This is a genomic window from Nitrosomonas sp. Is37 (genome assembly GCF_033063275.1).
GTDB lineage: Bacteria > Pseudomonadota > Gammaproteobacteria > Burkholderiales > Nitrosomonadaceae > Nitrosomonas.
On sequence record NZ_JAWJYP010000007.1, the window covers coordinates 57,672 to 115,342 of the forward strand.

Annotated in this window: 52 protein-coding genes and 1 tRNA gene (2 of these 53 cut by a window edge); 47 read left to right on the forward strand and 6 right to left on the reverse strand. The window is 46.8% G+C overall.

Going from position 1 to position 57,671, the window contains the following annotated elements:
* The 24 genes from R2Q26_RS04900 to R2Q26_RS05015 form a co-directional block, all read left to right on the forward strand.
* On the forward strand, nt 1–1,496 hold the 3' portion of the coding sequence (locus tag R2Q26_RS04900) for a glycogen/starch/alpha-glucan phosphorylase (RefSeq protein ID WP_317535243.1). 1,024 nt of this gene lie to the left of the window's left edge; 1,496 of the gene's 2,520 nt are visible here — the last part of the coding sequence; its start codon lies beyond the left edge, outside the window; the stop codon is at nt 1,494–1,496.
* A gap of 11 nt (nt 1,497–1,507) precedes the next feature.
* Nucleotides 1,508–3,676 (forward strand): glycogen debranching protein GlgX, encoded by a 2,169-nt coding sequence (glgX, locus tag R2Q26_RS04905; protein ID WP_317535244.1) that lies wholly within the window; start codon nt 1,508–1,510, stop codon nt 3,674–3,676.
* Nucleotides 3,673–4,884, forward strand: coding sequence for an acetate/propionate family kinase (locus R2Q26_RS04910; protein WP_317535245.1), 1,212 nt, complete (start codon nt 3,673–3,675; stop codon nt 4,882–4,884). Before glgX ends, R2Q26_RS04910 begins: the two co-directional genes overlap by 4 nt.
* The gene (locus tag R2Q26_RS04915; RefSeq protein WP_317535246.1) at nt 4,856–6,574 is read left to right on the forward strand and encodes a SulP family inorganic anion transporter; all 1,719 of its coding nucleotides are present in this window, start codon (nt 4,856–4,858) and stop codon (nt 6,572–6,574) included. The genes R2Q26_RS04910 and R2Q26_RS04915 overlap by 29 nt, the downstream gene beginning before the upstream one ends.
* A 27-nt stretch (nt 6,575–6,601) precedes the next feature.
* Entirely contained in the window at nt 6,602–7,444 is an 843-nt protein-coding gene (gene ppk2 / locus R2Q26_RS04920; protein WP_317535247.1) for a polyphosphate kinase 2, read from the forward strand.
* Nucleotides 7,445–7,595: 151 nt separating this feature from the next.
* Nucleotides 7,596–8,777 carry an efflux RND transporter periplasmic adaptor subunit gene (locus tag R2Q26_RS04925; protein WP_317535248.1) on the forward strand — a complete coding sequence of 394 codons (1,182 nt, stop codon included), beginning with the start codon at nt 7,596–7,598 and terminating at the stop codon, nt 8,775–8,777.
* Between the two features lie 12 nt (nt 8,778–8,789).
* The gene (locus R2Q26_RS04930; RefSeq protein ID WP_317535249.1) at nt 8,790–12,014 is read left to right on the forward strand and encodes a multidrug efflux RND transporter permease subunit; all 3,225 of its coding nucleotides are present in this window, start codon (nt 8,790–8,792) and stop codon (nt 12,012–12,014) included.
* 1 nt (nt 12,015) lies between these two features.
* Nucleotides 12,016–13,476, forward strand: coding sequence for an efflux transporter outer membrane subunit (locus R2Q26_RS04935; protein ID WP_317535250.1), 1,461 nt, complete (start codon nt 12,016–12,018; stop codon nt 13,474–13,476).
* A gap of 276 nt (nt 13,477–13,752) precedes the next feature.
* The gene (pgm, locus tag R2Q26_RS04940; RefSeq protein WP_317535251.1) at nt 13,753–15,399 is read left to right on the forward strand and encodes a phosphoglucomutase (alpha-D-glucose-1,6-bisphosphate-dependent); all 1,647 of its coding nucleotides are present in this window, start codon (nt 13,753–13,755) and stop codon (nt 15,397–15,399) included.
* A gap of 241 nt (nt 15,400–15,640) precedes the next feature.
* Nucleotides 15,641–17,296, forward strand: coding sequence for a glucose-6-phosphate isomerase (gene pgi / locus R2Q26_RS04945; protein WP_317535252.1), 1,656 nt, complete (start codon nt 15,641–15,643; stop codon nt 17,294–17,296).
* A 229-nt stretch (nt 17,297–17,525) separates the two neighbouring features.
* On the forward strand, nt 17,526–18,551 hold the full coding sequence (locus tag R2Q26_RS04950) for a hypothetical protein (RefSeq protein ID WP_317535253.1): 1,026 nt from the start codon (nt 17,526–17,528) through the stop codon (nt 18,549–18,551).
* Nucleotides 18,552–18,801: 250 nt separating this feature from the next.
* Complete coding sequence (locus R2Q26_RS04955; protein WP_317535254.1) at nt 18,802–19,032, forward strand: hypothetical protein; 231 nt, start codon at nt 18,802–18,804, stop codon at nt 19,030–19,032.
* Between the two features lie 122 nt (nt 19,033–19,154).
* On the forward strand, nt 19,155–19,943 hold the full coding sequence (locus R2Q26_RS04960; RefSeq protein WP_317535255.1) for a hypothetical protein: 789 nt from the start codon (nt 19,155–19,157) through the stop codon (nt 19,941–19,943).
* A gap of 256 nt (nt 19,944–20,199) precedes the next feature.
* Nucleotides 20,200–21,003, forward strand: coding sequence for a hypothetical protein (locus R2Q26_RS04965; protein WP_317535256.1), 804 nt, complete (start codon nt 20,200–20,202; stop codon nt 21,001–21,003).
* Nucleotides 21,004–21,468: 465 nt separating this feature from the next.
* A complete protein-coding gene (locus R2Q26_RS04970; protein ID WP_317535257.1) occupies nt 21,469–21,675 on the forward strand; it encodes a hypothetical protein in 207 nt (68 codons plus the stop codon).
* 43 nt (nt 21,676–21,718) lie between these two features.
* On the forward strand, nt 21,719–22,288 hold the full coding sequence (locus R2Q26_RS04975; protein WP_317535258.1) for a YSC84-related protein: 570 nt from the start codon (nt 21,719–21,721) through the stop codon (nt 22,286–22,288).
* A gap of 34 nt (nt 22,289–22,322) precedes the next feature.
* Nucleotides 22,323–23,198: a DUF2092 domain-containing protein gene (locus tag R2Q26_RS04980; RefSeq protein WP_317535259.1), complete on the forward strand. Its 876-nt coding sequence runs from the start codon at nt 22,323–22,325 to the stop codon at nt 23,196–23,198.
* Nucleotides 23,195–23,971 carry a hypothetical protein gene (locus R2Q26_RS04985; protein ID WP_317535260.1) on the forward strand — a complete coding sequence of 259 codons (777 nt, stop codon included), beginning with the start codon at nt 23,195–23,197 and terminating at the stop codon, nt 23,969–23,971. Before R2Q26_RS04980 ends, R2Q26_RS04985 begins: the two co-directional genes overlap by 4 nt.
* Before the next feature lie 130 nt (nt 23,972–24,101).
* Nucleotides 24,102–25,079, forward strand: a complete 978-nt coding sequence (locus R2Q26_RS04990) for a transporter (RefSeq protein ID WP_317535261.1) — start codon at nt 24,102–24,104, stop codon at nt 25,077–25,079.
* A gap of 324 nt (nt 25,080–25,403) precedes the next feature.
* A complete protein-coding gene (locus R2Q26_RS04995; RefSeq protein ID WP_317535262.1) occupies nt 25,404–26,468 on the forward strand; it encodes a sulfotransferase in 1,065 nt (354 codons plus the stop codon).
* Nucleotides 26,469–26,542: 74 nt separating this feature from the next.
* Nucleotides 26,543–29,314, forward strand: a complete 2,772-nt coding sequence (locus tag R2Q26_RS05000; protein ID WP_317535263.1) for an MGH1-like glycoside hydrolase domain-containing protein — start codon at nt 26,543–26,545, stop codon at nt 29,312–29,314.
* Entirely contained in the window at nt 29,311–30,789 is a 1,479-nt protein-coding gene (locus R2Q26_RS05005) for an alpha-amylase family glycosyl hydrolase (protein ID WP_317535264.1), read from the forward strand. Before R2Q26_RS05000 ends, R2Q26_RS05005 begins: the two co-directional genes overlap by 4 nt.
* A gap of 28 nt (nt 30,790–30,817) precedes the next feature.
* The gene (locus R2Q26_RS05010) at nt 30,818–31,216 is read left to right on the forward strand and encodes a SemiSWEET family sugar transporter (protein ID WP_317535265.1); all 399 of its coding nucleotides are present in this window, start codon (nt 30,818–30,820) and stop codon (nt 31,214–31,216) included.
* A gap of 180 nt (nt 31,217–31,396) precedes the next feature.
* The gene (locus R2Q26_RS05015; RefSeq protein ID WP_317535266.1) at nt 31,397–32,158 is read left to right on the forward strand and encodes a hypothetical protein; all 762 of its coding nucleotides are present in this window, start codon (nt 31,397–31,399) and stop codon (nt 32,156–32,158) included.
* A gap of 296 nt (nt 32,159–32,454) precedes the next feature.
* Here R2Q26_RS05015 and R2Q26_RS05020 read toward each other — a convergent pair whose 3' ends face one another.
* From R2Q26_RS05020 to R2Q26_RS05035, 4 genes are all read right to left on the reverse strand, one after another.
* Nucleotides 32,455–33,678 (reverse strand): hypothetical protein, encoded by a 1,224-nt coding sequence (locus R2Q26_RS05020; RefSeq protein ID WP_317535267.1) that lies wholly within the window; start codon nt 33,676–33,678, stop codon nt 32,455–32,457.
* Between the two features lie 555 nt (nt 33,679–34,233).
* Nucleotides 34,234–35,277, reverse strand: a complete 1,044-nt coding sequence (locus R2Q26_RS05025) for a DUF4105 domain-containing protein (protein WP_317535268.1) — start codon at nt 35,275–35,277, stop codon at nt 34,234–34,236.
* 65 nt (nt 35,278–35,342) lie between these two features.
* Complete coding sequence (locus R2Q26_RS05030) at nt 35,343–35,858, reverse strand: hypothetical protein (protein WP_317535269.1); 516 nt, start codon at nt 35,856–35,858, stop codon at nt 35,343–35,345.
* 396 nt (nt 35,859–36,254) lie between these two features.
* Nucleotides 36,255–36,482 carry a hypothetical protein gene (locus tag R2Q26_RS05035; protein WP_317535270.1) on the reverse strand — a complete coding sequence of 76 codons (228 nt, stop codon included), beginning with the start codon at nt 36,480–36,482 and terminating at the stop codon, nt 36,255–36,257.
* Nucleotides 36,483–37,041: 559 nt separating this feature from the next.
* Between R2Q26_RS05035 and gspG the strand changes: the two genes are divergently transcribed.
* The 12 genes from gspG (at nt 37,042) to R2Q26_RS05095 (ending at nt 48,717) form a co-directional block, all read left to right on the forward strand.
* Nucleotides 37,042–37,476, forward strand: a complete 435-nt coding sequence (gspG, locus tag R2Q26_RS05040) for a type II secretion system major pseudopilin GspG (protein WP_317535271.1) — start codon at nt 37,042–37,044, stop codon at nt 37,474–37,476.
* A 9-nt stretch (nt 37,477–37,485) separates the two neighbouring features.
* A complete protein-coding gene (locus tag R2Q26_RS05045) occupies nt 37,486–38,670 on the forward strand; it encodes a type II secretion system F family protein (RefSeq protein ID WP_317535272.1) in 1,185 nt (394 codons plus the stop codon).
* The gene (locus R2Q26_RS05050; RefSeq protein ID WP_317535273.1) at nt 38,667–40,358 is read left to right on the forward strand and encodes a GspE/PulE family protein; all 1,692 of its coding nucleotides are present in this window, start codon (nt 38,667–38,669) and stop codon (nt 40,356–40,358) included. Before R2Q26_RS05045 ends, R2Q26_RS05050 begins: the two co-directional genes overlap by 4 nt.
* Nucleotides 40,339–41,193: a hypothetical protein gene (locus R2Q26_RS05055; RefSeq protein ID WP_317535274.1), complete on the forward strand. Its 855-nt coding sequence runs from the start codon at nt 40,339–40,341 to the stop codon at nt 41,191–41,193. Before R2Q26_RS05050 ends, R2Q26_RS05055 begins: the two co-directional genes overlap by 20 nt.
* A gap of 12 nt (nt 41,194–41,205) precedes the next feature.
* Complete coding sequence (locus R2Q26_RS05060) at nt 41,206–41,742, forward strand: PilN domain-containing protein (RefSeq protein ID WP_317535275.1); 537 nt, start codon at nt 41,206–41,208, stop codon at nt 41,740–41,742.
* Nucleotides 41,724–42,275 (forward strand): hypothetical protein, encoded by a 552-nt coding sequence (locus tag R2Q26_RS05065; protein WP_317535276.1) that lies wholly within the window; start codon nt 41,724–41,726, stop codon nt 42,273–42,275. The genes R2Q26_RS05060 and R2Q26_RS05065 overlap by 19 nt, the downstream gene beginning before the upstream one ends.
* Nucleotides 42,268–42,858, forward strand: a complete 591-nt coding sequence (locus R2Q26_RS05070) for a hypothetical protein (RefSeq protein WP_317535277.1) — start codon at nt 42,268–42,270, stop codon at nt 42,856–42,858. The genes R2Q26_RS05065 and R2Q26_RS05070 overlap by 8 nt, the downstream gene beginning before the upstream one ends.
* On the forward strand, nt 42,855–45,116 hold the full coding sequence (locus R2Q26_RS05075) for a FecR domain-containing protein (protein WP_317535278.1): 2,262 nt from the start codon (nt 42,855–42,857) through the stop codon (nt 45,114–45,116). Before R2Q26_RS05070 ends, R2Q26_RS05075 begins: the two co-directional genes overlap by 4 nt.
* A 4-nt stretch (nt 45,117–45,120) precedes the next feature.
* Nucleotides 45,121–45,627: a type II secretion system protein gene (locus tag R2Q26_RS05080; RefSeq protein WP_317535279.1), complete on the forward strand. Its 507-nt coding sequence runs from the start codon at nt 45,121–45,123 to the stop codon at nt 45,625–45,627.
* A 5-nt stretch (nt 45,628–45,632) separates the two neighbouring features.
* Complete coding sequence (locus tag R2Q26_RS05085; protein WP_317535280.1) at nt 45,633–46,016, forward strand: type II secretion system protein; 384 nt, start codon at nt 45,633–45,635, stop codon at nt 46,014–46,016.
* A complete protein-coding gene (locus R2Q26_RS05090) occupies nt 46,010–46,654 on the forward strand; it encodes a type II secretion system protein (protein WP_317535281.1) in 645 nt (214 codons plus the stop codon). The genes R2Q26_RS05085 and R2Q26_RS05090 overlap by 7 nt, the downstream gene beginning before the upstream one ends.
* A gap of 344 nt (nt 46,655–46,998) precedes the next feature.
* Nucleotides 46,999–48,717: a tetratricopeptide repeat protein gene (locus R2Q26_RS05095; protein ID WP_317535282.1), complete on the forward strand. Its 1,719-nt coding sequence runs from the start codon at nt 46,999–47,001 to the stop codon at nt 48,715–48,717.
* A gap of 225 nt (nt 48,718–48,942) precedes the next feature.
* Here the strand turns inward: R2Q26_RS05095 and R2Q26_RS05100 are convergent, their stop codons facing one another.
* Nucleotides 48,943–49,500, reverse strand: a complete 558-nt coding sequence (locus R2Q26_RS05100; protein WP_317535283.1) for a Slp family lipoprotein — start codon at nt 49,498–49,500, stop codon at nt 48,943–48,945.
* A gap of 408 nt (nt 49,501–49,908) precedes the next feature.
* On the opposite strand from R2Q26_RS05100, the gene R2Q26_RS05105 reads away from it, so the two are divergent.
* On the forward strand, nt 49,909–50,076 hold the full coding sequence (locus R2Q26_RS05105) for a hypothetical protein (RefSeq protein ID WP_317535295.1): 168 nt from the start codon (nt 49,909–49,911) through the stop codon (nt 50,074–50,076).
* A 123-nt stretch (nt 50,077–50,199) separates the two neighbouring features.
* On the opposite strand, the gene R2Q26_RS05110 is transcribed toward R2Q26_RS05105, so the two are convergent.
* Nucleotides 50,200–50,682, reverse strand: a complete 483-nt coding sequence (locus tag R2Q26_RS05110) for a Slp family lipoprotein (protein ID WP_317535284.1) — start codon at nt 50,680–50,682, stop codon at nt 50,200–50,202.
* Between the two features lie 484 nt (nt 50,683–51,166).
* Here R2Q26_RS05110 and minC point away from each other — a divergent pair, with 484 nt between their 5' ends.
* From minC to ychF, 10 genes are all read left to right on the forward strand, one after another.
* On the forward strand, nt 51,167–51,913 hold the full coding sequence (gene minC, locus R2Q26_RS05115) for a septum site-determining protein MinC (RefSeq protein WP_317535285.1): 747 nt from the start codon (nt 51,167–51,169) through the stop codon (nt 51,911–51,913).
* Nucleotides 51,914–51,941: 28 nt separating this feature from the next.
* On the forward strand, nt 51,942–52,751 hold the full coding sequence (gene minD / locus R2Q26_RS05120; RefSeq protein WP_317535286.1) for a septum site-determining protein MinD: 810 nt from the start codon (nt 51,942–51,944) through the stop codon (nt 52,749–52,751).
* Nucleotides 52,751–53,044, forward strand: a complete 294-nt coding sequence (gene minE / locus R2Q26_RS05125) for a cell division topological specificity factor MinE (protein WP_317535287.1) — start codon at nt 52,751–52,753, stop codon at nt 53,042–53,044. Before minD ends, minE begins: the two co-directional genes overlap by 1 nt.
* Before the next feature lie 186 nt (nt 53,045–53,230).
* Complete coding sequence (gene lolB, locus R2Q26_RS05130) at nt 53,231–53,800, forward strand: lipoprotein insertase outer membrane protein LolB (protein WP_090571437.1); 570 nt, start codon at nt 53,231–53,233, stop codon at nt 53,798–53,800.
* A 42-nt stretch (nt 53,801–53,842) separates the two neighbouring features.
* Nucleotides 53,843–54,685 (forward strand): 4-(cytidine 5'-diphospho)-2-C-methyl-D-erythritol kinase, encoded by an 843-nt coding sequence (gene ispE, locus R2Q26_RS05135; protein WP_317535288.1) that lies wholly within the window; start codon nt 53,843–53,845, stop codon nt 54,683–54,685.
* Between the two features lie 6 nt (nt 54,686–54,691).
* Nucleotides 54,692–54,766 (forward strand) — tRNA-Gln (locus R2Q26_RS05140).
* A 148-nt stretch (nt 54,767–54,914) separates the two neighbouring features.
* Nucleotides 54,915–55,868 carry a ribose-phosphate pyrophosphokinase gene (locus R2Q26_RS05145; RefSeq protein WP_090571433.1) on the forward strand — a complete coding sequence of 318 codons (954 nt, stop codon included), beginning with the start codon at nt 54,915–54,917 and terminating at the stop codon, nt 55,866–55,868.
* A gap of 62 nt (nt 55,869–55,930) precedes the next feature.
* Nucleotides 55,931–56,527 (forward strand): 50S ribosomal protein L25/general stress protein Ctc, encoded by a 597-nt coding sequence (locus R2Q26_RS05150; protein ID WP_090571432.1) that lies wholly within the window; start codon nt 55,931–55,933, stop codon nt 56,525–56,527.
* Nucleotides 56,528–56,687: 160 nt separating this feature from the next.
* Entirely contained in the window at nt 56,688–57,254 is a 567-nt protein-coding gene (pth, locus tag R2Q26_RS05155; protein ID WP_317535289.1) for an aminoacyl-tRNA hydrolase, read from the forward strand.
* Between the two features lie 72 nt (nt 57,255–57,326).
* Nucleotides 57,327–57,671: the start of a redox-regulated ATPase YchF gene (gene ychF, locus R2Q26_RS05160; protein ID WP_317535290.1), read on the forward strand. Its footprint extends 747 nt past the window's final position; only the first 345 of its 1,092 coding nucleotides appear in the window; it begins with the start codon at nt 57,327–57,329; its stop codon lies beyond the right edge, outside the window.

Sequence of the window (57,671 nt, forward strand, 5' to 3'; positions counted from 1 at the left end):
TCAACGATACGCATCCATCCATCGGGGTAGCCGAACTGATGCGCTTACTGGTGGATGAACGGCAACTGGACTGGGATAAGGCTTGGGCTATCACTGTTCAAACTTTCGGCTACACTAACCACACGCTGTTGCCCGAGGCCTTGGAGACTTGGCCATTGTCGATGTTCCAGGCGTTGCTGCCGCGACATCTGGAAATCATCTACGAAATTAACCGTTATTTCCTTGATGAGGTACGTGCACGTTTTCCAGGCGATGATGCGCGTGTGGCAAGGATGTCCTTGATCGGTGAAGAGGGTGAGAAGTGCGTGCGCATGGCGCATCTCGCCACCGTCGGCAGTCACGCTATTAACGGCGTCGCCGCATTGCACTCTGATTTGCTCAAGGCAAGTGTGCTAAAGGATTTCTACGAGATGTGGCCGGAGCGTTTCGGCAACAAGACCAACGGCGTCACGCCGCGCCGGTTCCTAGCACTCGCTAACCCAGGATTGCGCGCTTTGCTCAATGAGGCGCTTGGCGAGCAATGGCCGGTAGATCTGGAGCAGTTGCACCAACTCGAAGCTCAGGCCGATGATGTTGCATTCCGGCGTGAGTGGCGTGCGGTCAAAGAAGCCAATAAGAAGCGCTTGGCCGACTACATCCGCGCACATACCGGAATCGAGCTTGATCCAAGTTGGCTTTTCGATATCCAAGTTAAGCGTATTCACGAATACAAGCGCCAACATCTGAACGTGTTGCATATCGTTACGCTCTACCGTCGCCTGAAAGAGAATCCAGCGCTCAAGATTCCACCGCGCGCTTTTATTTTCGGTGGTAAAGCTGCACCCGGTTATTTCATGGCCAAGCGTATCATCAAGCTCATCAATGCCGTGGCCGAGACAATCAACACCGATCCAGATGTAAATATGTGCATGAAGGTGGCTTTTGTACCCAATTTTAATGTCCAGAATGCTCAGCTTATCTACCCGGCTGCCAATCTGTCGGAACAGATTTCCACTGCCGGCAAAGAGGCTTCCGGTACCGGCAACATGAAGTTTATGCTCAACGGTGCGCTCACCATTGGTACACTCGACGGTGCCAACGTGGAAATACGCGAGGAGGTCGGAGCGGAGAACTTTTTCCTGTTTGGCCTTACCGCCGAGGAGGTAGAGCGGATTAAGCGTGAAGGGCACCGCCCGGCTGACTATGTTGCCAGTAATCCTGAATTGCGCGCAGTACTGGAACTCATCAACAGCGGACACTTTTCCCGCGGGAATGCCGAAGTATTTCGCCCTGTTGTCGATAACCTGATCTATTCTGATCCGTTCCTGGTACTGGCTGATTACGCCACCTATGTCGCGTGCCAGGAGCGTGTAAGTGCTGCATGGCAGGATAAGGAAAATTGGACACGAATGTCCATTCTCAATACCGCACGCAGTGGCAAATTCTCCTCTGACCGCGCTATCCGCGAATATTGTGACGAAATCTGGAACGTACAAGCCGTGACGGTGAAATTATAGGGTAGGTTGCCATGCAGCCACAAAATAAAGGGAGCATACAAGCGGAGAGTAACGTAGACGAAACCAACCTGGCCTCGGCGACTTACCATAAGACTTCGCCGCCTTTTACGATTAGGCCTGGAAGCCGCTTTCCATCCGGTGTTACTGTCAGCGCAGAAGGTGTGAATTTCTGCATCTTTAGTCGACATGCAGACCGGGCAGAACTGCTGTTGTATGCTGCTGCAGACAGTCCAATGCCATTTCAGGTAATTCTCCTCGATCCCGAACATAACCATAATTTTTTTTTCTGGCATGTATTCGTCGAGGGGCTGCCAGTCGGGACGCATTACACTTGGCGCATGGATGGACCCAGCGATACTGCCGCGACTGGAAGGCGTTTCTACCCTGGCAAAGAATTAATCGATCCCTGGGCGCAGGCGGTGAGCGATACGCTGTGGGATCGCAAGCGTGCCTGCAGTGAGCAGGATAGCGACTCGAAAAGCTTACGTGCCATTGTTGCCGAACCGCTCCCTCGGATCTCAACCGATACAACGTTGCGCTGCAAGCAGACCGACCTGCAAGGGGCGGTGATCTACGAGCTGCACGTGGGTGGCTTTACCCGCCATCCCTCCTCCGGGGTGGCTTACCCAGGCACTTTTGCTGCGCTCAAGGAAAAGATTCCCTATCTGCAGGCGCTTGGCGTGACTCACGTCGAGCTCTTGCCGGTGATGGCCTTTGACACGCAGGATATTCAGCCTGGTGTTGCAGCTCGTGGGTTGCACAATTATTGGGGTTACAGCACGCATAGTTTCTGGGCGCCGCATCCTGGCTATTGCATCGATCCAGTGCGCGCCACTCGGGAGTTTCGCGACTTGGTCGATGCTTTGCATGCGGCTGATATCTGTGTACTGCTCGATGTGGTTTTCAACCACACGGCGGAGGGTGGAGAAACTGGACCAGTGATCCATTTTCGGGGCCTTGCCAATGACATTTTTTACCACCTTGATGCCATTGACCGACGCCGTTACCTTGACTTTACTGGCTGCGGCAATACCGTGAATTGCAATCATCCGATGGTGACTGCATTTATCGTGCATTGTCTGGAATACTGGGTGGAGGTACTGGGGGTGGACGGATTTCGCTTTGATCTTGCCAGTGTTTTTGTACGCGGAGACAATGGCTTGCCGCTGGCTAATCCACCCCTGCCCTGGGCTATTGAGTCCTCGCGCATACTCTCCCAGGTTCCGTTGATCGCTGAGGCCTGGGATGCAGCTGGCTTATATCACGTTGGCGCTTTTCCTGGCATGGCCTGGTCTGAATGGAATGGCCGTTACCGGGATGTGATGCGTCGCTTTGTGCGTGGTGATCCCGGGCTCATTGGTGAAATGGCGACACGCATTTCTGGTAGCGCCGATCTCTATGCCCACGACAAGCGTAAGCCGACCAACAGTATCAATTTCATCACCTGCCACGACGGATTTACCCTCTACGATCTGGTGAGCTACAACAGCAAGCATAACGAGGCCAACGGAGAGGACAATCGCGATGGCAGCAACGATAACTTTAGCTGGAACTGCGGTGTCGAGGGCGAGAGCGACGATCCAGCAGTATGCAAGCTGCGCTGGCAGCAGGCGAAAAATCTACTGGCCATTCTCATGCTATCGCGTGGTGTGCCTATGCTGCTAGCCGGCGACGAAGTGCTGCATACGCAACATGGTGACAACAACGCTTATTGTCAGGATAATGAGTTAAACTGGTTTGATTGGCGGCTTACCGAGCAGAACCGCGACATGCTGCGTTATACACGTGAATTAATTGCGCTGCGTCGGCGCCATCCTAGCCTTACCAGCAATCGCTTCTTTACTGGCGCACCGATGCCCGGCCGCGATTGCGCGGATATCACTTGGCACGGAGTAAGACTCAACGAACCACTCTGGTATGATCCACAGGCGCGTATACTTGCTTTTACTATTGACGGTCAGCGCAAGGACGAAGAGGACCTGCACGTAGTACTGAATATGTCGGACCAGTCCTTGGATGCGCCTTTACCGCCCTTGCGTGCCCGATGTTGGCATCTGGCAATCGACACTGCCCAATCTTCCCCTGCGGATATCCTTGTTCGCGAGAATCAGATGCCAATAACTGGAGAATCCTGCCCGGTGAGGCCACGCAGTGTGGTTGTGCTCGAGGCACGTACATGAACAGCAGTATTATTCTGGTTGTCAATGCGGGTTCATCCAGTCTGAAATTTTCAGTGTTTCGCGTGGATGATGCCGGAAACTTGCAACTGGTTGTGCGCGGACAGATGGATGGTATCGGTACTCGTCCATGTCTGAAAGCAAGAAATAGTACAGGTACTATGCTCGTTGAATCCGATTTTACCATTTCGGAAGTTGCCACAGTGGGGGACGCAATTTCGCTCGTCGGTACCTGGCTGCGTGAGCGCTTGCAACATGAGTCGCTGCTTGCCGTTGGGCATCGCGTGGTGCATGGTGGCACCCAATTTTCCAGTCCTGTGCTGATTAATACAGAGATTCATACAATGCTGGAGCAATTGATTCCGCTCGCCCCTCTGCATCAGCCACATAATCTGGCAGCGATACGTGCAATACGTGAAAAGCAGCCGCAGGTACCACAGGTTGCGTGTTTCGATACCGCGTTTCACCGCGCCCACCCGCAGATTGCTGATCTTTATGCATTACCCTGGGAATATTATGAGTCCGGGGTGAGGCGCTACGGTTTCCACGGTCTCTCCTACGAATACATTACAACGATGCTGCCGAAGATCGCGCCCAAGATTGCGGATGGGCGGGTGATCGTGGCCCATCTCGGCAATGGGGCGAGTCTGTGCGCACTGCAAGCAGGCAAGAGTGTAGATTCGACCATGGGTTTTTCGCCACTTGATGGGGTTCCGATGGGAACGCGACCAGGTGCCCTCGATCCAGGGGTGTTACTACATCTCACCAATCAGTGCGGCTTATCGAGTGCTGAACTGGAAAAGCTGTTATACCAGGAATCTGGCTTACTTGGATTGTCCGGCATCAGCAACGATATGCGTATCCTGCTGGAAAGCCACGAATCACGCGCGGAATTGGCGGTTGAGTATTTCGTGCATTATACCGTCAAACAGATCGGAGCCCTTGCAGCGGTGCTTGGCGGAGTGGATGGCATGGTTTTCACAGCCGGAATTGGCGAGCATTCACCGGTGATCCGTGAGCGTATCCTGCAAGCTTGTGCCTGGTTGGGTGTATCGATCGATGCCGCTGCCAATGTGCGTGGTGGTCCGTGTATCTCGTCAGCGGACAGCAGGGTCTCAGTCTGGGTTATACCCACCAACGAAGAATTGATGATCGCGCGCCATACGCTGGCGCTGATAAACCATGGAAAGGGCGGCGGACAAGTTGAGTGACTGGATACCTCTGCTGCGTGATTTGCGCCAGTACCGCAAAGAGTGGTTAACACGTGATGTGGTTGCTGGATTCTCGGTCACTGCGGTACAGGTGCCCACGGCGATCGCCTATGCTAACCTCGCGGGCTTCCCGCCTGAAGTCGGTCTCTATGCGAGTATCCTGCCATTACTGGTTTATGCCTTGCTTGGTTCATCGCGACAATTGGTGCTCGGGCCGGATGCAGCTACCTGTGCGATGATTGCTGCGCTGCTGCTGCCGATGGCAGGGGGCGATCTGGAACATTACCTGAAGCTCTCAGCTGCGCTGGCGATCATGGCGGGCCTGTTGATGGTTTTCGGTGGGATGGCGCGCATGGGTTTCATCGTGAATTTTTTCTCACGGCCAATTCTGATCGGCTATCTCAACGGTATTGCACTCAGCATCATCGCCGGACAACTGGGCAAGCTGTTTGGTGTCGCGGTGGTGAACCGGGATTTCGGACCATCACTGCTGGAGCTGGCTGGACGCCTTGGCGAGACGCATGGTTACAGCTTGGGCGTGGGACTCGCCACTCTGGCGCTGCTAATCCTGACACGACGCTACGTCCCACGGGCGCCAGCGGCACTGATCGTACTGCTGGTCGCGAGTCTGATAGTGTTCCTGATAGGACTGGATACTCGTTCGGTCAAATTGGTTGGTGAGGTACCGTCCGGACTGCCGTCATTTGTTCTGCCCGGTCTCGGCTATGAGGGTGTGCAGACTATTTTTATGAGCGCGATCGGTTTGGTCATCGTTTGCTTCACCAGCGGCATGCTCACAGCACGAAGCTTTGCTGCGCGCAATGGCTATGGCATCAATGCTGATCAGGAGATGCGTGCATTCGGCTTAGCCAATATAGCATCGGGCCTGTGCGGTGGATTCGCCATTACCGGCGCTGATTCGCGTACAGCAGTCAATGATGCGAGCGGTGGCAAGACCCAATTAGTATCCGTGGTTGCTGCACTGACCACTACTGGGGTTGTGTTGTTTTTGACGCAGCCGCTGGGGCACTTGCCAGTACCAGCATTGGCTGCGGTGTTAATTTTTTCTGCATGGGGCTTGCTGGATGTGGTGGGCATGAGGCGATTGCGTACGATTGATCATTTCGAGTTTGGCTTATCTTTATTGACAATGGTAGGAGTGCTGATTATTGGCGTTCTGCCGGGGGTAGTGATCGCGATTTTGCTGGCGCTGTTGCATGTGCTCATTAAGATTTATCGGCCTGCAGATACGCTGTTGGGTATTGTTCCAAGGATGGAAGGCTACAATGATCTCAGTTTGTCAGAGGATGCACGACCGGTCCCGGGTATGATCATCTACCGCTTTGATGCTCCACTGCTGTTTTTTAATGCCGATTACTTCAAGGCACGAATATTGTCTCTGGTAGATGACGCTGAATCCAAACCACGCTGGTTTGTGCTCAATACTGAATCCATCAGCCAGATGGACATTACCGGCACACAGGCTATCGATGATCTGATCACCGAGCTGCAGAGCCGCGGCGTACGTCTAGTAGTTGCCCGACCGAAACTGTATATGCGTAAGTACAGTCAACCAATGGGGCTGGGTAAGAAGATTGGTGCAGAGAATATTTTCTTTTCCGTCCATTCTGCAGTCGAGACTATCCTGGAGCGGGAGGCACACGGCGGAGTTCCGGATGATGGCAATTGATGACTATTAATGAAAGGAGTGATGATCATGAAAAAGGCGCGTACCCATGAATCTCCAGAGAAGAATGCGAATACGCGCGATGAGGATAGATCCAAACTCAAGCGTAAGAATTACGAGAAGTTGTTGCGCGATCTGCAGGCAGAATTGTGCGTCGTGCAGAATTGGGTAATCGCTACTGGACAGCGCATTATCCTCGTGTTTGAGGGGCGCGACGCAGCTGGTAAAGGGGGCACTATCAAGGCGATCACTGAACGTGTGAGTCCACGCGTGTTCAGAGTTGTTGCCTTGCCAGCTCCTTCCGATCGTGAGAAAACGCAGATGTATATGCAGCGTTATATGGCGCATTTTCCTGCAGCAGGCGAGATCATCATTTTTGACCGCAGTTGGTACAACCGCGCTGGTGTCGAACATGTGATGGGTTTTTGTACCGAAGCTCAGCATCGCCGTTTTCTGGAACTGTGTCCGTTTATCGAGAAGCAAATCGTGGATAATGGCATCTATCTCATCAAGTACTGGCTGGAGGTCAGTGATGAAGAACAGGAGCGTCGTTTCCACGCGCGTATCGATGATCCCGTGCGTCAGTGGAAGCTGTCATCGATGGATTTGCCCTCTCGTGAGCGCTGGTACGATTATTCGCGTGCGCGTGATGAAATGCTGGCAGCGACTGACACGGATTTTGCGCCCTGGCACATCGTGCACTCCGACGACAAGAAGCGTGCGCGCCTGAATTTAATTGCACATTTTCTGAAACAGATCCCCTACGAGCCTATACCACACAAGAAAGTCAAGCTACCCAAGCGTATCACGAAGAACGCTTATGACGATCTGGCGACCATGGTCGACCGGCGCTGGATTCCGGAGGTTTATTGAATATTACGTGCTCACACGTATTTTTTTAATTAGCGCATTTACATAATCTATTTATGCATTAGCATTTAATGAAGGAGGTATTTTTTCCATTCACTATTTTGAGTGCCCCCGCGCCACATGGCGACTTCAAGGAGCTTATAGGAGTTTATCTATGTACATACAAGTTCTCACTGTTACCCTTGTCTTCGCTACTATCTCCATTCTAACTGGTTGCTCCAGGGAAACGTCTGCCCCACAGCAGCGTCCGGCGCCCGAAGTAACTGTAATGACCGTCACTCCTCGGAATATTCCCTACACGCCTAATTTCGTTGCCCAGACTGAAAGCTCGCGCCAAGTTGATATCGTCGCCCGCGTTTCAGGTTTTCTCGACCGCATTGCTTACCAGGAAGGTGAGCTGGTGAAAGAAGGGCAACTGCTGTTTCAGCTCGATCAAAAACCATTCAAGGCTGAGTTAGAAGCTGCTCGCGGTGTATTGCAAGCTCAGCAGGCGAGGTTTAGAACAGCGGATGCCAATCTCAAGCGTGTGAAACCGCTCACTGAACAGAACGCGCTTTCACAGGCTGATCTGGATCGAGCACAGGGAGAGTTCGACGCAGCGAGAGCGGCAGTGTTCGCAGCAAATGCGAAAGTGAAGGAAGCTGAACTGAATCTCGGCTATACAATTATACGCTCCCCCGTGACGGGTCTTGCAAGCCGCTCACTCCAGCGTGAGGGTACGTTTGTGAATGCGATGGCAGAAACCGCTAACCTCACCTATGTCGCTGCGATTGACCCAATCTGGGTCACGTTCAGCGTTTCACAGAACCAGATGGCACGTATACGCGAGGAAAGCGAAAAAGGATTGATTATTCGGCCCAAGAGTCAGGATTACGAGGTAGAGCTTGTTCTTCCTGATGGAAAACCGTTTGCGGAAAGAGGGAGGATTAACTTTGCCGATCCATCGTTCAGTCAGGACACCGGCTCATTCATGGTGCGTGCGGTGCTGCCAAACCCCGATAGAGAGCTCCGTCCTGGCATGTTCGTGACAGCATACGTGAAGGGCGGGCTGCGGCCGAACGCAGTTGTGGTCCCGCAGCTTTCGGTGCAGCAGGGTTCGAACGGTCATATCATGTACGTGATTAAGCCGGACGGTACAGCAGAGGTGCGACCGGTAGTGGTGGGTGACTACGTGGGTGAAAAAGACATTGTGATCCTGACCGGACTGCAAGCCGGCGATCGGATAGTGGTGGAAGGCATGCTCAAGGTGGTGCCCGGTCAGCCAGTCAAAATCATGGGGTCAGCAGCGGATAATGATAAAGCAGCAGCTAAACCAGCCACGGCTGTGCAGAAATAGGCGGGTGATCTTATGTTTACCCATTTTTTTATCGATCGACCGATTCTCTCGGCAGTTATCTCGATTCTGATTGTACTCGCGGGTGCGGTATCGATGTCTGTCTCACCGATCGAGCAGTATCCTGACATGGCGCCTCCGCAGGTCACGATCGACGCACGCTACCCCGGCGCTACTGCCGAGGTGATCGCAAACAATGTGGCAGCGCCTATCGAGGCACAGTTGAATGGGCTGGACAATCTGCTCTATTTCTATTCAACCAGTTCCTCGAGCGGTAACGTCCAGATCGTCGTCGTGTTTAATCAGGGCAGCGATCCTGATATCAATCAGGTCAACGTGCAGAACCGTCTGAGCCAGGCGATGCCCCAGCTGCCGCAGGTGGTGGTCGAGCAGGGAATCACGGTAGACAAGAAATCGCCTAGTATCATGATGGTGGTATCGGTTTATTCACCGGATGAGCGCTACGATGCCGCCTACATTGCCAATTACACCAACCTTTATGTACTCGATGAATTGAAACGCGTGCCCGGGGCGAACCGCGCGAAGACATTCGGTCTGCCTGACATTGCAATGCGCGTGTGGTTGCGTCCTGACCGCATGGCTCAGCTCGGCATCACGGTGAAGGAGGTAAGTAACGCGATCCAGAGCCAGAACCAGACCTTTGGCATTGGACAGCTCGGCGCCCCACCGGTGCCACCTGCTGTGGAGCAGCAGTATGTCGTGACAGCGCAGGGATTACTCACCAAGCCTGAAGAATTTGAGAACATCATCGTGCGTACCGCGAAAGAGGGCGCAGCTATCGTCCGCATCAAGGATATTGGGCGAGTTGAACTCTCCCAACGGGATTATTCTATGCCGAGCCGTATGAACGGCAAGACTGCGACAACTATCGGCGTCTATCAGCAGCCGGGTGCCAACGCAGTAGAAACTGCGAAGGGCGTGCGCAAGAAGATGGAGGAACTGAAAGCGAAATTCCCCACCGGTCTGGATTACAAGATCGTGCTTGATACCAGTCAATTCACCCTTTACTCAATCGATAAGGTCGTGCATACCTTCTTCGAAGCGGTGGTGCTGGTGGTGCTGGTGGTGTTTGTCTTCCTGCAATCGCTGCGGGCGACTGTGATTCCAATCCTGGCAGTACCCGTGTCCATCGTGGGTACCTTTGTCGGCATGTACCTGTTCGGATTTTCGGTCAACATGCTCACCATGTTCGGTATGATCCTGGCAATCGGTCTGGTGGTGGATGATGCTATCGTGGTGGTCGAGAACGTTGAGGTAAACATCACCAAGAAAGGGCTCGCGCCATCGGCTGCCGCAAAGGAGGCAATGACGGAAATTGCGGGGGCGCTGATCTCGATTGTGCTGGTGCTGCTTGCAGTTTTTCTGCCAGTTGCATTTCTCGGTGGGATGACCGGGTTGCTGTACAAGCAATTCGCGATCACCATTGCCATCTCGATGGTGATCTCAGGCATCATGGCGCTGACCTTGTCACCAGCGTTGGCTGCAATCATTATCAAGGCGCATCATGGCAAGAAGAACCGTTTCTTTCAGGTATTTGAAAATGCATTTGAGTCTCTCCAGCGTGGGTTTCTGGGCAGGGTTGCCCGCGTCATACAACTATGGCCGGTTTCACTTATCATGTTCGGTGCTGTGGTGATCGGTATTCTGGTGATGTTTCGTATCCTGCCGGCCAGCTTTGTGCCGGATGAGGACCAGGGTTATTTCTTTGTGCTTGCCCAGGTTTCCGATACGGCGAGTCTGAATGTCACAAGCCGCTTCAGCCAGGAATTGGAGCAAATTATGCTCAAGGATCCCGCAGTGCAGGATGTCGGCACGATAAACGGCTTCAGCTTCGTTGACAGTCAGCAGAACAACAGCGCTGTGCTCATGTTTGGTCTGTTGAAACCTTTTGAGGAACGCAAGGATGCAAGTCTGCTGTCATTCGATACATTGAAGCGGCTCAATGCTCAATTCGCCACACTCAAGGATGGTAAGGCCTTCGCTGTTAATCCACCTTCTATCCCAGGTTTGGGGACAACTGGAGGCTTCGAGTTCTACATTCAGAATCGCGGATCAGGTGATCCGCGCGCGACGGACGCTGCCCTCAAGGTGTTTCTTGCAAAAGCGCGTGAACGCAAAGAATTGCAGGCAGTGAACACCACGTTCAGCGCCAACAGCCAGCAGCTCTTCGTCGATCTCGACCGTAACAAGGCCGAAGTGCTGGGCGTACACGTGGCAGATGTCTTCAGCACGATGCAGGCCTACTTCGGCTCCCAGGTGGCAGGTCAATTCTCGTTGTTCAGCCGTGTGTGGTTTGTCATTATCCAGGCGGATGCGGATTACCGTGTGAAACCGGAGGATTTCAGCAAAGTCTATGTTCGTTCCTCAAGTGGCGCTAATGTGCCGCTATCGGCGTTAATCACTATCCGTTATGTCGTCTCGCCGAAGCTGATGACGCGCTTTAATGCTTTCCCCGCAGTGAAGATTACTGGCAGTCAGGCTCCAGGCTACAGCTCGGGTGACGCGATCCGGGTGATGGAGGAGGTGGCGCACGAAACGCTGCCCGGTGACTTTGCTTATTCCTGGGCAGGGCAAGCACTGGAGGAGAAAGGTGCAGGCGGAACTTCCTCATCGGCTTTCATCTTTGGCTTGATTGTGGTGTTTTTGCTTCTCGCCGCACAGTTTGAGAAGTGGACGCTTCCCATCGCCGTGGTACTTACCGTTCCCTTCGCGGTGCTGGGTGCGTTGCTGCTGACCTGGGTTCTCGGGCTGGAAAATGACGTTTATTTCCAGGTTGGCCTGGTGACGCTAGTCGGCTTGTCTGCAAAAAATGCAATTCTGATCTGCGAGTTTGCCATCGAGCGTGTCCGTCATGGTATGCCACCACGAGAGGCCGCTATTGAAGCGGCCGGGCTTAGGTTGCGTGCGATTGTAATGACATCATTTGCATTTATTCTCGGCTGTGTGCCGCTCGCAATTGCGACCGGACCCGGCGCAAACAGCCTGCGCGCGATCGGTACCGGTGTGATCGGCGGAATGCTCGCTTCTACCCTAATTGCAATTTTCTTTGTGCCGCTGTTCTTCTGGTTGCTGGAATCCCTCAGCGCAAAGTTTGCCAGCAAGAAAGCGGCAAGCGGTGGGCATGATGACGAGAGTGAGAGTACACCTGAGACTGTGTCTGCTCCGGTTCGTGCTCCTGTTTCCGAAGAGGGATTGCTAGCAAAACGGGAGGATAAGTAATATGCGCAACGTCATTCTTCCCTTGTTCATAGTTACCTTACTGAGTGCATGCGCGGTGGGCCCTGACTATCGACGCCCGGCAATTGAGACGCCAGAGAAATGGCGGGTTGACTATCCGAAAGCAGCGGAAGTTACAAATTTCGGATGGTGGACCCAGTTTGGCGATCCCGCACTTAACGCGCTTATCGAAACGGCGTTGAGTGAAAACCGCGATATCCAGGCTGCAGCTGCTCGGGTAGATCAGTTCATCGGTGCGTTGAATACTACCCGTGCACAATTCTTTCCACAGACCGGCTATAACGCGAGCATTAGCCAAAACCGCGCTACGGAAAAGTTAGCCGTCCTTCCGCCAGGTCGCGACCCTTTCTTTTCGCTTTATCGGGCGGCTCTTAATGCGTCATGGCAGATCGATCTGTTCGGACGCATTCGACGCCAGAGTGAGGCAGCCCGGGGGCAGGTACTAGCGAGCGAGCAAGGCCGCAGGGGTGTTATCCTTTCAGTCGTGACAAGTGTTGCGGCAAGTTACATCGGCTTGCGCGCGCTTGATCGCCAGCTTGAGATAGCGCGCGCCAGTGCAGCGAACTACGCAGAGACAATGAGAATTTTTGAACTCCGCTACCAATGGGGTGTTGTGTCACAGGTGGAGTTCTCCCAAATACAATCGCAATACCAGCTCGCACTTGCCACAATTCCGGGTATCGAGCAGCAGATCGTTGCACAGGAAAATCTTATCTCGATCCTACTCGGCCGTAACCCCGACTCTATCCCGCGTGGCAACACCATCGATGAACTCATTGCTCCGGTAGTTCCTCCAGATCTGCCTTCAACGCTGCTTGAGCGTCGACCCGATATTCAGGAGGCGGAACAGAATCTCGTGGCTACCAACGCAAATATTGGAGTGGCAAGGTCGTTATACTTCCCTACCATCACGCTCACGGGTCTTCTTGGCTCGGCAAGTACCGCATTCGGCAACTTCCTCACAGGACCAGCCAGTACCTGGTCAGTCGCTGCCGGGCTGGCAGGACCGATCTTTACTTTTGGTGCCATCACGGGGCAGGTGAGAACCGCCGAAGCAGTCCAGCGCGAAGCGATTGCTTTTTATCAGGCGACAATTCTAAATGCTTTTCGCGAGGTGAATGACGCACTCATTGGAGCAGTGAAGAAACGTGAGGAAGCCGAAGCTCAGGCGAAACGCGTCATGGCGCTTAAGGAATATGCTCGCCTCTCTCGGGCCAAATTTGACAATGGTTACGCGAGTTATCTCGAGGTACTCTTCGCAGAGAACCTGCTCTTCGATGTAGAGCTTGCCGCAGTACGCTCGAAGGCTGATCGTTACACTGAGCTCGTAAACGTTTACAAGGCGACAGGCGGTGGCTGGGTCGATGAGGCTGAGCAGCTCGCTCCGGAACCCCAGCTAAAGGGAGAGCAATCGGTGAAAGAAGGAAATTTACTAGCCCCATAGGTGATGGTTTTAATAACATTACGTTATAGAAATTTTAAAAATGGGAGGATATTCAATAATCTTATGCCAAATAAATCATGGAATTTGGATTTATTAACATATATGACAATTAATTTTAATACTATGCGATTAAATTTCTGATGGAAAAGGGCGTTTACTTTTCTTTATACATTGTAAATTTTCCAGTTACCTTACGATTGCAAAATATGTTATAGGCATATAAAAGATAATTTGTGCACAGTTTTTTAGACGGAATATCATTAAAGGAGACGAGTCATGGCGATTTCCCCCGATGCAGGCAAGCAGGCCTCAAAAGAGATACTCGTCGATGTGACGAGACTTGAAAGGGAGTATTACGAGCGCCGACCTGACCTGACAGACATTACCCAGTTAGTCAGTTTCGGTACTAGTGGGCATCGAGGTTCACCACTGCACGGATCATTCACTGAAGCACACATTCTGGCGATTACCCAGGCTATTTGTGACTATCGGCAAGGTCAGGGTATCAACGGCCCGCTCTACATGGGCAAAGATACGCACGCCTTGTCAGGACCAGCTCAACGTACCGCGCTGGAGGTACTGGCAGCCAACGGCATAACAACGATCATCCAGAAAGACGACGGTGTTACGCCCACCCCAGTTATCTCGCGGGCGATCCTCGTTTATAACCGGGAGCGTAAGGAGCAACTCGCTGACGGTATTGTCATCACGCCTTCGCATAATCCACCTGAGGATGGCGGTTTCAAGTACAACCCACCTCATGGTGGCCCTGCTGACGTCGATGTAACAAAATGGGTCGAGCAGAGAGCCAACGAGCTATTGCGCCAAGGGAATATCGGTGTCAAGCGGTTACCCTTTGCCTCTGCTATCAAAGCAACTACGACGCATCAGGATGACTTCGTGATGCCTTATGTCGAAGATCTGCGCAATGTTGTCGATATGGACGCTATCCGTGCGGCTGGCTTAAAGTTGGCCGTCGATCCGCTCGGCGGCGCTGCTGAACCCTATTGGGAGCCCATTAACGCTGTCTATCAGCTGGACATTACCGTTGTTAACCCGACGATTGATCCAGCATTCTCATTCATGACAGTCGATCATGACGGTAAGATCCGGATGGATCCTTCCAGTCCGTATGCCATGGCCCGACTTCTGGACCTGAAAGATCAGTATCGCATCGCCTTTGCCAACGACCCTGACGCCGATCGACATGGTGTGGTCGTTCCGTCTACAGGATTGATGAATCCCAACCACTACCTGGCGGTAGCGATTCGCTACTTGCTGACTCATAGAAAATGGTCTGACAAGGTGGTTGTTGGCAAAACTCTGGTCAGTAGCAGCATGATTGATCGAGTGGTCAATAAGCTGGGTTACCAGCTGTGCGAGACGCCGGTAGGCTTCAAGTGGTTTGTTCCCGGCTTGCTCAATGGATCGCTCTGTTTCGCTGGCGAAGAAAGTGCCGGAGCCAGCTTTCTGCGGAAGGACGGAACGGTGTGGACTACGGACAAGGATGGTCTGATCATGGATTTGCTTGCAGCTGAGATCACTGCCCGCACGAGCAAGGACCCGGGCGAGCATTACCAGGAGCTGCAGTCTGAATTTGGCACACTGCATTACACGCGGATCGACGCGCCTGCGACACCCGAGCAGAAGGTGAAGCTTGCAAAACTATCACCAGAAGCGGTTACAGCCCCAGAACTTGCGGGCGATCTCATCCGGATGAAGTTGACCAGGGCGCCTGGTAATAACGCTTCCATCGGTGGTCTCAAGGTTGTGACCGACAATGGTTGGTTCGCAGCTCGTCCTTCCGGCACTGAGAACATTTACAAAATCTACGCAGAGAGCTTTAAGAGTGAAGATCATCTCAACGCAATTGTGAACGAGGCTCAGCAGATCGTGAGCGATGCAGTCAGTACCGCATTGTAATTCTTTGATGCAGAGCATTCAGGCTGAACATCCTGCAAAGTCTACCAAAGAACGGATGAGCAAAACTGCGTAATGGCACGAGTGTTTCTACCGCTTGTCCACCCCGTGAATTTGATGCTTGAACTACCAAACTCTTGGAAGAAGGAACAAAAGGAGTCCGTCGTATCCTGGATGAGCGAATAGACGCGATCATTTTGATTTGCGTCGTTATACAGAAAGTAAATTAGAGGAGATTCTCATTATGACAAATATGACAGGAAATATTCCACCCCTCCCCGAACGTAATGCATGGAAAGCTCTAACAGCTCATTATGAACAAGTTCGCCACCTCCATTTACGAACGCTCTTTGCAGATGATCCCCAGCGTGGCGAGCACATGACGGCTGAGGCGGTGGGTCTTTTCCTTGATTACTCGAAGAATCTCGTCACTGACGAAACACTCAAGTTACTCATGCAGCTGGCCGAAGAAAGTGGACTTCGTCCCCGTATCGACGCCATGTTCAGCGGTGAAAAGATCAACATCACTGAGAGCCGCGCTGTATTGCACGTCGCCCTGCGCGCTCTGAAGGAGGCTTCCATCGTGGTGGACGGTGAGAACGTGGTTCCCCAAGTGCATGCCGTACTCGACAAGATGGCTGATTTTTCCGATCGCGTGCGGAGCGGTGTTTGGAAGGGACACACTGGCAAACGTATTCGTAACGTCGTCAACATTGGTATCGGCGGCTCAGACCTGGGACCGGTAATGGCCTATGAGGCATTGAAGTATTACAGCGAGCGGGCTATGACATTCCGTTTCGTATCGAATATCGACGGCACTGATTTTGTGGAAGCAGTCCACGATCTCGATCCAGCGGAAACGCTTTTCATTGTTTCTTCCAAGACTTTTACGACGCTTGAGACGATGACGAACGCACATACGGCTCGAGAGTGGCTGCTCGCCGCTTTCGGTGGGGACACCAAGTCGATCGCCAAACATTTTGTCGCCGTCTCGACGAACACTGCGGAAGTGGCCAAATTCGGCATCGATACTGCGCAGATGTTCGGGTTTTGGGACTGGGTTGGTGGACGTTACTCCATGACCTCAGCAATCGGTCTTTCCACCATGCTGGCCATCGGACCGGCTAGCTTCCGGGCCATGCTGAATGGTTTTCATCAGATGGACGAGCATTTTCGAACGGCTCCGTTTGAAAATAACCTGCCAGTACTGCTGGGCTTGCTCACATTGTGGTACACCGATTTCTTCGGTTCCCAGGCTGTTGCCGTGTTGCCCTATGAGCAGTACTTGAAGCGGTTTCCTGCCTATCTGCAGCAATTGGTGATGGAAAGCAACGGCAAGCAGATTACGCTCAATGGATCCCGGGTCACCTATAACACGAGCCCAATCTATTGGGGCGAACCGGGAACCAACGGTCAACATTCGTTTTACCAATTGCTTCATCAAGGAACCAGCCTTATTCCTTGTGATTTCATCGCCTTCATTGAAACACTTAACCCGCTTGGACGGCATCACGATATGCTGCTGTCGAACGTCTTTGCCCAATCAGAAGCCTTGGCTTTCGGCAAGACCATTGAACAAGTGCAGGCCGAAGGCACACCCGATTGGCTTGTGCCACACCGGATCTTTGAGGGCAATCGTCCGTCCAATACCATTCTTGCCCAGCGACTCACACCGGAGGCGCTTGGCAAGCTTGTCGCTCTCTACGAACACTCAGTTTTTACCCAGGGCGCGATTTGGGGAATCAATCCATTCGACCAGTGGGGAGTGGAACTGGGCAAAGTACTGGCTCAGCGCATCATCCCGGAGCTTGAAAGTAAGGTAGAACCTGCACTCGGGCATGACAGCTCAACCAATCAACTGATTCGTCGCTATCGACACTTCAAAGAGATCTCCTCATGAGCTCAATCGCAAAAGCTAGAATATTTGATCCAGGCCGCGCTAGATAACATGAATATATTTACAAATCGAATAACGTATTTCACCCAGCGAAGAAACATTTTTATTCTTACGTGTTAGCACGTATTTTTTTAGCTTACATATTCTAATAATCTATTTGAATAGCAGGACTTATTAAAAATGGGCGTTTAATCTTCCTATAAACAGCAACAATTTTATAATCAGGCGACGTATGTTGCGTTTTCTGAGTTCGCTTTTCACAGGTACATCCGAGCAGAAGAAAGGTTTGCCTGAAGATTTGATCGAGAAAGCCATCGAGCGCACAGTAGATGGGACGGATCGACGTATCCGTGCCATCGGGCAATATCGGAAACGGCTTCATCAACCCGTTGAACTAACCATCGATCATGTAATTTCTACTGTTGATGCCTTGCCTGCGCCGATAGAAATCAGTCCGCGAGCATTTGGCCAGGATTCGTGTTTACGCGCGTTCTTCGTTTCGACCGACCACCTGCGCGAAGTTTTCGGCAACTTCAAGACTGTACGCGATTATCTGACGGATTTGAACGGACCTCTTCCCGAGCAGATTTTCGGTCTGCTGAGTATGGTGATGGAGGAGCGTAAAGTATTCGGGGTAGAACTTGTTGGTGAAACCCTGCGCCGGGAGGTGATGCAAGTCACCGTTAATTTTTCCAATCATCGTTACCTTGGACCCACTAGCACTGAGCTGGATACCCGCCGAGAACTTAAGAAACGCGCCTTCGATTTCCTGATCGAAAAGGCTCTGGAGCGTATCGCGGGCGAACGGAGCAAACGGAGGGAGTTAGATCGTCAATGGTATCTCCTGCAACAAAAGCTCAATACCATGAAGGCAGGAAATTGGGGACTCGATCCGATGCTGACAGATCATGAGCAGCAGCATCCTGACTTGGCTGCCTTGGAAGCGGAGATTGAGGTAATCGAGAGGGAACTTGGACAGTTTCATACCGATAATCTTGGTCTGGAAGAGAGTCTTGCAAGCGTGATCGATACTTTGAGTCATCCTGCAACCTGGCTTGCATCTCGTGAGATCCGGCTGCGCCTTGATTCCATGGGAATCAAGATTGAAGATTCATCAACGGTACCGTCAAAGGAAATTGTTTTAACTGAGATTTTTTCAGGAACGGGGGAACGGAGGATCGTACTGTTGGGACATATTGCACGAACGGATATACCCGAACCAGCGAGTGTCTGGCGAGAAGCGCAGCGCTACCTGTAAGCATGGCGCTGCGTGCTATGACAGTTGATCATAAGGGTGTGCATTGCCACTGTAAAAAATGGAAGAGGTGTGTTGTACCTCTCGTTTGAGGGTACTGGCTGGGACAAAGCCTCATATGATTCAGGCACAACGGTTATTCCAGCTAGGACTACCAGAGTGATCTTTTTAAATCCATTATTAGGAGGAGAACATGACCGATAATGAGAAAGACCTTGGCGTCGCGATGGCACTTTTAGAGAGATTCACGAAAATGACGCTTCCAAGAGCCCTTGAAATCAAGGAAAGAGTTGACCGCGGAGCGCTATTATCACAGAGGGATATCGATTTTCTGCAACAATTGGCTGAGCGAGCTGAAGAGATTAGACCTCTCGTGGAACGGCATCTGGAATACCAGCACGTGTATGCACAGGGAGTGCATCTCTATAAAGTGATTACTGAGCGGGCGCTTCTCAACGAGGAAGGATCAACACCCTCCACCTAGATTTAATTGGTTTAGGGAAACCTGAATAAGTGTCTGCGAGTTGAAGTCGGTGTAAGGCAGCGGAGCGAAGTATTGAATCATTCATCAGGAATCTTTGTTGTATAAACCAGGGGGTTAAATCAATGAAGACAACTATACGGTGGCCATCTCTATTTGTATTTATGATTCTTGTGCTTCTGGGAAATTTCGTTCAATCCTCGGAGAATCACTCGCCCATTCCTTTGGCGGAGGAAGATCGTCTTGCGATTGAGAAGTATCTGGGAAAGGGGGTTGTCGGACAAGCTATTCCTGTACCGGCGCTTGCTGATACCAGCCGGTATCTGAATATGAGCACTGGTGCTCGAAACTATCGCCTCGTGAGCGGGCCGGATACAGGTAAAATCGAGCACCATCAACCTACCTTGCTGAAACAGGGCGCTAACGAGACTGCCTGGCGATATGACACGGGAGCCAGATTCATTTTTTCTATCGTTGCGAAGGCTGATGGGGATTACGTTGTGACTGGTGTTACAGATAACGAGGAAGGTGTCATTACGAAGTATTCGCCTGCCGAACCTTTAATGCTGCAAGGGCTGGCCCCAGGTGAGGAGCGCAACATAAAGGTCGGAATGAAGGTTTTCGAATTGAGCAATCCAGACAAACAAACTTATACGGGTACGCTGAACATCGGTTATCGCTACGTCGGTGCCTATAAAGTCACGGTACCGGCAGGCAACTTCGATGCCGTTCTAGTTAAGTGGACTTTCAAAGGAAAAATAGGCCCTGCCTCACTTAATGATACCCAGTACAGATTTTTTGTAGCAGATGTCGGCGTGGTTGCAGCCGTTGAGCAAATGGATGTTTCAGCCATGCTCATCTATAACAAACAGAGGAAAATTGCCAGAGTGCTAGTTGACAAACCGAAATCCTGACAAGGTCATCTTGCATACCTTGAGGACAAGCGGCAATTGAAAGCAGATCGTTACTGCATTTTTCCACTTTGTTCCCTGTCGTATGGCTCGCGATGGGGTGCAACGGTATGTTAGGCCAACGGTTTTATCTTTTACGACCATAACGGGTAAACCACGGAACCTTGCTGTTGTTACAACGGCTGGATGATATCGTGCAAAGTTTTTTTTCTAATAGAGAGTAGGAATTGGAAATTAAATTACGTAGGGTAAATTAGAGATGAATTTCGTTCACTTTGCTACTGATATTGCCCATGTTTCTGGTTTTTCTGCACTAGGGTTATTCATCGGTCTGCTGCTTGCCTTTGGGGTTGGTCGGTATATAGGTGTTCGGTGGTTGCCGGAGTCGGAAAGTGAACGCACTTCCTCAGGGCTGCTCGACAGTGCCATCTTTGGATTGTTAGGACTGCTCATTGCTTTCACCTTCTCCGGGGCCACTTCACGATTTGACTACCGCAAAGAGATGGTGATCACTGAAGCAAATACCATCGGGACAGCTTATTTCCGCTTGGATTTATTGTCAGTCGAGACGCAGCCGTCACTGCGCGCTTTATTCCGGCAATACCTGGATGCCCGTCTGGAAATTTATCAGAAATTACCTGATCTGAAGGCTTCGGAAGTAGCCTGGGTACGTGCGAATGCGCTGCAAGGCGAAATTTGGTCTGCAGCTGTAAAAGCTTGTGAAATAACAGACTCGGTGCCAACTACCAATCTGTTGTTAACGGCGTTGAATGAAATGTTCGACATCGCTATGCAACGCACTGTTGTTGCGTTAGAGATGCACCCACCGACAATCATTTACGTGATGCTATTTAGCCTGGCTTTGATCAGCGCGGGATTGGCCGGCTATTCGACAGCAGGCACCGCGAGGCATAGTTTGACTCATATGGTGGTATTCGCCGCCATCATCGCGAGCACTATCTATGTGATCCTCGATATCGAATATCCCCGTTTAGGTCTGATTCGGGTCGATTCCGTGGATCGGGCACTGGTAGGGCTAAGAAAAAGTATGGAAAAAATTTGAAAATCAAAAAGTGCCAGATAAATTGAAGGATGCTGCTACAGGTTACAGATGGCGTTATCGTTATTTATTACTAGAAAATAAAGGTCAATTAAATCAATAGATAATCTGTGTGGGCAGCAGCTGACTTTGCAGATTCCCCTCTTTCTAAAAACACGTAGTTGCAAGCTAAATGCATTCTATGGCTGAAGGCAGAAATGCAACCAATCTCTAAAAAATATTACATGGATAGCTTGAATCCAAAAAAATTCCTACGTGTCTATACGTATTCTTTTAATTATTGTATTTCGGTAGTCTGTTGAAATATCAATGCATAATAAAAAGTGCTTTTGTTTTTTTCTATATATCAGGATCTTTTGCAGATCGAGTTAGGAATACTGACTAATCAGTCAGTAACGATGGCGCTTAGTGCATGGATTTGGCACGTTTGCTTCATGTTCCTCATCTTAGACATTGGAGGATAAAAACATGGCTAAAAAGACATGTACACCTGTTAACCACCAAAGCGAATACGACATTACCTCGCGAGATAATTTCAGCCTTGAGTCTTGTGAAGCGATGATTCGCAATACTGCATTTTACTTCGAAGCAAAGCGTGCCTGCACTCTTGGATTTGATCTTGATTGCAAGCTTGTGGCTGCAGTTGAACTTAAGCGCAGCATGCGTAAATCATAGGAGTCAGTATGAAAACCAAATCAAAACCGATAGGAGAATCACTATGAGAACCAAATTAACGATTTGCTTAATTTTGATCACAGTTTCAGCATCGATGCTAATCGGTTGTGAATCTCCTGGCAGCAAGCAAGTTAATCCAGCGGCTGCGGCTGAAATCGATCGTGAAGTCGATATTGCTTTGGCGCAGCTTTTTCAAACGACGCCTGAGGCTAGAGATTTAGCGGCACGTGCGAAAGGTATTCTGGTGTTTCCAAACATTCTCAAGGCAGGATTTATCGCAGGGGGTCAGTATGGGAAAGGCGCTATGCGTAAAGGAAGCAGGACAGCTGGTTACTATAACATTGTTGCTGCCTCGTACGGTTTGCAAGCAGGAATACAGTCGTTTAGTTATGCAATGTTTTTCATGAACGATGAGGCGCTTAATTATCTCGAAAACAGTGCTGGATTTGAAGTCGGCTTAGGCCCGAGTGTCGTCGTTGTGGATGCTGGGGTGGCCAGAACATTAACGACTACGACGCTCAAGGATGATGTCTATGCATTTATATATGGACAGCAGGGTTTAATGGCTGGCTTGGGTTTGCAGGGATCAAAGATTACCAGGATTACTCCATAACCGGATTACAGCCTATAGCTAAAGGAGATGGCCTATGAAGACCGATAGACAAATGAAAATAGGGATAGCATTGTATTTGATGATCTTGATCCTGATTCTGATCCTGATTGCGCCATTGGCTTGGGCACAGAAGGAATCGCCGGGGGAGTCAGAGCCTTCGAAGATTTCATCAACAAATTTGCCATTAACCGAGGAGCAAGCAGCAGCCAAGGATATACTTAAGCGCATGGCCGAATTTTTGGCAAAGGCACAGAAGTACAGTGTTAACGTCAAAGCGAGTTATGAAGTGTTACAAGAATCCGGTCAGAAGATTGAATTTGGCGAGAACCGAAAAGTTATCGTAAATCGCCCTAATGGATTGCGCGTAGAAGCGGAGCATAGTGATGGTGAGAAACATTTTGTCCTGTATGACGGCAAGGAAATCACAGTGTTCACTCCGGCAGAGGATGTTTATGCCCAGATAACCAAAATCGGCGGAATTGATGAAGCGGTTATGTACTTCCTCAGAGATCTCGGCATGAGATTGCCACTTGCCATGCTCTTAACAAGCCGATTACCAGAAGAACTCGATCGCCGCACTCAAACACTCGATTATGTGGAAGATACAGTTGTTGATGGGAAGCCCGTTCATCATTTGGCAGGGCGCACTGAAACGGTCGATTATCAAGTGTGGATTACCAAAGGGGCCAAACCACTGCCACTTCAGATAGTGTTGACTTACAAGAGTGTAGAAGGTCAACCGGATTACCGGGCAAACTTTTCCAATTGGGATCTGAACCCTAAGATCAAAAATACCCTCTTTGCATTTACTCCACCTAAGGGGGTGCGGAAGATTGCCTTTGCCGCACAATTGCCCAAAATTGCACATGAAGGACCAGCTAGCGAAGCACAAACAGGAGAACAGAAATGAGAACCAAACCTTACTTAATCATTCCAGTTATCACGGCTGCATTCATTTTTCTTATCGGCACCGTGCATGAGGCTGCCGCCCGTATAGGCGGTGGCGGAGGTGGAAGAGCATCTGCTGGTGGTGCAAGGGCGGGCGGTGGTGGAGCTAGGGCGGCCGGTGCTGGTTTTTCCCGCAGTGGGGCCGCAGCAAGCGGCAGTTTCTCATACGGCTCATCCAGAGCAGCAACAGGAAGAGCCGGAGCTCAAGCCGCTTCTGCATCAAGAACAGCTAGTCGATCGCAGGCTGCGCAGACAAGGGCCACGAGCAGGGCAGAGACCCGAGAAGGACGCCAGGGAGGTTATACAGAACGTACCGATATTCGCCAGCAGGAACGAACCGCGCGGGCGGGTGAGCGGACTGAACGAGCGGGGGAACGTACGGAACGCGTTCAAGCTAGAGCGGATACCAGGGAGAGCTATGCGGGGCGCTATTATGATGATCATGGGCACTACCATGATGATGACGACTGGGATGACGGCGAAGTCGCAGCTTTAGCGATTGGTGCTGCAGCGCTGGGTGCGATGGGCGGGTATGTAGCAGGTCAATCAACAGCGACGCCATCCTCAACCGTTGTTTACAGTGCACCTCCATCGTCGGGTTATGCTAGTCTACCTTGCGCTCCCTACACGACTGTGGTTCAGGGAGTGACCTACTATCAATGTGGTTCTAACTGGTACACTCAGGCCTATGGGGGCAGTGGCGTTACATATATGCCTGTACCAGCACCTTATTAAGCAATCGATGGAGGGAGCTGGCTACTTTCGATTAAGTAGATTAAGTATATTGGAAGATCAAATCTTTTATTGGGTTGGGGTAATACACCGACTCCTGATGTAATCAAAAGCTTGCTGCCGGTCAGTTACCTTGAAACCTTCTGGTCGCGCTGTTCTCATTTATTGGCCACGAACTCGAATGAGTAAGCTTTATCGGTATGAAAGCTTAAGGATAGTTCGTTTAGCAGCAGCGATGCTTGCGCTAGTTGCTTTAGGTGCTCAAGGACAGGTTATCGAGCCGCGCACTTATACCAATGCGCCTGTAGGACTAAATTTTCTGGTCACGGGTTATAACTTTATCCAAGGCGGCGTGGGTACCGATCCAGCCCTACCAATTGAAAATACCAAGGTTGAGATTCATTCTACATTTTTTGCTTACGCTCGCTCTTTAGATTTCTTTGGTAAGTCCGCCAAATTCGATGTGGTACAGCCTATTTCTTGGGCTTCGGGCAGCGCCACAGCTAAGGGTCAATTTCGAGATCGAGAAGTATTTGGACCTGCCGACACAAGATTTCGCTTTTCAGTCAATTTCTTTGGCGCACCTGCACTTTCTATGAAAGATTTTGTAAATTATCGACAGGATACAATTATCGGCGCCAGTTTGGAGGTGACCGCGCCTAGCGGTCAGTATAACGGAGACAAGCTCCTCAACATCGGCAACAACCGCTGGTCGATCAGGCCAGAGATTGGGATTTCCAAGGCTCTGGGGTCTCTGATACTGGAGCTTGCCGGAAGCATCCAGTTTTACACAAAAAACGATGATTTTATCGGTAGCAGAGTTCGCGAGCAGGATCCTGTTTATTCTCTGCAGGGACACCTTATCTACAGTTTTGGAAATGGTATCTGGTTTGCGGTGGATGGCTCCTTTTTCACCGGTGGGCAGACCATTGTGGACGGTGTGAAAAGTGGCAGCAAGCTAGAAAACTCACGGGCGGGTGTGACGCTTTCGCTACCTGTGAACCGACATAACTCGGTCAAGCTTTTCTTCAATACCGGTGTCTCAGTTCGTACTGGTAGCGATTTCAACGCGGTTGGAATTAACTGGCAATATCGCTTTGGTAGCTGGTAGCGATATAAATTGAGACATCAGGGAGTAATGATATATCCAGGATTTCCCCGAGTATTGCACTATAAACTCATTGCAAGGATTAGGTGCCTCACAACTACGCACCGAGAACACATCAAATTCTGCGTTGGCAATGCTGCATTGAGTCTGAATGTATGGCTGATGAGCTTTTCATTGATAAATCAAATTATGTAATTTGAATTTAAAAAATTTTGATGACTTTTTCATAAAGATTATTCCTACGTGTTTATACGTATTCTTTCAATTAGCATATTTTAATAATCTATCTATATAAACATCAGATTTCAATAAAAAAAGGCGCAAATTATGCAATCTAATCAGCAGACGAATCAGCTTTCTCGCTTTCCCGATTTCTTCGTGGTAGGTGCACCGCGCTGCGGCACTACATCATTCTGCCGCTACCTCGCACGAAACCCGCAGATATGCTTCTCGCAGCCGAAAGAAACATATTTCTTTAGTCGACTTGATAATGATTTATCCGAGAATGAATTGCGGCGGAATTACCTAGATAGCTATTTCCCCCATTACACTGCTGATTGTCGCGCCGTAGGTGAGGGCACCGTGACTTACCTCTACCAGCCCGAGACTATCAAACGGATTCAATACTTCAATCCTAGTGCACGGTTCATCGTCTTAGTTCGCGATCCACTTGCAATGCTACCATCGTATCACCAGCGATTGCGATATCTGCTGCAAGAGGAAGAATCGGATTTTGAGAAAGCGTGGGCGCTCCAGTTGACGAGGGCGCGAGGGGAGAATGTTCCAAAGCTATGTCTCGATGCCCGGTTGCTGGCATACAGTGAGATTGCAAAGTTTGGCGCGCAAGTGCAGCAACTCTATGCCATCGCGGGACGTGAGCGGACACATGTGATCGTTTTCGACGATCTCGTGACTGATCCGCTCGACGTCTATCGGCGTGCTCTGGAGTTCCTTCACGTCGATTACGACGGACAGACGCGCTTTGAGCGGAAATACCAGAGCCGTATGTATCGGTACCGTTGGCTTCAGCAGTTGCTTTACCTGCCAGTGATGCGTCATGGAAAAGTAATCGATACTCTGCAGCGCTGCCTATCCAATTACAACCAGGATGGTTCAAGGCGCCGGAATCCTGTCAGTCGGTTGGCTGGTTGGAACACGATCACTGAATCACCGGCACCGCTGTCACCCAGGATGACTGCCATTGTGCGCGAGACGCTGCAAGCCGACGTCCAGCTCCTATCCAGTTTAATCGATCGCGATTTGAGTTCCTGGCTTGCCAGAAAAAGAGATCATGCTACCTATCACTTACTGCCGCATTGGAATAGTCCGACATTTGATCCGACAAAGGCAGGCTACCAGCATAGCAAAAGTTTAATTCCGAAGTCGGGGTAACAGCAACAGTCGATATCCATTGCTTGAGTAACTTGGCTAAGTTATCTGCATGTTTTGATAAAACGGGGGATCAAATGTCGATTCAGAAAAATAATATAGAAAAGAAGCGGTTGGAAGAATATAACCAGCATAGCCAAACGGAAGGGATTGAGGGATTGCCATGGAAGAAGTGGGGCCCTTATCTCTCGGAGCGACAATGGGGTACTGTGCGCGAAGACTACAGCGAGGGGGGAGACGCCTGGAATTTCTTTACTCATGATCATGCCCGCTCACGCGCCTACCGCTGGGGTGAGGATGGCATCGCTGGAATTTCTGATGACAAACAGCGACTCTGCTTCGCATTGGCTCTCTGGAACGGGAAGGACCCCATTCTGAAGGAGCGTCTGTTCGGCCTTACCAACAGTGAAGGCAACCACGGTGAGGACGTGAAAGAGTATTACTTCTATCTCGACAGCACGCCGACGCACTCGTACATGAAGTATCTTTACAAGTATCCTCAGGCAGCTTATCCCTACGCTGATTTGGTGGAAACGAATCGCCACCGTTCACGGAACGAGTTTGAGTATGAATTGATCGACACTGGTGTTTTCAATGACGACCGCTACTTCGATGTCTTCGTGGAGTATGCCAAGGCCGGCCCGGAAGATATCCTGGTGAAGATTACGACAGTCAACCGGGGACCGGACGCGGCCGAACTGCACCTCCTGCCGACGCTGTGGTTCCGCAACGATTGGTCATCGTGGATTGCGCCATCCAATAGATCTCCTGAGAAACCAGACATCAAGCAGATCGAGGCAGCTTTGGGCACAAACGCGGTGAAAGCAAGGCATCCGCTGCTGGGTGAATTTGTCCTTTCCTGCGAAGGCGAGGTACCACTGCTTTTTACTGAGAACGAAACAAACCATGCGCGCCTTTTTCCTGGGCAAAAGAACGAGAGCCCGTACGTCAAGGACGGTATCAACGACCTTGTGGTGCAAGGCCGACAAGAGGCAGTTAACCCAAATAAGCAGGGTACCAAGGTCGCAGCCCACTACCACTTCAATGTCGGTGCCGGTCAGACCGCAGTGATCCGTCTGCGGCTGTCTAAAATTTCTCCGGATATTTCCCTGGATCAAAGCGGCAAGCTTTTTGGCAAGGATTTTGATACTGTCTTCGCTGACAGACTTTGTGAAGCCGATGAATTGTACCAGTCTGTGACGCCACCATCAGTGAGTGAAGATGTTGCAAATGTGATGCGCCAGGCCATCGCCGGCATGTTGTGGAGCAAGCAGTTTTTCTTCTTCGACGGTGACAATTGGCTGGACGAGCATAACTCTAACCCCCTTCATTCCGGATATCGAAACGCCCGTAACTCGGAGTGGTTCCATATGCTGAATGAGGACATTATCTCTATGCCGGACAAGTGGGAATATCCCTGGTATGCAGCCTGGGATCTGGCTTTCCATACGCTGCCACTTTCGATCGTAGATCCTGGTTTCGCCAAAGAGCAAATGAAACTAATGCTCCGCGGAGTTTACCAGCATCCCAGCGGCCAGATCCCCGCATATGAGTGGAACTTCAGTGATGTGAATCCCCCAGTCCATGCCTGGGCAACACTCTTCTTGCACCGCACCGAGCAGGCCCTGCGCGGTGAGACAGACGTCGCTTTTCTCAAATCGGCATTTAACAAGCTGCTGCTGAATTTTACCTGGTGGGTGAACCGCAAGGACCGTTTCGGCAAGAATGTCTTTGAAGGCGGCTTCCTCGGCTTGGACAACATCGGCATCTTCGACCGCAGCGCACCACTGCCCACGGGCGGCAACCTGGAGCAGGCGGATGGCACGGCGTGGATGGCTCTGTTCAGCCAGAATATGCTGGAGCTCGCGATCGAGCTCGCAACCTATGATCCTTCCTATGAAGACATGGTACCCAAGTTCATAGAGCATTTTTTATATATCGCTGCAGCGATGAACCGGCCTGGTCAGGAGGGTATGTGGGATGAGGAGGACGGCTTCTACTACGATCTGCTGCGGCTCCCCGACGGAACGGCTACACGACTCAAAGTGCGCTCGATAGTAGGGCTCATGCCGCTATGCGCTACAACTGTAATCGAGGAGTGGCAGCGGGAGCTCATTCCGCGATCGATGATTTTTCTGCAAGAACGTATGCAGCGGATGCCCGAGCTTCTCGAGACCATTCATCCTGTGGGATCGACGCATCGTGGCGTGGCTGAACGTGGTGTGCTCGCGCTGCTTAAGCCGGAGCGGCTGCGCCGGATTCTCACGAAGATGCTTGACGAGAATGAGTTTTTGAGTCCCTATGGCATTCGCTCGCTCTCCAAGTTCCACGAGCAGCATCCATATGTGTTTCATGTGCAAGGTCAGGAGTACCGGGTGGATTATCTGCCGGCTGAATCGAACACCGGCATGTTCGGCGGCAACTCCAACTGGCGTGGTCCGGTCTGGATGCCGGTGAATGTACTTATCATCCGCGCTCTGCTGAGTTTTTATCTTTATTACGGCGATAACTTCAAAATCGAATGTCCTACGGGATCGGGCAAAATGATGAATCTGTTCGAGGTAAGCAAGGAGATCGCCGATCGGCTCGCCCGCATTTTCCTCAGGAATGAACAAGACAGGCGCCCGGTGTATGGGGATACCGAAAAATTCCAGACTGATCCCAACTGGCGTGATTACATCCTGTTCTACGAGTATTTTCATGGCGACAATGGTGCGGGATTGGGTGCAAGCCATCAGACCGGTTGGACCGGCGTGGTGGCCAAAACCATCCAAGTGTTTGGATTTCTTGACGCTAAACGGCTCCTAGAAGTGGGCAGACAGGCCGCGTTCAAGAAAGGCAATGTATGAATGATTGGCCAAAGTACCCGCTGATCTATGAGATTAACACCTGGGTGTGGCTAGGTGAGTTGGGCCGAACATATCGGAGATCTCTGACCCTTGCTACGATTCCTGATGAAGAATGGGATACTCTTGCTGCTCATGACTTTGATGCGGTCTGGCTGATGGGTGTGTGGGAAAGAAGTCCTGCCGGCATCGCCATTTCGATGCGGAATGAGGGGCTGCTTGCGGATTTTCGTCGTGCCCTCCCGGATTTTTCGCCGGAGGACAATGTTGGCTCACCCTATTGCGTGCGGCGCTATGTGGTGGATCGATACCTGGGAGGTCCGGAAGGGCTGGTGATTGCCAGAAGCAAGCTTGCTGAGCGAGGAATACGTTTGATTCTCGACTTTGTTCCGAACCATGTCGCTCCTGATCACCCATGGGTGCTTGAGCATCCCGAGTACTTCATTCAGGGAACTCAGGAAGATCTGAGACGTGATTCCCACTCATTTGTATCTATCAACGGCAGTGTATATGCTTGCGGACGTGACCCTTACTTTCCAGCCTGGGAAGATGTGATCCAGCTGAATGCGTTCAATGTCAGTCTGCGTGATGCCGCAATTGCAACTTTGCGTGATATCGCGGCTCAATGCGATGGTGTGCGCTGCGACATGGCCATGCTGCTGATGAATTCCGTTTTCCAGCGAACATGGGATGATCGCGCGGGTCCAACTCCAGAAGTAGACTACTGGCTGCAAGTAATCCCGGCGGTCAAGAAGGGCAATCCGCAGTTCCGGTTCATTGCCGAGGCTTACTGGGATATGGAATGGGCGCTGCAGCAACAAGGCTTCGACTATTGCTACGACAAGCGTCTTTACGATCGCCTTGAGCATGATTCTGCCGAGAGCGTGCGGCTGCATCTCTGTGCCGATCTGCCCTACCAGGAGAAGCTCGTTCGCTTCATTGAGAACCACGACGAACCGCGCGCTGCTGCAACGTTTACTGATCAGCATTTGCGGGCCGCTGCGGTAACCTTTGCGACGCTGCCTGGCGCCAGACTGTTTCATGAAGGACAATTCGAGGGACGCCGAGTGAGACTCCCCGTGTTCCTGCGTCGCCGTTGTGATGAAATGCCAGACCAGAATCTTCAGCAATTCTACTACACTCTTCTTGAAATCCTTCGCAGCAAAGACTTTCGGGAGGGGGAGTGGAGACTGTGCGAGCGGATTGGCTGGCCGGACAATGACAGCTATCTGAATGTGGTCGCCTGGTGCTGGCAAAAAGGAGTCGATCGCCACTTGATCGTCGTCAATCTTTCAGCAAGCCGTTCTCAGGCGCAGGTTAGACTACCGTGGACAGATCTCTCCGGTCATTTCTGGCAACTGACTGATCCGCTCCAAAAAATGGTGTTTGATCGGGTGGGTGATGAACTTCAAACATCGGGTTTGTACGTAGACTTGGAACCGTGGGGTTATCACGCTCTTCATTGCAAGCAAAGCTGATCGATAATCACCCAATACGGAGGTAAACATGGTTTCTCCCAAGAGTGTGCAGTTGTTTTGTTTCTTTTTCAGCATGATTATTCTTACGGGCTGCGGGGAATTAGCTATCCACGATGTGGATAGTCTGTTATTCCCTGGCTTTTATAGATCTGAAGTCGTCGGTTTTATGGCGGGATTAGGAACGACCTTTGCCGCCCTGCCGGATTTGATCGGAATGCTTAGGCGAAGGTCTAGCAAAGGTATGAATCCGAGGATGGCTGCTATTATGGGCACTTTTCAAATCTTATGGGTCTACTATGGGTTGTTGATCCTTTCAAGACCCGTGATCCTTTGGAATATCATCGCGGTAATGACCAATTTCTTCGTGGTGGGCGCCTATTTTTATTTTGCCCGCAAAGAAAGCGTGGATCAAAGTAAATCGACCTAATGCATAGGTTAAATTTGAGTGAGTGAGGCGGTACCACAATCTGAACTGATTGTTGGGCAAACCGGGTAAATGCAAAATTAATCTATTTGCAGGCCAGATCTATCGAAAGATAATGGACCAATAAAGTTCATTAAGGATTTGCAACGATCGGCATTCATCCGCGGTGGAGGCATTGATGATATGACTCACATCTTTAACATCTTTAGTTTCCAGACAAAGATCAAGGTAGCAGGGTTTGTCTTTCTCATTTTTTTCATGACAGGGTGTGTAAGTATCCAGCCTAGGTGGGAGGTTCGCACTACATCGACACTGTTTTCTTCTCCCTCGGATCTAGTAAGCTTGGAACAGGAAGCGGTAGCACTGCTCACACCCTTAGCACCGACACCCCTCCTTCGAGGGGATGAAGCCGGATTGGGTCTTTACCTTGCTGAGTCCATTAAAAAAATCGCTCCAGCTTGGAAGATAATGGACGAACAGCAAACGATTGCCCTAATTAACCGTTACGGCCTGACAGAAGAATATACTCGCTTACGCCAGGGCATTGATCAGAGTCATATACTGGATCGAAAATTACTTCAAAAAATTGGGAAAAGTTTAGGGGCACGGTACGTGTTTCAGCCCAGGTTGGCATACATTTCACAAACTATGACGGACCGTTTCGAAGCGCCGGTCACTCCATTCCTGATCTTGCAGACCCGTTCTGCCGTCATGAGACTTTCCTTGCAACTATGGGACACCATGAGCGGCGAACCTGTGTGGTCCTCCGCGGCTGAATCCGTCGTGTTAGGCGAAACGGCGAGCCTGGAACCCATGTTTATCAAGGATGCTGCTCGAGTTGCGTTCGGTGGTATGTTAACAGACTTGCTGACTAGAAAAACATCGTCGAAATATACTCGATTGAATCGATTTCTTGACAGGTTAATCCAGGAGAAAGACGAATGAGATGTGTAAACGGTACTTTATATGGAAATATTGAGATGGAACGCTTACTGCTTTATCTTTGTTGGAACATAACATCATTATTCTCGAAGTATTCGTAAGTCAAGCTTGGCAGCATTCTGAAACACCTCATGATCTAAAAAATCATGGTTATTTCAATCCTTGCTACTCTCTTTTTCAATCATCTCTTTAATCGGTTATTTATGTAATTTCGGGAAGAACTGCAAAACATCATAGCAGGCGCATTAGCATGAGCGTTTTAGCAATTAACAATGAGATAGTCTTAGTATAGAAATCACTCAATCGCCTATTTTGGTAAATTCACACCTTTCTTTAATAAGTGGTGATGTATTAGGATTGCCGATCCCATTGGCAATCAGCGCGACAACCCGAACATCATTGGTATATCCCACATGGGCATCCAGCGGATTAGCAAAGCCCTTGATATTAAATGCTTCAATAATTTTGGACACGTTAATCGTGACATTGGTGATGTCTGGACATAATCGTGAATCAAGATATTTTTCGCTGAACTCCTTAGGTATTTCATAACTTAATAGATCATTGGGATCGCTGAAGGCAATAATGGAGGTTTCACTGAGCATGCGCTCCGTATAATGAACGCCTTCAGGTTTACAATACGCTGCTTTCTGTCCAATCACCTCAGGAAGCTCCCTGCCCAATTGCAGGACTGGAAGCTGATTAGATAGCATGAAAACTGGGATGTGTTTATCACGGAGTACTTCTATTGCTTTGGAAGTTGCTACGGTTTTAAGCGTTGTTCTGAGCTTTTCGTCTGGTTGTGAAATAAAATACTTCTCCTGGTTTACCAGCATATCGGCAATACGCTGGAAGCCATCAATCGTGATACGACTACCCAGGCTATGTGAAATAACAACATAATCATCATACTTTAATTTGTCGGCATGCGCATCGCCCAAACCTTGGCATACATGCTTTCCTTCCCTGGGAAGATCTTGCCAATATTGTGTTGCCATCCAACAGAATGATTGCGCGAATGCCGCCAGAATAAGCTGCCTGCTTTTTCCTAAATAAATAATTGGATCAGGCGTGGTGTCATTGCTAAATTTCTTTAGCATGCTGTTGATTCTAGCTCTTCGAAAATCATAATCTCCTGAATTATCAAAAGACAGTAGCGCTTTTTCTGGACGGGAAATTTCCGACCAGGTGAGTTCGTAAAACGTAAGTTTCTCCCCGGTATCTTCATTCAGCAGGTGTGTTATGCGCAAATTACCCACACTTTGGTCAGGAAACAATGGGGTAACCAAAGTGATATTTTTTGAATGCCCCGAACGACTGTTTAGCTTTAATTCTCTGGCTAGATTTTCCAAGAATTGAGTGGAATAACCTGGAATATGATCACCAACACCATGCACCATCATGATTTTGGTCTCTCCCTGTTCTTTGACGAGGCCTGGTTTAATTCCTGTAAAAGGTTTACCCTCTACCTTGCAGATGCGGGTGTCTTCACTTTCAGCTTTTTCCAGAAGAGCTTGGGTCACACCTTTACTGATGCTGGCACAACCCGATAGAAAAAAGATGATTAAGAGTAAGAGAGCTAACCACCTAATTCTTATACTTAAATAGCAAGGAATTGTCATCATAGTTTTATGGTTTGTTGTGGTTGAACAAAACTCGACACTTGACATCCTTTGGCTTCGCTTATGCTGCGTAATGGCAAGCCACTTACTCTTAGTTCTTTGAATCGAATGAAGCAGGTAACAACAGTAAATAGCTGAAAAATATACCGTTTGCTTTTCCAGGGTGAAACGATGAGAAAATTAATTCCTTTTTTAATTAGCTCACATATTTGTGTAGCTTATTGAAATACGTAAACTAAAAATATACGTGCTAACACGTAAAGGTCATCTTTATTGATAAAAATTAAAAAATGCTTTTTTGATGCAAGCTAAGTACAACATTAAAGCTTGGATGCATTTTTGTTTTTTAGGCAAAAGAATACTCAAAGAGAAAGATCGGCTCAAAATATGAAGTTCTGTCAAGCTGTGTTATTGACTGCAAGCTAACACGCAGTCAGCACCTATTTAATCTGAGACTTAAGGTATTGTGGTTGGAGTGAGATTTATATCCTTTGCCCGAATAAGACGCGAAAAATCCACGGTATCATCAGCTGCCTGTGCTCGAGCATTGATATGAGATAGCTGTTGTAACTCAGGAAAAGTCAGTCCGTCAGTTTTTAGTTTACCGCGCTCATATAATAACTCTGGCAGATAGCCGCTTGCTAGAATCCTCCAATTGAAGGGTGGATGCGTCTGATTGACACGAGTGTTTAGCCAGATACTGGTCGTGCAGTTGGTCGTGAGCGTGTTGTAAAACTCAGGTTTTGCATTTAATTTATTGATTCTGTGTATATATTCAAGGAATAAGCGGCGACCATTTTCGATGGATCCAGATATCCGATAAATATAAGTATCTTCCGGTGGATTTTCACGATAGTTGGTGCGTAACCGTATAATGTCACGTTCGTCGGCAACCACGTAGATAAGTTCATATTGTCGGAAGAAGCCTCTAATAGAGGAATAATCTTCACCTTTCTCCTTGCGTGTTTCGATGGAAATAGCAAGATAATTGTCATCAGCAAAGGAGAAGCTTAGGAATATATGTGCTATGGCAGGCCCCATCCAGTAGGAGGCCACCATATCCACTGCCTCCAGTTTACTTAAGTCGAAGCGTTTGTCATAGTAACTGGGGGTGTAATCAGTTTCGCTGCGGTAATCGAAGTTGCGAATATTGTGTACTGTAATCAGATCACCTTCGATCGTAGCGTATGGCAGCATGGCTACGTCTATTTGCCAGTCTCGCTCATTGGATGGCTTGATGTTGCTCCACCATATTAATAGCAAAGAGAATAATGCGAAGTAGCCTGCAAGAGCTTGCCAGTGCCAGCGACGGAAGCCCAAAGCAATTAAAGTTGCGAGTGAAGCAACCCCAAATGCTGTGGCCAGAATGCTACGCACTATATCATTATGCGGCTCCGAAAAAATGAGAGCAAATATACCCCAACTGCCAGTCATTATTGTCAGCAAACCGAGCAACACCCGGCTCACAATACTGGTGGCTGAGGTCCGATTGCTCTTCATTATTCTTGCCTCTTAGAATTAGTTCAAAAAGATTGCCTGAACTAATTATTCTGAGCACCTATATCTCATTCTGCTAATGGGATGAGTTCTGCCAGTTCGTACCGTACGATAGCTCGAATTTTGTTCTCGATCTGAAGGTAGCGTGCAACCTTTGCTCCAGGAAGAACTGCGCTAAGTTTGGGCACATATGTCCGCTTTAAATTAGCTTCAGCCATTTCGATGGCAATGGCTTCATCAATCAATTGTTTCGCTTTTTCATTTGAGATCGCACCTTTATTGAAAGCCAGTGCATAGTCATCTATCATCTTTGTCAATCGCTGATTGATCTCGTGTAGATCTTTCTGGTAGGCATCATAGACAGGCCAGAATGCCTTGGCTTCTTCTTCGGTCAGGCTCATATTATTGGCAACTACCAACTTCTTATCTGCAGCGATTTTATCGCGCAGGATTTCCATATTGCGACTGACTACATTACTTTCACCAGCGTACTTACTTTCGGCAGCATATGAAGGGAGCATAAGCATTGCAGCGAGAATCAATAAAGTAAAACACAATAGGTTCGTTAAATATTTCTTATTCATATTTTTTCCCTTCCTTAGAAATTGAAGTTTGTAAGATCGAACTTTGTGTAGAATGTGTTTATTGAAGACTTTAATTAGCTGTAAAGAATAGACATATATCCTTAACTTGAGTTCAGCGTGGTGTTATCTCCAAGGGATTTTGATTTTTTTCTAATGAAAGGGACGATTGCTACCTAAAATTGCATCAAAGCACCAAAGTAGCTGTGCACATTCCACCTGGAGAGCAATCTAAATTAATGATGAGCAAAGGTGCGGCACTCATTTATCGTTAACCTGATGGATCAAGTCAGAAAAATATTTAGTTTCCTGCATTTAAACCTAAAAACTGCAGTTGATCGCTTGATTGGTGAGTTATACCCATGACATATAGAGATATTTTAGAAATTTTCTCATTTGTCAGAATGGTAAAGCCGCTATGAGGTGTATCATATGTCGCTCCTGGCGCGAATGTGGCGTTGCTCTTCGTTGCAGGGAACAGCCCTGCGGCCTCATCGCGCCTTGCCTCGCACCTGGATCATTACACACTCCACCTCGTCCAGCTGCAGTTTTTAGGTTAAATCGAATGGCGCAGGGAAGAGGCAATGCAAAAAAGCTCTGTCTGGCTGAGCAACAAGAGCTGCTCATCGAGTTTCTTTTTTTCGCTCTCAAGGAGCGTGAAAAAAGATCCTTCTGAGCTGAGTGCAAACCAGTGTAAGCCGCCTAGTGGAGCACAAGGAAGAGATAGGAGTGTTCCAATGCCCAGCTATACTCCGAGTTCAATCTAGAGGTATTTGAACGCTGATTTCAAGCGCGTCATTCGAGTCAAGTCACTGGTGCAAACCAAAACCAGTTGTGGGGTAACACAGAATCTTCTATGTCTCTATACATTTTCTGTATGACAGATAAACATGGAGTAATACCCCAAAATTGACATAATAAAGTTACTCTTAGCTTCCATACATTCTAAAAAATATCAAACTAAGAAATATTTATGGGCGTAATAGATTTTAATTTGTCAATCAACCCCCATACTCATTTTATTATTCTAATCATTTTTAATGAAAAGCCTGATTGAAATAATTCTAGGATACACTTTATCTTTCGTGCAGTATTGGTGCTAAATAGCATATCATTATCCTTAATTGCACTGATTACCTTACTGAAAGTCAAAACAAAATTGTAATTTTAGTTGAGAGGTTTAAAAATGGAGTATTGCTATAAGAATAAGCACAAAAATTATATTCGTGGGTTTACACTATTAGAGTTACTAGTGGTGATGGTCATTATAGGTTTGCTCGCTGCCTATGTCGGTCCAAAATATTTCTCGCAGGTGGGCAAGTCAGAAGTCAAAATGGCGCAAGCTCAGATTGATTCGCTTGAAAAAGCCTTGCATCAATATCGCTTGGATGTGGGAAGCTATCCTACTACTGAGCAAGGATTAAACGCGCTCGTGACACGACCTGGTAATGATCCAAAATGGCAAGGTCCTTATCTTGGTAAAACACCTCCACCTGATCCTTGGGGAAAACCATATCAATATAAGTATCCGGGTGAGCGTGCAGAGTTTGATCTGTTTTCATTAGGAAAAGATGGTCAGCCGGGTGGTACGGGTGATGCTGTCGATATTGCCAACTGGTAGAAAGGATCAATGCGTTATACTGTAAAAGCGATTCTTGCCAAACAAGGCACAGTATCTCTCGAACTGGATGCAGCTGATGAACAGGAAATTCGACAGCAGATTGCTGCCCAGGGTGGGATGGTGCTGAGTGTGCAACGAAACTTCTCGGGTTGGTTTCCCAAATCCAGAACGCGTTTTCCTCTCACTCACTTTAGTCAGGAGCTCCTTTCTCTTTTAACGGCAGGTCTCAGCTTGGTGGAAAGTATCGAGACGCTTATTGAGAAAGAAGAAGATAGCGGCGTACGTAAGATTATCCAGGAAATTCTTGCGCGCTTGTATGAGGGTATGACATTTTCACAAGCATTAGAAACTTATCCTCAGATATTTCCTCCACTGTATATTGCTACGGTTAGGGCGAGTGAACGAACGGGTGATTTACCTGAAGCCTTGACGCGATATATCACCTATCAGACGCAAATGGATATGGCGCGTAAAAAACTGGTGGGCGCTTCAATATACCCGGTTTTGCTGTTGGTGGTTGGACTGCTTGTGGCAGTTTTTTTGCTGCTGTTTGTCGTGCCTAAATTCAGTGCCATCTATGAGGATATTGGTTCGGACTTACCATGGATGTCCGTTATGCTGATCAAATGGGGGCGCTTGGTGCACGAAAGTGGCTGGATGTTAGCGGGAATCTTTGCTGCTATCCTGACTCTAGCTACGTACAGTTTTACCCGACCTGCATTCCGAGCGCGTTTAATGCAGTTGTTATGGCGTATTCCGGCTATCGGTGAGCGTATGCGGATTTATCAACTTGCCCGGTTTTATAAAACGCTGGGAATGTTATTGCGAGGAGGTATTCCGATCACAAAGGCATTGGAAATGGTGAGTAATCTTTTGCAATCTCATTTCCGGCCAAGGGTAATTGCAGCAGCTACCCATATCCGTGAAGGTAAAACCATCTCATCTGCAATGCAGATGGCAGAGCTGACGACCCCAGTAGGAAACCGGATGTTACGAGTAGGCGAGCGAACAGGACTCATGGGAGACATGATGGAGCGGATTGGTGGTTTTCATGATGAAGAAATCGCACGTTGGGTCGAATGGACAACCAAGTTGATCGAGCCGCTGCTGATGGCAGTTATCGGTACGGTTATTGGTGGTATTATTATTTTAATGTATATGCCTATTTTTGAGTTGGCAGGAAGTATCAATTGATTGAAGCGAGTTCTCAACCTCTTATAAAGCCATCTATCGATCTGCATCAGCTTGGCCAAGCGCGCCAACAGGCTGTAGCTCAGAAAACGCCTGTCATCAAGGTGCTGGAGGAAGTATATGGTTACTCATCCAGTGAGCTGATGGTCGAATTGGGCCAACTCATGCAGATGCCAGTACTCCAGATGGAAGATTTGCACGAATTACGTCCCGCATTTGAGATTTTGCCTTTTTCAGAAGCTGTCAAGCAGGAATGTGTATTATTCCGTAAAAATCAAGAATACTTGCTTGCGATAGCAGATCCATTTTTACCCAATTTACATGCCTGGGCAGATGAATACATTGCAGTAGGTGTGACGTGGTATTTAGTGCATCCAGCTGATCTATCAGCATTTTTCGCGCAGCAAGAAAAGAATATGCGGGCGATGGATAATGTATTGCCAGCGGAGCAGGAGAGGATGGCGCAGGCAGGTATCGAGAATCTGTCGTTAAAGACGATTCATGAAGGTACGAGCAAGGTAGTGAGGTTGGTTCATTCCACCTTATATGATGCCCATAAATCAATGGCAAGCGATATCCATCTCGAAACGACGCAGGGTGCATTAGCGATAAAATATCGGATTGATGGTGTATTGACCACAATTGGTGTGATGCAAGGCCATGATTTAGCTGAGCAGGTGATTTCGCGTATCAAGGTTATGTCTGATCTCGATATCGCAGAGCGTCGGATTCCTCAGGATGGTCGCTTCAAAGTATCTATTCAAGGGCGAGAGATTGATTTTCGTGTATCGATCATGCCGAGTATTTTTGGTGAAGATGCGGTGTTGCGGATCCTTGATCGGGAGGCACTTACGGATCACGTTGAAGGGTTGACATTGAATCAACTTGGATTCAACCAGGCAGCCATTACCAGTATACGCCGGTTGAGCTCGGAGCCTTATGGCATGTTGCTTGTAACCGGGCCTACTGGAAGTGGCAAGACGACTTCACTCTATGCCGCAATTTCGGAAGTAAATCGTGGTGATGATAAGATTATCACGATTGAAGATCCCATCGAATATCAGTTACCTGGTGTTCTCCAGATTCCGGTCAATGAAAAAAAAGGCCTTACCTTCGCGCGAGGATTACGCTCAATTTTGCGACATGACCCAGACAAAATCATGGTGGGTGAAATTCGTGATGCCGAAACAGCCCAAATTGCAATACAAGCTGCACTAACCGGTCACCTTGTTTTTACCACGGTGCACGCCAATAATGTATTTGATGTGATTGGAAGATTTTCCCATATGGGAGTGGATCCCTATAGTTTCGTTTCAGCCCTGAATGGCATTGTTGCGCAAAGATTGGTTCGTATGTTATGTCCTCACTGCATTGCTGATGAGCACCCTGAAGATCAATTGATTGCGGAATCCGGCATTCCTCTGGAAGAAGTAGAGCATTATAAATTCCGTTTCAGCAAAGGATGTGGCCAGTGCCGTGGAAGTGGTTATCGGGGACGGAGTGCGATTGCCGAGATATTGCTGTTGAATGACGAGATTCGTGAATTGATTATCGCACAGGCTACGATTCGCCGCATCAAAGAAGCAGCTAAACAGAATGGTACCCGCTTCTTGCGTGAAGCTGCGCTTGAGATGGTTAAAGCAGGACAGACCAGTTTGCAGGAGGCTAATCGTGTCACTATTGTGGCGTGATCGGATCGAGTCACTATTATGGCGTGATCAGATTCAGGTTTTTTTTGCGCCCGGACGCGTTGACATGGTGAGAACATTCCGGGGCATAAAATCCAGGCAATCACCCGCAATTTCGAAAATCTATGAGTATCAACAAGATACTGCCATGTGGAAGACATCTTTACAACAACTTGAACAAATGATTGAAAAAGAGAATGCTGCATCAGATTTGAAGGGCGCTGAGCTGATAATTACGCTTTCAAATCATTTTGTACGTTATGTTGTTGTTCCACCGCAGCAAGAAATTACTAATTCTGCTGAATTACTTGCTTATGCCAATTTTAGCATGCGAGAAGTATTCGGAGAACGAGTCGATAGCTGGGTTGTGAGTATAAGTGACGAGGATCCCTATCAAGGTACAGTGTGTGCCGCGATCGCCCGCAATTTATACAATGAGTTTGAAGCGCTGGCATCTCGTCATCGCATTAAGTTAAAGCAAATAGAACCCTATCTGACAGCTGCCTTTGATCAATGGTGTAGATCATTTAATGATAAGCGATTCTGGTTTGTAGTCATTGAGCCAGGGCGACTGTGTATGATTTTATTTTCTAACAGCGAGTGGAAGGGAATACGTAATCAACGCATAGTACATTCGATTGAAACCGAGTTGCTCGCTGCACTTGAACAAGAGGTTATTAATTCCGGTTATCGGGAACCCATTGAGCAGGTATATCTCTTTTCACCAGAACATCCGGATTTGGATTTAACAATCGATAAAGGATGGCAATTTGCTCATTTACCGACTGAAAAAATGCCGGTACCACTCCATTTTCCTTCTTTCTCTTATCGTAGTTGATAGGGTAAGGCCATGCGTAACCTGAAACTGAGGTTTCCTTATGCAGAGCAGCAAGCGCGTCATGTCGATTATATTTTGCTGGGATTAGGTTTCCTTATTTTTGTTGCATGCTTTTATCAGCTGAAATTGATCATGGAGGAAATTTCCCATTGGGAAGCACGCATCGATCGTCTTGAGCAGCAACAACAGCATAGAAAGACACCCAGAACACCGATTGCACGAATTACTCAAGAAACACAAAAGGAGGTAAAACAGGCAAATGAAGTTTTGCGACAAATCAATTTACCCTGGGAAGCGTTATTTGATTCTTTAGAATATGCTGTCGGCAAAGAAATTGCATTATTATCTGTACAGCCAAATGTAGCCAATCGCACAATACGAATCACGGGTGAAGCGAGAAATTTAGTAGCGCTGGCTGATTTTGTCGAAGCGATTGAGCGTGAAGAAGTTTTTGAAAATGCATATTTGCTCAACTATAAAGTGAAGCAACAGAATCCCTATCGACCAATTGCTTTTTCTCTGACCACTACATGGATCGACTTACCTTAGAAAAACTGCTGATTCAAATACGCTGGCAAATAACACGACTTAATCTAATTGGAAAAATAGGTCTGGGTTTGTTTGTACTTTCGATTGTATTTTTCTGGGCAGCTGTTTTGCCACAAAAAGAGGCGCTCCATAAACTCAAAGAACAAGTAGCATCAATGCAGCAGACGCAGGTTGAATCTGCTGCACCCACTCAGTTAGATGATAGCCAAGCGTTAAAGGTTTTTTATGATTTTTTTCCGAGTATCGACTCATCACCCTATTGGATCAAGGAATTGGATAAGATTGCTAAAAAGCGCGGGGTTGAGCTAAGCGGCAGTGACTATCGATTGATGCAAGAACAAGAATCAAAATTGGCGCGTTATGAGATGATTTTGCCTGTTCGTGGTAGTTATCCACAAATTCGTGCTTTCATCGCTGATGTGCTAGAAGCCATTCCCGCGATGGCGCTGGTTGATGTAGTTCTTAAACGTGAAGATATTAAATCGGGCAAACTGGATGTGCGGCTTAGCATGAGTCTTTATTTGCATGGCTGACATGGAAAAACAGGCGACCAATTCTCGCAGATTGATTCTGGGGGCCGCATTAGTGGCAACACTATTTGCAGTGATATGGCTGGGGGAGAATGATGTTGACATAGAAGAAACTGTGCAACCGATCTTGCCAACTCGACCTACATCAAGTAGTGTGCGTAGCAAAAAAAGTGACATGGGTCATCTACAACTTGATCAATTGGGGCAGCGAAAATTCAATGCAGAAGCGGATGATATCTTTGCGTCTACTTCATGGGAGCCGAAGCAGCCCCGTGCTAATCTTTCCCAGTCACCATTTGGTTCTGGGGGTTCTGGGCAAGTTGCTAAGCCAGCACCTGTTGCCCCTCCACCCCCTGCAGCACCACCTTTACAATTTAAATATATCGGTAAAATTACGGAAGGAAAGATGACGAGCGTATTTCTTTCCATGGCAGATAATTATTATATTGCAAAAGTAGGGGGGCGTATCGAGAAGAACTATCGGGTTGATAGAATTAATGATGACGCGATCGAGTTCACTTATCTACCATTGGGCATCAAACAAACTCTTCTTATCAATAACAATAACCCTGGAATGTTTCAATGAAATCAGGCAGATTTGTCTTCATTGTTTTGCTACTGACACTATTAACGAGTTGCGCGCAATTAGCCACCAGAAATAAGGCATTTCTAGAAGGCCAGCAACTGATTGAGAAAGGTCAATTAGAGGCTGGCTTGAAAAAACTTGAGCAAGCGGCCTATGAAGAGCCTGATAACAGAGAAATTCGTACGGTACTGATGCGGCATCGTGAAACAGTTATCACTCAAATAATCAATCAAGCAGAAAATGCTCGCTTAGCGGGAAATTTCGATGTTGCCGAAAAAGAATACCGTCATGCCCTTGAAATTAATGCCAATAGCGAGCGTGCTAAAGCTGGGTTGGATGCGCTGCGTCTAGATCGACATCAACAATTTCTCATTAATCAAGCCAGAGAATCTCTCATTCGAAACGATATAGAAGGTGCTGAGGCGGCTGTACGCGCAGTGTTACAGGAAAACCCGATGAGTCGAGATGCGCGTCAATTGATTAAGGAGATCAATGAACGCATTAGTCGGACTGAAGAATCTGGACTGGAATTGATTACAACTTTTAATAAACCCATTACCATGGAATTTCGTGATGCCAGTTTGAAAACGATTTTTGAGCTGATATCACGCACAGCAGGAATCAATTTCATTTTTGATAAAACTGTCCAACAGGAATCAAAGACGTCTATTTTTGTGCGCGATAACAGAATTGAAGATGTTCTGAAATTGCTGTTAATGACTAATCAGCTTGCTTACAAAATATTAAACGATAATTCATTATTGATCTATCCAGATACTCCTGCCAAGCAGAAGGAATATCAAGAGCTAGCCGTGCGCAGCTTTCATGTGATCAATACTGATGTCAAACAAATGGTTGCGATGATCAGAGGGTTGGTGAAAGCTAAGGATATTTACGTCAATGAGAAACTCAATCTTTTTGTCATACGCGACACCCTGGAAGCAATACGTTTAGTAGAACGTCTGGTTGCAATCAATGATTTTCCAGATCCAGAAGTAATGCTCGATGTTGAAGTATTGGAACTCAACCGGAACGTTGTGACATCACTTGGTCCTCAAATGCCAAGTCAAATTACTTACACTCCAGTACCTGGTTTGCCCCCTGCTCCTGGTCCCGCACCATTTGATCAGATTATGATGGGTTTAAAGAATTTCTCGATTCCTAATTCAGTCGTGATCGATCTTAAAAAAACTCTTACCTTTAATGATTTACTTGCTAATCCTCGTATTCGTGTCAAAAATCGCGAAAAGGCTAAAATTTTGATTGGCAGTCGACAACCGATCATTACCTCCAATGTGACGGGTACCGCAGCTACTGTATCTCAGTCCGTGACATTTATCGATATTGGACTAAAGCTGGAAGTTGAACCCACCATTTCTCCGAATGACGAGGTGTCAATCAAGGTTATGCTTGAAGTAAGTTCGATAACTGCTTTCGAAGCGGGCACAACTGCAGGTAGTAGATTCCCTGTAGTGGGTACGCGTACAGCGGAAACTTTACTTTCATCAAAAGATGGTGAAACACATGTGTTGGCGGGCTTGATAAACGATAATGATCAAAGAAGCTTAACAGGTGTACCAGGATTGATCGATACGCCTATTCTGAATAGGTTATTCGGTAATCAAAATCTGAATCGTCAGAAGACAGAGATTGTATTGTTAATTACACCGCGTATCGTACGTAATGTCACGCAACCGACTAAACTGGAGAGTGAGTTTTATTCTGGCACGGCCAATGCAGCTGGAAGATTGCCGCCGTCCATTCGGAAAACATTGCCACGATCGCTGGCCCTGGCCCCTTCCGGACCTGCATCAACTGCTCGTTCTGTTTTTGGTGAAGTGCAGCCACCAACTGAGCCTGAGTCTGCACCTAATCCTTTTGCCGCAACAGCTGCGCAACAAGCTAGTGCCTCTTCTCCATCACTTTCCTTGCTGGCTCCGGCCACTGTGGCTATGGATCGAGAATTTACCGCTACGGTGAGACTCGTTACCCAGAAATCTAACTTGGTGAATGAGCTTAATCTAGCATACGATAAGGATATGCTGGAAGTGCTGGATGGTGGCGAGAAATCCGGAGTGCGTACTATCAAGTTGGGTAGAGAACAGCCAAGCGGTATGACAGCAGTCTTACGTTTTAAAGCGATTAGTCCAAATCCTGGCACTACTGAGATTGCTATTCAAAGTTCGGCAACACAAGATGATAAGGGAAATCCAGTTGAAGTGAACTTGCCTCCTCCAGCCAGCATCGAAATCCATTAGAAGTATGCTAAATCGAAGCTCGGGATTGTTATTTTCAACCTATCGTGGATTTACCCTGGTCGAGTTAATGGTAGTGGTGGCTATAGTCGCTATTTTGGCTTCTGCAGTGATGCCTTTGCGTGAGATTGCCATAAAGCGCGAGAAGGAACAAGAATTACGTCTTGCCTTACGGCAGATTCGCACAGCAATCGATGCTTATAAACAGGCTGCGGATGAGGGGCGTATAGAAAAGAAAGCTGACGAGGCAGGATATCCTCGCAAATTGGAAAACCTGGTGGAAGGTGTGCCAAATATAAAAGATCCTAAAAAAACCATGATTTATTTTTTGCGACGTTTACCCCGTGACCCTATGTTTACAGACTCAGATCAGAATATGCCGGATGCTGACACGTGGGGAAAGCGTAGTTACGAAAGCCCGCCCGGTAATCCAGAAGAAGGAGACGATGTTTTTGATATCTATTCGCGTTCCGATCGAAAGGGATTGAATGGGGTACCTTATAATCAATGGTAAATGAGATGTCTGATTTTTACCGGCGTACCGGTTTTACGCTAATCGAGTTATTGGTTGTCATGGCGGTGATTGCTACTTTACTCAGTATTGTTGCACCGAGATATTTCAATTCAGTCGATCGAGCCAGAGAGGCTGTATTGCGACAAAATCTGAGTATCATGCGCGATGCAATTGATAAATTTTATGCTGATAGGGGAGTCTATCCGCTTAATCTGGAGCAATTGGTGGAAGAGCGTTATATTCGTGCTATTCCAATTGATCCAATGACCGACAGTGCTTTTACATGGATTGAAATTCCTCCTCCGGGTGAAGAGGTTGAGGGCATGTATGATATACACAGTAGCTCTGACAAGCAGGCATTAGATGGAACGTTTTACGATAAATGGTGATAAAGAATCACGCTAGCTATTCCTGGGCAGAACAAGGTTATATCTATCTCTGGACGCTATTTGCGGTTGCGCTTGCAGGTGTAGTGCTGGCAGGTGTTGGTCCAATGTGGCAGATTGAATCCCAGCGGGAGAAAGAAATAGAATTACTCTATGTGGGGGATCAATTCAAGCGTGCTATCGAGTCGTATCACATTAGTTCAAGTGGGAAAGCAAAACGGTATCCGGAATCGCTTGAGCAATTACTCGAAGATAGGAGTTCATTGGTAATCAAGCGCCATCTTAGAAAAATTTTCCTTGACCCAATGACGAATAGTCATGACTGGGGATTGATTGAGAAAGCTGGGTCGGGAATTACCGGTGTATATAGCAAATCGGACAAGATCCCGCTCAAGCGAGCAAATTTTCCAGAACAATATTCCGCATTTTCAGAAGCACAGAGTTATAAAGACTGGAAGTTTGTTCATGCTACTGGTGCTGCTAGTGGAACAGATTCCAAGCAATCAACAACATCTAAATCAGGTTTGCAGAATGCTACTCCTACCAATCCTTTTGCTGGCGATAAGGCTACAGCAGGTTCTAATCCTCTTTCCCCAAATCAGCCAGCAAATAGCGCTAATCCATTTACACAAAATCCTTAATGACAGAATGATCTATCTTCAAAGACATTTTTTAGGGAAACACCGAATAAACTCTTGCGTAAAGGAGTTGTTGCGTTAGGTGATGCTCCAGAATTTGCTTATCTATCCGATATATTTTGTTTTCTGCACTCCCCCTGCCTCGCATTCTTCCTGCTTGATGACTTATTCAGGGTTTCCTTAGGTGACTAAGTAAGCTTTAGATGCATAAATTGATGTGAGTAGAGTATCAAAAATACATTTATACATTGTGATCGTTAGCTATACTGTGAGAACTGTTAAATATGCCGTAGTATAAGAACTGGTTTATTTTTTTTTAGTCTTAATGATTTTATTGGCTCATTCAGATGAATTTTAGAATGCATTGGATATTGTTTTTAGTCGGTCTAGTTGGATGTACTCAGACGCCAAAAGTTGGAAATTTGCGAGCAGATGAATTAGCTGGCCATAACCAACAGGGGCAATTGAAATCACTCGGCCAAGAATTGACGGGCGAGTTATTGTTTGATTTTTTGCTGGCTGAAACAGCACTGCAACGCGATAATCTTGATGTGGCTGTTGAGCGATATGCTAAGCTCGCCAGAGAGACACGGGATCCACGCATTGCCGAGCGTGCTGCAGATGTAGCGCTTCGTGCCCGTCGACCTGATGAAGCAGAGGAAGCTATTACTTTGTGGGTCGACATTGAGCCAGATTCAATCAATGCACGTCAAGCTGCAGCGGCCTTGTTTGTGAGTATTGGGAAACTTGACAGAGCACGTCCTCATCTTGAGAAACTGCTATCGTCTGAGAAAGGTTCCGTTGATAAGGCTTTTATGCATTTGAGTAGGCTACTGTCACGTCACAGTGACAAAAAAGCAGCATTGAAATTGCTGCAACAGCTTGCGACTCCTTACCCTGATTTGCCGGAAGCACATTTCGCAATTTCCCAGGCTGCATGGAATGCTAATCAGCTTGATCTCGCGCTTAAGGAAATGAAAAAAGCGTTGGCATTACGTCCTGATTGGGAAGTTGCCGCGATTCATCAAGGCCGAATTTTGCAGAAAATTGCTAATGCAGAAGCGATGACTTTTTATGAAAATTATCTCGCAAAATATCCTAAAGCCAATGATATGCGAATCGCGTATGTTCGCATGCTGATGTCGGAGAAAAATTTTGTTTCAGCGCGTGATCAGTTCCAGAAACTGATGAGGGAGAATCCGTTTAATGCTGACATTGCGCTCGCAGTTGGTTTATTATCTCTTGAATTAAATGATTTCGATGGTGCTGAAGAAAATTTTAAGAAAGCTTTGGATCTAGGTTATGAAGATCCCAATAATATCTATTTCAATTTAGCGCGAATTTATGAAGTTACTCAACGTTTTGATGCTGCTCTTGAAACATATCAGAAAATAAGTGGAGGTGAACGGTATTTGCCCGCTCAAATCCGTTATGCTGTTTTGCTATTCAGGAAAGAAGGAATTGATCGCGCGCGCCAGCATTTGCAACGATTAACACCGGAGAATGAGCAGCAACGCATCCAATTAATTTTAGCAGAGGCACAATTATTACGAGAGGTTAATGCGGATCAAGAGGTTTTTAAGTTACTAGACAAAAATCTTGAAAAAATTCCTGATCAGCCTGACCTTCTTTACGATCGGGCTTTGGCAGCAGACAAAATTGGCAAATTTGACATCGTAGAAAAAGATTTACGCAGACTGATCGAGTTGAAACCAGATAATGCGCATGCCTATAATGCATTAGGCTATAGTCTCGCAGAACGAGGGTTGCGCTTGCCAGAAGCATTGGCTTTAATCAAAAAGGCGGTTGAGTTAGCGCCTGAAGATCCTTACATTATGGATAGTCTGGGGTGGGTGTATTACCGGATGGGAAATCTTAGTGAAGGTCTCAATTATCTGAATCTTGCTTTTACTACTCGTCCTGATCCAGAAATTGCCGCTCATTTAGGCGAAGTGCTCTGGGCTAAGGGAGCAAAAGAGGATGCTGAGAAGGTTTGGCGTTCTGCACTTGAAGCAAATCCAGGCAATGAAATGTTGTTGGATACCATGAAAAGATTGATGCAGTAGCTTTGTTTTTTAGTGAAATATTTTAAGAGCAGCTATACACTGCTTGATTTTTATCACCTGCTGGATGAACTTTCTGGTGATGATTGTCGATGATGTATTTAATGCGCTCGAGCTTTATCAACATGAAGAGTTCATTTTCAGAAGTAAGATAAAGTGCTGCTATAGGCGAAAGAAGAAATATCAGTAAACAAATTGTGATTAGTCAAAAAACACGCCCAAAATTCTTTACCACCAGTAAGGCCAAAAGTGTCTCCTGTAGAAGAAAGGATAACCAGGATAACCGTAATAGCCAAAGTAAGGATAACCGTAATATCCATATCTACCTGGGCCATAATAATTGTATCGATAATCTTTAGGCCACAAGTAGATTGCCGTTGCCGAAATAAGTGGTACTTGTATGGTTTTATTGCCAATGATGCGCTCAATATCGCCTTTGATTGTTCCGGCCACTGTTATCTCAGTATCTTTTGCATAAACAGCAGGGTCCAGAAAATCACTACTTTCAATGACAAAGCGACCTTCATTTTTTTGGCTTGATTGTGGATAACCTCTCTTATCCAGAGGATAAAATAAAACTTGCACCCGACTAAAATCTTTTTCATTTTCTACGTCAACGATTACACCACCCCAGCGAATGGAGACATCTTTATAAGTGTTGATATCCTCATTTACTGTCTGGTAGGACACATCAACAAAGGGAATATTCCTTATTGCGGCGGGCGGCAAGCTAGCACACCCACTCAGCAGGAAAAGTAAACTGATTATTGATAAATGCGATTTCATATTTCCTCCTTTATCAAGTATGCTTGCCTTCTGAGTTTATAGAATCATTCATCAAATCTAAAAATACGGTATTAACCTTTGGACAATTGGTTAAATAGATAATTCTAGCTTAGCAGGCTGTTGAAAAACGTATTTGAGGCTGTAGATGATAGGCAAGAACAAGTGAAAAAAAGTGGAGTTTATACTTGATAAATGAGCATCTTGAACCTGTTTTTTGACACCGCAGCGGTAACGTAGATAGTTTTTCAACAGCCTGCCAGAGGTGGCAGAGAGGACTTTTATGCAGAATGAATTGCGTTATGATTAGATTAATTTCATAGTTGCAAGAGGATAGAGGTAGATTGGATTGTAGAGGTTAAATTGTTCAAATGCTCAGTAGAACCAGAAAAAATAAATGAAGTCCAGCCAGTGCTGGAAATTAGAAGTAGCACTTTTTTTGTGCCGGTTTTAGTTTTGTATACTAATGATTTGATTGTAATCGAACAACGATTGCTACAAAAAGTATCTCAGGCACCGGATTTTTTCAGAAATTCACCCAAAATGTTATTGGATACCATGAAAAGATTGATGCAGTAAATTCGTTTTTCGTTTTTACTTGAGTATTTTGAGAGCAGATATATCATGCTGCTCAATTTTTTTCATAAGTAATAATGTCGAGGTGTACCGATACTAGAAGCAGAAAAATATACACAAAACCCTTTACCACCAATAATAAGGATAATAAGGCACAGAATAATAATAATTACGATAATCTTTAGGCCACAAATAGATTGATGTGGCTAAAATAAGCGGCACTTGTATAGATTTATTGCCAATAGTGCGCTCAATATCACCCTTGATTGTTCCTGCGACTGTTATCTCAGTATCTTTTGCAAAAACAGCAGGGTCGAGAAAATCACTACTTTCAATGACAAAGCGACCTTCACTCTTTTTGTCTATTTTTGGATACCCTCTATAATTAAGAGGATAAAATAAAACTTGTACCCGACTGAAGTCTTTTTCGTTTTCTACGTCGATGATCACACCACCCCAGCGAACAGGGACATCCTTATAAGCGCTGATATCCTGATTTACTGTCTGGTAAGACACATTAACAGAAGGAAAATCTCTTATGGCAGACGGCAAGCTTGTGCATCCATTCAGCAATAAAAGTAAACTGATTATTGATAGATAAGATTTCATATTTCCTCCTTTATCAAGTATGCTTACTTTCTGAGGTTATAGAATCATTCATCAAATCTAAAAAATATGGTATTAATTTTTTGACAATAGATTAAATAGATAATTCTAGTTTAGCAGGCTGTTGAAAAACGTATTTGAGGCTGTAGATGATAGGCAAGAACAAGTGAAAAAAAGTGGAGTTTATACTTGATAAATGAGCATCTTGAACCTGTTTTTTGACACCGCAGCGGTAACGTAGATAGTTTTTCAACAGCCTGCCAGAGGTGGCAGAGAGGACTTTTATGCAGAATGAATTGCGTTATGATTAGATTAATTTCATAGTTGCAAGAGGATAGAGGTAGATTGGATTGTAGAGATTAAATTGTTCAAATGCTGAGCAAAAATATTTGTTCCTTTCGATTGAAAGGTATAATGCATAATTGTTGTCAATAAATAAATTAATATCGATATTATCTTCTATTATTAGACCAGCTTGATTTAACAGATGTCGATAGAACCAGAAAAAATAAATGAAGTCCAGCCAGTGCTGGAAATTAGAAGTAGCACTTTTTTTGTGCCGGTTTTAGTTTTGTATACTAATGATTTGATTGTAATCGAACAACGGTTGCTACAAAAAGTATCTCAGGCACCGGATTTTTTCAGAAATTCACCCATCGTGTTTGATCTGCACGCATTAAACAATAATAATAATGAAATAGATGTTGTAAGATTAGTGCAGCTTATTCGTAAGATTGGCTTATTCCCTATAGGAATACGTGGCGGAAACGAGTCTCAGGATGAACAGGCAAATTCGATATTTATTCCAATAGATAACACTCGAAGTAGTCAAAGTATAGCCGCCGCTGAAATACCCAGAACATCTGCACCCAGCCCCCAAACGATTGTTAAGGAAGTTGTCGTGAATAATGCGGCGACACTGATTACTCAGCCTGTTCGTTCGGGTCAACGTATTTATGTATCTGGCGATTTGATTATATTAGCTCAGGTCAGCGCGGGCGCTGAAATCATGGCTGAAGGTAATATCCATGTTTACAATACATTAAGAGGTAGAGCGCTTGCGGGAGTACAAGGCGATACGAATGCAAGAATATTCTGCTTTGATTTGCAAGCTGAGCTTATTTCAATAGCTGGAGATTATAAAACAAGCGAGGATCTTAGGGAAACAATTAGAAAGAAACCAGTACAAATCTATTTGCAGAATCATGCTTTGATAATAAAAGAATTAGGATAGGATATCTCAGCGAAGGAGGGAGGATTAAGTGGCAAGAATCATTGTCGTAACGTCGGGCAAAGGGGGAGTTGGTAAGACAACTACAAGTGCGGCTATTGCCATGGGATTGGCAAAAAAGGGGCATAAAACAGTCGTGATTGATTTTGATGTGGGTTTACGCAATCTTGATCTTATCATGGGTTGTGAACGGCGAGTTGTCTACGATTTCATCAATGTGATTAATGGTGAAGCAAATCTTAATCAAGCATTGATTCGCGATAAGAACTGTAATTTACTCTTTATTCTGCCTGCCTCACAAACACGCGATAAAGATGCTTTAAGTCTGGAGGGAGTGGGGAGAGTGTTAGAAGAGCTCTCTAAAGATTTTAAATATATCGTGTGTGACTCACCCGCTGGCATTGAAAAGGGCTCTCATTTGGCGATGTACTTCGCTGATGATGCTTTTGTCGTTACCAATCCAGAAGTGTCTTCTGTTAGAGATTCGGATCGTATGCTTGGTATTATGTCAAGTAAATCACGAAGAGCTGAGTTAGGGATGGAACCCATCAAAGAGTATTTATTATTAACTCGTTATGATCCGTATCGGGTTGAAGCAGGAGAAATGTTGAGCCTGGAAGATGTGCAGGAAATATTATCTCTGCATTTGTTGGGCATTATTCCAGAGTCGAAATCTGTTCTAAACGCATCTAATTCAGGTATTCCAGTAATTTTAGATGAGAAAAGTGATGCGGGTCAGGCTTATGCTGATATAGTGGCGCGTTATCTCGGGGAAAAAAGGCCTCATCGTTTTATTGAGAGTAAAAAAGGATTTCTTAGGAAGCTTTTTGGAGGAAAATAATGAGCTTGCTGGATTATTTTAGATCATCTAAATCCAAAACAGCTTCTGTTGCTAAAGAAAGGTTACAAATTCTCGTAGCACACGAACGTTATTATCGTAATAAACCTTCTTACCTTCCGCAATTGCAAGAAGAGTTACTGGCAGTCATTCGTAAATACGTCAAAGTGGATCAAGACGCTATCTCAGTTAAATTTGAACAGGATGAGAATCAAGAGACGCTTGAATTAAATATTGTATTGCCAGATACTCAAAATAACAAGAGTGTACCTGAGGCACCCAGAAGTGGTTTTTAATTAACATTTGCTTTGTTATGAAGCAATGATGCACGACTTGAAGCGAAAATAGGTAATAGCAGAAATTTGGATACTTAACTGCTAGGAACGTAGAAAAACAAAGTGTAGGTTTGATATCCATTGGTCAATAGCATTAGAAAAAATAATGAATTTTTTGTATGGAAGTTTCTGATTTGTATAATTTCGATGCTTGCAGGCTGTGCAGTATTTGAAAGCCGGAATGTCGTTACTACTGTTGTTACTCAACCTGGCGAAGGGGTAGGAAGGGAGATAGTTACTCACTTTGATTTGATGGGGAGAGTTTCGGTCAAGGCAGGTAAGAATGGATTTTCAGGCGGTGTGCACTGGCAGCATACCGAGATCAGTGACGAGATAATGTTATTTTCACCCTTAGGGCAGGCTGTTGCTCAGATTGAGCGGAGTCCAGAAGGTGTGAGTCTTATTACCTCAGAACAAAAAGCTTATTATGCAAGTAGTGTGGAAAATTTGACAGAAGATGTATTAGGATGGCGTTTGCCGCTTTCTGGATTACAATTCTGGGTGCAGGGCACTCATTTTCCATTCACAATGTCTGAAAAGGATTTGGATAGGAGTGGCCGCACGGTAGCGATCAGGCAAGACGGCTGGAAAATTACTTATTTGGATTATTTTTCGCAACTTGTTCCCGCATACAATAATCTTCCAAGGGTATTGGAGCTTAGCCATATAGATTTAAAACTGAGATTGGTCATCGATAACTGGAAAATCAAAGAGTGATGGTATTCTCTTCTTAGAAGATATTTTATAATATTTAAAAATATGCAAACCTTTCCAGCACCTGCCAAACTTAATTTATTTCTGCATGTGGTGGGACGCCGGGAAGACGGGTATCATCTGTTGCAAACAGTCTTTAGGTTTATAGATTTTTCGGATCAGCTGAGTTTTGTTTTAAGAGATGATTCTGTCATCAAATTGCACACTCCTATTCCTGGCGTGCCTAAAGAAAATGACTTGTGTGTTCGAGCGGCAAAATTGTTGCAGCAAAGAAGTCATACAAATCTTGGAGTAGAAATTTTTTTAGAAAAACGTATTCCCATGGGTGGCGGATTGGGAGGAGGAAGTTCCGATGCGGCAACAACCTTGCTTGTACTTAATCGCTTATGGGGATTGAATTGGAAAAGAACACACTTGATGGAATTAGGGTTAGAGCTAGGTGCTGATGTTCCCGTATTTATCTATGGTGAAAATGCTTTTGCAGAAGGAATAGGTGAGAAACTTTCATCGATCGCTTTGCCACCAGCCTGGTATTTAGTGTTAACACCATCAGTGAATGTTTCAACAGGACAAATTTTTTCAAACAATGAATTGACACGAAGCACAAATCCTATCACAATACCGCCCTTTTCCATCTGGCAAGGACGTAATGATCTTGAAACAGTGGTTTGCCAGATGTATCCTGTTGTGGCAAGATATTTGCAGTGGCTGAAGCAATTGAATAATACGACATTAGTCGCAATGAGTGGTTCGGGTGCTTGTGTGTTTGCCGAATTTGCAAACGAACGGGCGGCGAAGCATGCTTTTCAGCAATTGCCCAATGGAATGAGTGGTTTCGTTGCAGAGGGATTAGCTTATCACCCATTGCAAAAATTTTTAGTAGAGTAGTGAATTTGGGGAGTCGCCAAGCGGTAAGGCACCGGATTTTGATTCCGGCATTCGTAGGTTCGATCCCTACCTCCCCAGCCAGTAATCTGTAATGATCAGAATCGATTTCAAGTAACTGGTTTTCTGGTTTAAATCAGAGCATATAAATTTATAATTATGTGGCGAGCTTTGTATTACCAGGAGGAACTGTGTTTTTCAGTATCCAGTCGATAGCAGGAAACTATTAGCCATGTCTTATGACAGCTTGATGGTTTTTACTGGCACAGCCAATCCACAACTGGCCCAGGATGTGGTCAAGTATCTCAATATTCATTTAGGACGAGCAACGGTTTCTCGTTTTAGTGACGGCGAGATCATGGTCGAGCTTCTTGAGAATGTGCGTGGCAAGGATGTGTTTGTATTGCAATCTACTTGTGCACCTACCAATGACAGCCTTATGGAAATATTGGTGATTGTAGATGCCTTGAAGCGTGCTTCAGCAGGCCGTATTACAGCTGCAATCCCATACTTTGGTTATGCGCGTCAGGATAGAAGGCCGCGTTCGGCGCGTGTGCCGATTACAGCCAAAGTAGTAGCCAATATGCTTACCACTGTTGGAGTAGATCGACTTTTGACAATGGATTTGCACTCGGATCAGATCCAGGGTTTTTTCGATATACCAGTGGATAATATTTATGGAATGCCTATATTGTTAGGTGATATATGGAAGCATAATTATCAAGACTTGATCGTCGTATCGCCTGATGTGGGGGGTGTGGTACGAGCGAGACATTTGGCAAAACGTTTAGAGTGCGATCTTGCGATCATCGATAAACGTCGCCCTAAACCGAATGAATCTATAGTAATGAATATCATCGGTGAAGTTGATGGGCGTACTTGTGTCATCATAGACGATATGGTAGATACGGCTAATACACTATGCGAAGCTGCCAGGGCCTTAAAAGAGGTAGGTGGTGCCGCGAGTGTGGTTGCCTATTCTACTCATGCGGTGCTATCTGGTAAGGCAGTGGAGCGGATTGCAAATTCTAAACTGGATAAATTAGTAGTTACTGATACGATTCCGTTACGTGAGGATGCCAAGGCATGTGATCGAATTTGTCAGTTAAGTGTCGCGAGTTTACTGGGTGAATCCCTGCTCCGAATAAGTAATGAGAGTTCATTGAGCTCATTGTTTATGGAATAAATGAAGATATTTTTATTTTTGATTTATCTGGTCGCGGATAAATCTTATTTTGGAGAATTGAAATGCAAATTGAAATTGATGCTAATAAACGTGCATTGCAGGGCAAAGGTGCGAGCCGCCGCCTGCGTGTAGCTGGTAAAGTTCCTGGAGTGGTTTATGGTGGAGAGGGTACTGCGCAATCTATAGAATTAGACCACAACAATCTATTCCATAAGCTAAAACTGGAAGCGTTTCATGCATCTGTTTTATCGTTAAATGTTGACGGTGTTAAGGAACAGGTATTGTTGCGTGATGTACAAATGCATCCTTATAAACTGCAGGTGCTTCATGTAGATTTTCAGCGGATTGATAAGAATAAAAAAATACACACTAAAGTTCCGCTGCATTTCATTAATGCTGAGCTTGCGCCTGGAGTAAAACTAGCAGGTGGCATGATCAGTCATGTGCTCACTGAAGTAGATATATCGTGTTTTCCTCAAGATTTGCCTGAATATATTACCGTCGACTTGTCAGAAATGACCGCGGGTAGTACCTTGCATCTGAGCGATCTTAAATTGCCAGAAAATGTGGAAATTCCTGCATTGATCAGAGGTGATAATCTACCAGTGGCTACCCTCATTGTTCAGCGAGGCGCAGCTGAAGAAAGTAGTGCGAGTTAATTCTTAAATGGGTTAAATGGCCGAATAAATAGGTCGTATGAATTGGAAATACAGGATGAGTTAATCTCTTCTGTATTTCGATTCCCAAAATTAAGAAATCGCAGATGAACATGTTCAGATTGATGGAAAGTTATTGTTGTATAATCAAATCGAGTAAAGAATGAGACTCATTGTAGGACTCGGTAATCCTGGAGAGAAGTACGCTGCTACGCGACATAATGTTGGATTTCACTGGCTGTGTCGTTTGGCAGAGCAATTGCGAATCACATTCAAATCTGAAGTTAAGTTCCATGGTTTGTGTGCAAATGTTATGCAAGATGATGAGCAGTTATGGCTGCTTAAGCCACAGACATACATGAATGCAAGTGGGATGGCTGTGGCAGCTTTATCTCGTTTTTATAAGATCTCCCCTGACCAGTTATTGGTTGTTCATGACGAACTGGATTTGCCCCCTGGAACTGTCAAGTTAAAATTAGGTGGGGGCACAGGAGGTCATAACGGTCTAAAGGATATCATTACACGTCTTGCTACCAAGGATTTCTGGCGATTGCGAATTGGAATAGGGCATCCAGGGAATAAAAATGAGGTAGTGGATTATGTATTGCATTCACCTCGAAAAGAAGAAGCTTTATTGATTGATGACGCTATCCAGCGAAGTCTGATTGTCTGGCCCCTCATCGCAAGTGGTGATTACCCTGCTGCAATGCATAAATTACACACAAAATAAAAAGAGACATAAAACTATACTTTTTATTTTGTGTATTTTCTCGTTTACTAGAAATTCAATAACAATCAGATTATGAGCCTGAAGTGTGGCATCGTTGGCCTCCCTAATGTTGGTAAATCAACACTTTTCAATGCACTAACCAAAGCAGGCATTGCTGCTGAAAATTACCCATTTTGTACAATTGATCCTAATGTGGGCGTTGTCGAAGTTCCTGACCCGCGTCTCAAAAAGCTCAGCGAAATTGTTAAACCCCAGAAAGTACAGCCTGCCATTGTCGAATTTGTTGATATTGCCGGTCTGGTAGCGGGCGCATCTAAAGGTGAGGGGCTAGGCAATAAATTTCTGGCAAACATCCGTGAAACTGATGGTATTGTTCATATGGTGCGTTGTTTTACTGATGACAATGTGGTTCATGTG

Coding starts and splice junctions, on each gene's coding strand:
- R2Q26_RS04970 (WP_317535257.1), top strand. CDS start 21,469: ATGGCTAAAAAGACATGTACACCTGTTAACCACCAAAGCGAATACGAC.
- R2Q26_RS05025 (WP_317535268.1), bottom strand. CDS start 35,277: ATGAAGAGCAATCGGACCTCAGCCACCAGTATTGTGAGCCGGGTGTTG.
- R2Q26_RS04915 (WP_317535246.1), top strand. CDS start 4,856: ATGGAAAGGGCGGCGGACAAGTTGAGTGACTGGATACCTCTGCTGCGT.
- pgm (WP_317535251.1), top strand. CDS start 13,753: ATGGCGATTTCCCCCGATGCAGGCAAGCAGGCCTCAAAAGAGATACTC.
- minC (WP_317535285.1), top strand. CDS start 51,167: ATGTCGATAGAACCAGAAAAAATAAATGAAGTCCAGCCAGTGCTGGAA.
- pth (WP_317535289.1), top strand. CDS start 56,688: ATGAGACTCATTGTAGGACTCGGTAATCCTGGAGAGAAGTACGCTGCT.
- R2Q26_RS05060 (WP_317535275.1), top strand. CDS start 41,206: ATGCGTAACCTGAAACTGAGGTTTCCTTATGCAGAGCAGCAAGCGCGT.
- R2Q26_RS05035 (WP_317535270.1), bottom strand. CDS start 36,482: ATGAGCAGCTCTTGTTGCTCAGCCAGACAGAGCTTTTTTGCATTGCCT.
- R2Q26_RS05070 (WP_317535277.1), top strand. CDS start 42,268: ATGGCTGACATGGAAAAACAGGCGACCAATTCTCGCAGATTGATTCTG.
- R2Q26_RS05015 (WP_317535266.1), top strand. CDS start 31,397: ATGACTCACATCTTTAACATCTTTAGTTTCCAGACAAAGATCAAGGTA.
- ispE (WP_317535288.1), top strand. CDS start 53,843: ATGCAAACCTTTCCAGCACCTGCCAAACTTAATTTATTTCTGCATGTG.
- R2Q26_RS04965 (WP_317535256.1), top strand. CDS start 20,200: ATGAATTTCGTTCACTTTGCTACTGATATTGCCCATGTTTCTGGTTTT.
- R2Q26_RS04955 (WP_317535254.1), top strand. CDS start 18,802: ATGACGCTTCCAAGAGCCCTTGAAATCAAGGAAAGAGTTGACCGCGGA.
- R2Q26_RS04995 (WP_317535262.1), top strand. CDS start 25,404: ATGCAATCTAATCAGCAGACGAATCAGCTTTCTCGCTTTCCCGATTTC.
- R2Q26_RS04950 (WP_317535253.1), top strand. CDS start 17,526: ATGTTGCGTTTTCTGAGTTCGCTTTTCACAGGTACATCCGAGCAGAAG.
- R2Q26_RS05085 (WP_317535280.1), top strand. CDS start 45,633: ATGTCTGATTTTTACCGGCGTACCGGTTTTACGCTAATCGAGTTATTG.
- R2Q26_RS05065 (WP_317535276.1), top strand. CDS start 41,724: ATGGATCGACTTACCTTAGAAAAACTGCTGATTCAAATACGCTGGCAA.
- R2Q26_RS05150 (WP_090571432.1), top strand. CDS start 55,931: ATGCAAATTGAAATTGATGCTAATAAACGTGCATTGCAGGGCAAAGGT.
- R2Q26_RS04930 (WP_317535249.1), top strand. CDS start 8,790: ATGTTTACCCATTTTTTTATCGATCGACCGATTCTCTCGGCAGTTATC.
- lolB (WP_090571437.1), top strand. CDS start 53,231: ATGCTTGCAGGCTGTGCAGTATTTGAAAGCCGGAATGTCGTTACTACT.
- R2Q26_RS05000 (WP_317535263.1), top strand. CDS start 26,543: ATGTCGATTCAGAAAAATAATATAGAAAAGAAGCGGTTGGAAGAATAT.
- ppk2 (WP_317535247.1), top strand. CDS start 6,602: ATGAAAAAGGCGCGTACCCATGAATCTCCAGAGAAGAATGCGAATACG.
- R2Q26_RS05030 (WP_317535269.1), bottom strand. CDS start 35,858: ATGAATAAGAAATATTTAACGAACCTATTGTGTTTTACTTTATTGATT.
- R2Q26_RS04925 (WP_317535248.1), top strand. CDS start 7,596: ATGTACATACAAGTTCTCACTGTTACCCTTGTCTTCGCTACTATCTCC.
- gspG (WP_317535271.1), top strand. CDS start 37,042: ATGGAGTATTGCTATAAGAATAAGCACAAAAATTATATTCGTGGGTTT.
- glgX (WP_317535244.1), top strand. CDS start 1,508: ATGCAGCCACAAAATAAAGGGAGCATACAAGCGGAGAGTAACGTAGAC.
- R2Q26_RS04980 (WP_317535259.1), top strand. CDS start 22,323: ATGAAGACCGATAGACAAATGAAAATAGGGATAGCATTGTATTTGATG.
- R2Q26_RS05005 (WP_317535264.1), top strand. CDS start 29,311: ATGAATGATTGGCCAAAGTACCCGCTGATCTATGAGATTAACACCTGG.
- R2Q26_RS04975 (WP_317535258.1), top strand. CDS start 21,719: ATGAGAACCAAATTAACGATTTGCTTAATTTTGATCACAGTTTCAGCA.
- R2Q26_RS05010 (WP_317535265.1), top strand. CDS start 30,818: ATGGTTTCTCCCAAGAGTGTGCAGTTGTTTTGTTTCTTTTTCAGCATG.
- R2Q26_RS04960 (WP_317535255.1), top strand. CDS start 19,155: ATGAAGACAACTATACGGTGGCCATCTCTATTTGTATTTATGATTCTT.
- R2Q26_RS05145 (WP_090571433.1), top strand. CDS start 54,915: ATGTCTTATGACAGCTTGATGGTTTTTACTGGCACAGCCAATCCACAA.
- R2Q26_RS05045 (WP_317535272.1), top strand. CDS start 37,486: ATGCGTTATACTGTAAAAGCGATTCTTGCCAAACAAGGCACAGTATCT.
- R2Q26_RS04935 (WP_317535250.1), top strand. CDS start 12,016: ATGCGCAACGTCATTCTTCCCTTGTTCATAGTTACCTTACTGAGTGCA.
- R2Q26_RS05110 (WP_317535284.1), bottom strand. CDS start 50,682: ATGAAATCTTATCTATCAATAATCAGTTTACTTTTATTGCTGAATGGA.
- pgi (WP_317535252.1), top strand. CDS start 15,641: ATGACAAATATGACAGGAAATATTCCACCCCTCCCCGAACGTAATGCA.
- R2Q26_RS04985 (WP_317535260.1), top strand. CDS start 23,195: ATGAGAACCAAACCTTACTTAATCATTCCAGTTATCACGGCTGCATTC.
- R2Q26_RS05080 (WP_317535279.1), top strand. CDS start 45,121: ATGCTAAATCGAAGCTCGGGATTGTTATTTTCAACCTATCGTGGATTT.
- minE (WP_317535287.1), top strand. CDS start 52,751: ATGAGCTTGCTGGATTATTTTAGATCATCTAAATCCAAAACAGCTTCT.
- R2Q26_RS05090 (WP_317535281.1), top strand. CDS start 46,010: ATGGTGATAAAGAATCACGCTAGCTATTCCTGGGCAGAACAAGGTTAT.
- R2Q26_RS05095 (WP_317535282.1), top strand. CDS start 46,999: ATGAATTTTAGAATGCATTGGATATTGTTTTTAGTCGGTCTAGTTGGA.
- R2Q26_RS05075 (WP_317535278.1), top strand. CDS start 42,855: ATGAAATCAGGCAGATTTGTCTTCATTGTTTTGCTACTGACACTATTA.
- R2Q26_RS05100 (WP_317535283.1), bottom strand. CDS start 49,500: ATGAAATCGCATTTATCAATAATCAGTTTACTTTTCCTGCTGAGTGGG.
- R2Q26_RS04910 (WP_317535245.1), top strand. CDS start 3,673: ATGAACAGCAGTATTATTCTGGTTGTCAATGCGGGTTCATCCAGTCTG.